This window comes from Actinomadura rayongensis (assembly GCF_009831215.1).
Classification (GTDB): domain Bacteria; phylum Actinomycetota; class Actinomycetes; order Streptosporangiales; family Streptosporangiaceae; genus Spirillospora; species Spirillospora rayongensis.
In genome coordinates this window covers 800,339-856,722 of sequence record NZ_WUTW01000002.1, presented here as the reverse complement: position 1 = coordinate 856,722, position 56,384 = coordinate 800,339, and the positions used below count along the sequence as shown (strand labels likewise).

The 56,384-nt window shown below is 73.5% G+C and carries 52 protein-coding genes, 2 pseudogenes and 1 riboswitch (2 of these 55 running past the window's edge); of the genes and pseudogenes, 25 read left to right on the top strand and 29 right to left on the bottom strand.

Translation table 11 applies throughout. The features are described from left to right. Positions 1–301, top strand: partial view of a pentapeptide repeat-containing protein gene (locus tag GQ466_RS31540; protein ID WP_161103156.1) — the 3' portion only. The gene continues 107 nt to the left of window position 1, outside the view; 301 of the gene's 408 nt are visible here — the last part of the coding sequence; its start codon lies beyond the left edge, outside the window; it ends in the stop codon at positions 299–301. 115 nt (positions 302–416) lie between these two features. On the opposite strand, the gene GQ466_RS13250 is transcribed toward GQ466_RS31540, so the two are convergent. Continuing rightward, positions 417–953 (bottom strand): DUF6790 family protein, encoded by a 537-nt coding sequence (locus tag GQ466_RS13250; RefSeq protein WP_161103155.1) that lies wholly within the window; start codon positions 951–953, stop codon positions 417–419. Positions 954–1,008: 55 nt separating this feature from the next. Between GQ466_RS13250 and GQ466_RS13245 the strand changes: the two genes are divergently transcribed. Further along, positions 1,009–1,461: a MarR family transcriptional regulator gene (locus GQ466_RS13245; RefSeq protein WP_161103154.1), complete on the top strand. Its 453-nt coding sequence runs from the start codon at positions 1,009–1,011 to the stop codon at positions 1,459–1,461. Between the two features lie 146 nt (positions 1,462–1,607). On the opposite strand, the gene GQ466_RS13240 is transcribed toward GQ466_RS13245, so the two are convergent. Beyond that, positions 1,608–2,384, bottom strand: a complete 777-nt coding sequence (locus GQ466_RS13240; RefSeq protein WP_161103153.1) for an SAM-dependent methyltransferase — start codon at positions 2,382–2,384, stop codon at positions 1,608–1,610. A gap of 182 nt (positions 2,385–2,566) precedes the next feature. Next, entirely contained in the window at positions 2,567–3,994 is a 1,428-nt protein-coding gene (locus GQ466_RS13235; RefSeq protein ID WP_161103152.1) for a WGR domain-containing protein, read from the bottom strand. Between the two features lie 86 nt (positions 3,995–4,080). Between GQ466_RS13235 and GQ466_RS13230 the strand changes: the two genes are divergently transcribed. Both GQ466_RS13230 and GQ466_RS13225 read left to right on the top strand, forming a co-directional pair. Continuing rightward, a complete protein-coding gene (locus GQ466_RS13230; RefSeq protein WP_161103151.1) occupies positions 4,081–4,617 on the top strand; it encodes a hypothetical protein in 537 nt (178 codons plus the stop codon). A 24-nt stretch (positions 4,618–4,641) separates the two neighbouring features. Further along, positions 4,642–5,430, top strand: coding sequence for a TrmH family RNA methyltransferase (locus tag GQ466_RS13225; protein ID WP_161103150.1), 789 nt, complete (start codon positions 4,642–4,644; stop codon positions 5,428–5,430). Here the strand turns inward: GQ466_RS13225 and GQ466_RS13220 are convergent. Both GQ466_RS13220 and cobN read right to left on the bottom strand, forming a co-directional pair. Beyond that, positions 5,427–6,284 carry an alpha/beta hydrolase family protein gene (locus GQ466_RS13220; protein ID WP_161103149.1) on the bottom strand — a complete coding sequence of 286 codons (858 nt, stop codon included), beginning with the start codon at positions 6,282–6,284 and terminating at the stop codon, positions 5,427–5,429. The two genes, GQ466_RS13225 and GQ466_RS13220, sit on opposite strands and share 4 nt — an antisense overlap. Before the next feature lie 12 nt (positions 6,285–6,296). Continuing rightward, positions 6,297–9,842: a cobaltochelatase subunit CobN gene (gene cobN / locus GQ466_RS13215; RefSeq protein WP_161103148.1), complete on the bottom strand. Its 3,546-nt coding sequence runs from the start codon at positions 9,840–9,842 to the stop codon at positions 6,297–6,299. A gap of 37 nt (positions 9,843–9,879) precedes the next feature. After that, positions 9,880–10,061: riboswitch (cobalamin riboswitch) on the bottom strand. A gap of 40 nt (positions 10,062–10,101) precedes the next feature. On the opposite strand from cobN, the pseudogene GQ466_RS31535 reads away from it, so the two are divergent. From GQ466_RS31535 to GQ466_RS33240, 3 genes and pseudogenes are all read left to right on the top strand, one after another. After that, positions 10,102–10,296: pseudogene (locus GQ466_RS31535) on the top strand (nitrite reductase); the annotation flags it as partial. A 966-nt stretch (positions 10,297–11,262) separates the two neighbouring features. After that, positions 11,263–11,886: a precorrin-8X methylmutase gene (locus tag GQ466_RS31530; protein ID WP_337193507.1), complete on the top strand. Its 624-nt coding sequence runs from the start codon at positions 11,263–11,265 to the stop codon at positions 11,884–11,886. Continuing rightward, positions 11,883–13,925, top strand: a complete 2,043-nt coding sequence (locus GQ466_RS33240) for a precorrin-2 C(20)-methyltransferase (RefSeq protein ID WP_161103147.1) — start codon at positions 11,883–11,885, stop codon at positions 13,923–13,925. The genes GQ466_RS31530 and GQ466_RS33240 overlap by 4 nt, the downstream gene beginning before the upstream one ends. Here the strand turns inward: GQ466_RS33240 and GQ466_RS13195 are convergent. After that, a complete protein-coding gene (locus GQ466_RS13195; protein ID WP_161103146.1) occupies positions 13,903–14,640 on the bottom strand; it encodes a cobalt-precorrin-6A reductase in 738 nt (245 codons plus the stop codon). The two genes, GQ466_RS33240 and GQ466_RS13195, sit on opposite strands and share 23 nt — an antisense overlap. A 12-nt stretch (positions 14,641–14,652) precedes the next feature. On the opposite strand from GQ466_RS13195, the gene GQ466_RS13190 reads away from it, so the two are divergent. Further along, the gene (locus tag GQ466_RS13190; RefSeq protein ID WP_161103145.1) at positions 14,653–15,684 is read left to right on the top strand and encodes a cobalt-precorrin-5B (C(1))-methyltransferase; all 1,032 of its coding nucleotides are present in this window, start codon (positions 14,653–14,655) and stop codon (positions 15,682–15,684) included. On the opposite strand, the gene GQ466_RS13185 is transcribed toward GQ466_RS13190, so the two are convergent. Further along, a complete protein-coding gene (locus tag GQ466_RS13185) occupies positions 15,681–16,598 on the bottom strand; it encodes an AraC family transcriptional regulator (RefSeq protein ID WP_161103144.1) in 918 nt (305 codons plus the stop codon). The two genes, GQ466_RS13190 and GQ466_RS13185, sit on opposite strands and share 4 nt — an antisense overlap. Before the next feature lie 107 nt (positions 16,599–16,705). Between GQ466_RS13185 and GQ466_RS13180 the strand changes: the two genes are divergently transcribed. Further along, entirely contained in the window at positions 16,706–17,428 is a 723-nt protein-coding gene (locus GQ466_RS13180; RefSeq protein WP_161103143.1) for an SDR family NAD(P)-dependent oxidoreductase, read from the top strand. Positions 17,429–17,690: 262 nt separating this feature from the next. Here the strand turns inward: GQ466_RS13180 and GQ466_RS13175 are convergent, their stop codons facing one another. Continuing rightward, positions 17,691–18,989 carry an aminotransferase-like domain-containing protein gene (locus GQ466_RS13175; protein WP_161103142.1) on the bottom strand — a complete coding sequence of 433 codons (1,299 nt, stop codon included), beginning with the start codon at positions 18,987–18,989 and terminating at the stop codon, positions 17,691–17,693. A gap of 71 nt (positions 18,990–19,060) precedes the next feature. Between GQ466_RS13175 and GQ466_RS13170 the strand changes: the two genes are divergently transcribed. Beyond that, positions 19,061–19,693: a LysE family translocator gene (locus GQ466_RS13170; protein WP_161103141.1), complete on the top strand. Its 633-nt coding sequence runs from the start codon at positions 19,061–19,063 to the stop codon at positions 19,691–19,693. Between the two features lie 180 nt (positions 19,694–19,873). On the opposite strand, the gene GQ466_RS13165 is transcribed toward GQ466_RS13170, so the two are convergent. Beyond that, entirely contained in the window at positions 19,874–20,452 is a 579-nt protein-coding gene (locus GQ466_RS13165) for an Rv1733c family protein (protein ID WP_161103140.1), read from the bottom strand. Positions 20,453–20,575: 123 nt separating this feature from the next. On the opposite strand from GQ466_RS13165, the gene GQ466_RS13160 reads away from it, so the two are divergent. Continuing rightward, complete coding sequence (locus GQ466_RS13160) at positions 20,576–21,130, top strand: hypothetical protein (RefSeq protein ID WP_161103139.1); 555 nt, start codon at positions 20,576–20,578, stop codon at positions 21,128–21,130. A 1-nt stretch (position 21,131) separates the two neighbouring features. On the opposite strand, the gene GQ466_RS13155 is transcribed toward GQ466_RS13160, so the two are convergent. The 7 genes from GQ466_RS13155 to GQ466_RS13125 all read right to left on the bottom strand — a co-directional run bounded on the left by GQ466_RS13155 (position 21,132) and on the right by GQ466_RS13125 (position 28,267). Then, the gene (locus GQ466_RS13155) at positions 21,132–22,748 is read right to left on the bottom strand and encodes a peptide chain release factor 3 (protein ID WP_161103138.1); all 1,617 of its coding nucleotides are present in this window, start codon (positions 22,746–22,748) and stop codon (positions 21,132–21,134) included. 51 nt (positions 22,749–22,799) lie between these two features. Continuing rightward, entirely contained in the window at positions 22,800–24,380 is a 1,581-nt protein-coding gene (locus GQ466_RS13150) for an ABC transporter permease (protein WP_161103137.1), read from the bottom strand. Then, on the bottom strand, positions 24,377–25,267 hold the full coding sequence (locus GQ466_RS13145; protein ID WP_161103136.1) for an ATP-binding cassette domain-containing protein: 891 nt from the start codon (positions 25,265–25,267) through the stop codon (positions 24,377–24,379). The genes GQ466_RS13150 and GQ466_RS13145 overlap by 4 nt, the downstream gene beginning before the upstream one ends. Positions 25,268–25,272: 5 nt before the next feature. Next, a complete protein-coding gene (locus GQ466_RS13140; protein ID WP_161103135.1) occupies positions 25,273–25,908 on the bottom strand; it encodes a TetR/AcrR family transcriptional regulator in 636 nt (211 codons plus the stop codon). 85 nt (positions 25,909–25,993) lie between these two features. After that, entirely contained in the window at positions 25,994–26,734 is a 741-nt protein-coding gene (gene cobM, locus GQ466_RS13135; protein WP_161103134.1) for a precorrin-4 C(11)-methyltransferase, read from the bottom strand. After that, a complete protein-coding gene (gene cbiE, locus GQ466_RS13130) occupies positions 26,731–27,900 on the bottom strand; it encodes a precorrin-6y C5,15-methyltransferase (decarboxylating) subunit CbiE (RefSeq protein ID WP_161103133.1) in 1,170 nt (389 codons plus the stop codon). Before cbiE ends, cobM begins: the two co-directional genes overlap by 4 nt. Continuing rightward, positions 27,893–28,267 carry a pyridoxamine 5'-phosphate oxidase family protein gene (locus tag GQ466_RS13125; RefSeq protein ID WP_378186368.1) on the bottom strand — a complete coding sequence of 125 codons (375 nt, stop codon included), beginning with the start codon at positions 28,265–28,267 and terminating at the stop codon, positions 27,893–27,895. Before GQ466_RS13125 ends, cbiE begins: the two co-directional genes overlap by 8 nt. Positions 28,268–28,392: 125 nt before the next feature. Here GQ466_RS13125 and alaS point away from each other — a divergent pair, with 125 nt between their 5' ends. After that, the gene (alaS, locus tag GQ466_RS13120; RefSeq protein ID WP_161103131.1) at positions 28,393–31,020 is read left to right on the top strand and encodes an alanine--tRNA ligase; all 2,628 of its coding nucleotides are present in this window, start codon (positions 28,393–28,395) and stop codon (positions 31,018–31,020) included. 77 nt (positions 31,021–31,097) lie between these two features. Next, positions 31,098–32,342, top strand: coding sequence for an L-lactate MFS transporter (locus GQ466_RS32755; protein WP_337193447.1), 1,245 nt, complete (start codon positions 31,098–31,100; stop codon positions 32,340–32,342). Positions 32,343–32,396: 54 nt separating this feature from the next. Here the strand turns inward: GQ466_RS32755 and GQ466_RS13110 are convergent, their stop codons facing one another. From GQ466_RS13110 to GQ466_RS13095, 4 genes are all read right to left on the bottom strand, one after another. Further along, positions 32,397–33,479: a rod shape-determining protein gene (locus tag GQ466_RS13110; RefSeq protein WP_161103130.1), complete on the bottom strand. Its 1,083-nt coding sequence runs from the start codon at positions 33,477–33,479 to the stop codon at positions 32,397–32,399. A gap of 147 nt (positions 33,480–33,626) precedes the next feature. Continuing rightward, positions 33,627–34,844 (bottom strand): L,D-transpeptidase, encoded by a 1,218-nt coding sequence (locus GQ466_RS13105; protein ID WP_161103129.1) that lies wholly within the window; start codon positions 34,842–34,844, stop codon positions 33,627–33,629. Between the two features lie 250 nt (positions 34,845–35,094). Then, positions 35,095–36,291 (bottom strand): PucR-like N-terminal domain-containing protein, encoded by a 1,197-nt coding sequence (locus GQ466_RS13100; protein ID WP_161103128.1) that lies wholly within the window; start codon positions 36,289–36,291, stop codon positions 35,095–35,097. Between the two features lie 332 nt (positions 36,292–36,623). Continuing rightward, positions 36,624–37,025 carry a PPOX class F420-dependent oxidoreductase gene (locus GQ466_RS13095; RefSeq protein WP_161103127.1) on the bottom strand — a complete coding sequence of 134 codons (402 nt, stop codon included), beginning with the start codon at positions 37,023–37,025 and terminating at the stop codon, positions 36,624–36,626. A 107-nt stretch (positions 37,026–37,132) separates the two neighbouring features. Here GQ466_RS13095 and GQ466_RS13090 point away from each other — a divergent pair, with 107 nt between their 5' ends. After that, on the top strand, positions 37,133–37,837 hold the full coding sequence (locus tag GQ466_RS13090) for a diguanylate cyclase (RefSeq protein WP_202420411.1): 705 nt from the start codon (positions 37,133–37,135) through the stop codon (positions 37,835–37,837). A gap of 80 nt (positions 37,838–37,917) precedes the next feature. Then, positions 37,918–39,981 (top strand): catalase, encoded by a 2,064-nt coding sequence (locus tag GQ466_RS13085; RefSeq protein WP_161103126.1) that lies wholly within the window; start codon positions 37,918–37,920, stop codon positions 39,979–39,981. 180 nt (positions 39,982–40,161) lie between these two features. Here the strand turns inward: GQ466_RS13085 and GQ466_RS13080 are convergent, their stop codons facing one another. Beyond that, a complete protein-coding gene (locus tag GQ466_RS13080) occupies positions 40,162–40,626 on the bottom strand; it encodes a hotdog family protein (RefSeq protein ID WP_161103125.1) in 465 nt (154 codons plus the stop codon). 141 nt (positions 40,627–40,767) lie between these two features. Between GQ466_RS13080 and GQ466_RS13075 the strand changes: the two genes are divergently transcribed. Then, a complete protein-coding gene (locus tag GQ466_RS13075) occupies positions 40,768–41,523 on the top strand; it encodes an enoyl-CoA hydratase-related protein (RefSeq protein WP_161103124.1) in 756 nt (251 codons plus the stop codon). Positions 41,524–41,525: 2 nt separating this feature from the next. Beyond that, positions 41,526–42,299: a serine hydrolase gene (locus GQ466_RS13070; protein ID WP_161103123.1), complete on the top strand. Its 774-nt coding sequence runs from the start codon at positions 41,526–41,528 to the stop codon at positions 42,297–42,299. On the opposite strand, the gene GQ466_RS13065 is transcribed toward GQ466_RS13070, so the two are convergent. Genes GQ466_RS13065 through GQ466_RS13055 form a run of 3 tightly spaced genes read right to left on the bottom strand, consistent with a single transcriptional unit; the run spans position 42,269 to position 44,508 of the window. Beyond that, positions 42,269–43,264, bottom strand: coding sequence for a magnesium and cobalt transport protein CorA (locus tag GQ466_RS13065; RefSeq protein WP_237417864.1), 996 nt, complete (start codon positions 43,262–43,264; stop codon positions 42,269–42,271). The genes GQ466_RS13070 and GQ466_RS13065 overlap by 31 nt on opposite strands. 30 nt (positions 43,265–43,294) lie before the next feature. Continuing rightward, positions 43,295–44,161 (bottom strand): M48 family metalloprotease, encoded by an 867-nt coding sequence (locus GQ466_RS13060; RefSeq protein WP_161103121.1) that lies wholly within the window; start codon positions 44,159–44,161, stop codon positions 43,295–43,297. Next, positions 44,158–44,508 (bottom strand): BlaI/MecI/CopY family transcriptional regulator, encoded by a 351-nt coding sequence (locus tag GQ466_RS13055; RefSeq protein ID WP_161103120.1) that lies wholly within the window; start codon positions 44,506–44,508, stop codon positions 44,158–44,160. Before GQ466_RS13055 ends, GQ466_RS13060 begins: the two co-directional genes overlap by 4 nt. A 101-nt stretch (positions 44,509–44,609) precedes the next feature. Between GQ466_RS13055 and GQ466_RS13050 the strand changes: the two genes are divergently transcribed. Continuing rightward, entirely contained in the window at positions 44,610–45,179 is a 570-nt protein-coding gene (locus GQ466_RS13050) for a TerD family protein (protein WP_161103119.1), read from the top strand. Here GQ466_RS13050 and GQ466_RS13045 read toward each other — a convergent pair. After that, the gene (locus GQ466_RS13045) at positions 45,176–46,255 is read right to left on the bottom strand and encodes an alpha/beta hydrolase (RefSeq protein WP_161103118.1); all 1,080 of its coding nucleotides are present in this window, start codon (positions 46,253–46,255) and stop codon (positions 45,176–45,178) included. The genes GQ466_RS13050 and GQ466_RS13045 overlap by 4 nt on opposite strands. A gap of 248 nt (positions 46,256–46,503) precedes the next feature. Between GQ466_RS13045 and GQ466_RS13040 the strand changes: the two genes are divergently transcribed. The 3 genes from GQ466_RS13040 (at position 46,504) to GQ466_RS13030 (ending at position 48,582) form a co-directional block, all read left to right on the top strand. Then, a complete protein-coding gene (locus tag GQ466_RS13040; protein WP_161103117.1) occupies positions 46,504–46,797 on the top strand; it encodes a hypothetical protein in 294 nt (97 codons plus the stop codon). A gap of 83 nt (positions 46,798–46,880) precedes the next feature. Then, positions 46,881–47,141 carry a Sec-independent protein translocase subunit TatA gene (tatA, locus tag GQ466_RS13035; RefSeq protein WP_202420409.1) on the top strand — a complete coding sequence of 87 codons (261 nt, stop codon included), beginning with the start codon at positions 46,881–46,883 and terminating at the stop codon, positions 47,139–47,141. A 232-nt stretch (positions 47,142–47,373) separates the two neighbouring features. Then, the gene (locus tag GQ466_RS13030; protein WP_161103116.1) at positions 47,374–48,582 is read left to right on the top strand and encodes a sodium:calcium antiporter; all 1,209 of its coding nucleotides are present in this window, start codon (positions 47,374–47,376) and stop codon (positions 48,580–48,582) included. On the opposite strand, the gene GQ466_RS13025 is transcribed toward GQ466_RS13030, so the two are convergent. Then, complete coding sequence (locus tag GQ466_RS13025; RefSeq protein WP_337193446.1) at positions 48,540–49,187, bottom strand: TetR/AcrR family transcriptional regulator; 648 nt, start codon at positions 49,185–49,187, stop codon at positions 48,540–48,542. The two genes, GQ466_RS13030 and GQ466_RS13025, sit on opposite strands and share 43 nt — an antisense overlap. A 47-nt stretch (positions 49,188–49,234) precedes the next feature. Between GQ466_RS13025 and GQ466_RS13020 the strand changes: the two genes are divergently transcribed. Then, positions 49,235–50,455 carry an acyl-CoA dehydrogenase family protein gene (locus tag GQ466_RS13020; RefSeq protein ID WP_161103115.1) on the top strand — a complete coding sequence of 407 codons (1,221 nt, stop codon included), beginning with the start codon at positions 49,235–49,237 and terminating at the stop codon, positions 50,453–50,455. A 31-nt stretch (positions 50,456–50,486) separates the two neighbouring features. Here the strand turns inward: GQ466_RS13020 and GQ466_RS13015 are convergent, their stop codons facing one another. Beyond that, positions 50,487–51,155: an esterase/lipase family protein gene (locus GQ466_RS13015; protein WP_161103114.1), complete on the bottom strand. Its 669-nt coding sequence runs from the start codon at positions 51,153–51,155 to the stop codon at positions 50,487–50,489. A 219-nt stretch (positions 51,156–51,374) separates the two neighbouring features. On the opposite strand from GQ466_RS13015, the gene GQ466_RS13010 reads away from it, so the two are divergent. After that, positions 51,375–52,574, top strand: a complete 1,200-nt coding sequence (locus tag GQ466_RS13010) for a PucR family transcriptional regulator (protein WP_161103113.1) — start codon at positions 51,375–51,377, stop codon at positions 52,572–52,574. A gap of 92 nt (positions 52,575–52,666) precedes the next feature. Here the strand turns inward: GQ466_RS13010 and GQ466_RS13005 are convergent, their stop codons facing one another. After that, the gene (locus tag GQ466_RS13005) at positions 52,667–53,482 is read right to left on the bottom strand and encodes a PIG-L family deacetylase (RefSeq protein WP_161103112.1); all 816 of its coding nucleotides are present in this window, start codon (positions 53,480–53,482) and stop codon (positions 52,667–52,669) included. Between the two features lie 56 nt (positions 53,483–53,538). Between GQ466_RS13005 and GQ466_RS13000 the strand changes: the two genes are divergently transcribed. Both GQ466_RS13000 and GQ466_RS32310 read left to right on the top strand, forming a co-directional pair. Beyond that, positions 53,539–54,654, top strand: a complete 1,116-nt coding sequence (locus GQ466_RS13000) for a glycosyltransferase family 4 protein (protein WP_161103111.1) — start codon at positions 53,539–53,541, stop codon at positions 54,652–54,654. After that, a pseudogene (locus tag GQ466_RS32310) lies at positions 54,651–55,331 on the top strand (phosphatase PAP2 family protein); the annotation flags it as partial. The gene GQ466_RS13000 and the pseudogene GQ466_RS32310, both read left to right, overlap by 4 nt. 56 nt (positions 55,332–55,387) lie before the next feature. Here GQ466_RS32310 and GQ466_RS12990 read toward each other — a convergent pair. Further along, positions 55,388–56,384 carry the 3' portion of a lysylphosphatidylglycerol synthase domain-containing protein gene (locus GQ466_RS12990; protein WP_161103109.1) on the bottom strand. It continues 65 nt past the right edge of the window, so only the last 997 of its 1,062 coding nucleotides appear in the window; the start codon falls outside the window, past its right edge; its stop codon occupies positions 55,388–55,390.

Genomic DNA, 56,384 nt, shown 5'->3' with positions numbered 1-56,384 from the left:
GTGCGCGTTCGTCGGCGCGGACCTGCGGCACGCGACCCTGGACGGCTGCTCGTTCACGCTGTGCGACCTGCGGGACGCGGACCTGCGCGGCGCCTCGCTGCGCGGCGTGTCACTGGCCGGATGCGACCTGCGCGGCGCGGACCTGCGCGACACCGACCTCACCGGCGGTCGGCTGACCTGGGTCAACACCGGGTCCGACCCGCACGGGCGCACGGACGTCACGGGAGCCGACCTCACCGGCGCGTGCCTGCGCGACGTGCGGGCCGATCGCGTCCTCGGCTGGCCCGGGGACGCCGAATGATCCCGAGCCGCACGGTCCGGCGACCTCGGTCGCGGGACCGTGCGGCTCGGCGTTCCCAACGTCGGCGTCTACGGCCTGGCCCTGCCCGACGGCGTGCGGCCATCGGCCCCTGGACTCACGCGACCGCGGCGGGGAAGGCTTCGCCTTCGCGTCGATCGGTGGCGGCCGGCCGCAGGGATCGCACGGCCAGGACGATCATGACGGCCGGGATCAGGAGGTCGGTGACGAGGACGCCGCCGGTGTTGCCGGGGGCGTGGTCGCCGTTGGCGAACCACTGGTAGACGTGGCCGATCAGGGCTCCCCAGAGGAACATCCCGCCGCCGAGCCCGATGGTGATGCGCTCGCGCGGCGTGGCGGAGGCGGCCCGGAAGCCCATGACGGCCAGCCCGAGGTTGGCGACGGCGATCTCGAACATGAAGGGCGTCCGGTGGAAGCCGATCGCGGTGGCCATGACGTCCGGGACGGTGAGGAACGCGAACGTCATCCACAGGCTGCCGATGCCGAAGGCGCCGACGGCCCACCAGCGCTGCCAGATCTCCAGCCGTTCCCGGCGTGACGGGACGCGGCGGGTTCGCACGAAGGCGCCGATGGCCGGGACCAGGATCCAGATGAGGGGGAAGGCCGACTGGGCGATGTATCCGATGGTGTCCATGGCTCAATCTTGCGTCGTTAATATTAACCTGTCAACACTCCGCTATGCTGGTGCCGTGGACGAAGGACTCGCAGACCTGCTGCACCGCGTGGTCATGCTGCTGGGCGAGGCGGCCCGGCGACGCACCGACGACCGGGACGGCCTGACCTACAGCCAGATCCGGCTGCTGGGCGCGGTGGAGGATCTCGAACCGGCGACGCAGCACCGGCTGGCGCAGGCGATGTCGGTGTCCGACCCGGCGATCAGCCGGGCGCTCCGACCGCTCGAAGCCGACGGACTGGTGCAGGTCACCGTCGACCCGGCGCATGCGCGGCGGCGTCTGGTCAGGCTCACCGACGCGGGCCGGAAGGCGTTCCACACCGCCGGGAAGCCGCTCTACGACGAGTTCCGCGCCGCGCTCGTCGCGGCCGGCTTCCCCTACGAGCGCTACCTCCAGGACACCCTTCGACTGGCCGAACTCCTCGCACCGGGCGGCGACGGAACGGAGAAGGGTGGGGAGCGTCGGTGAGTTGAGGACGGGTGCCGGCGTTCGCGTTAATACGAGGACGAAGGGTTCATGCGGCCTGCTTGGAGCGCCAATTGGCCGAGATCCGCGAGAGTGGTCACCGGCCCCCGAAGCTCCGCCGGCGGCAGTCGCGCCTCTACTGACCGCGTTCAGACGATGAGGACGCCGCCGTAGTTGAGGGGGAACTCGTCCTCCGGCCCCGGGGCGGGCCAGGTGCGGACGTTGGCCAGGCCGGGCGGTTCCGGACGCAGGTCCTTGAGAACGGCGTCGACTTGGGCTCTCGTCCGGATGAACGCGGGGGACGGGGCGTTGTCGAACTGTCCGTGAATGCGGGCTAGAGCTTCAGGCGACGCGGTGTCGGAGACCATGCCTGAGCAGACCAGGCGACTCCCAGGTGCTAGCGCCGTGGTGTATTTCAAGATGAGCCCGTGGGCGTCGTCGGATTCCTGGATGAACGGCAGAACGGCGACCATGAGAAGGACGAGCGGCTCGTCGTAGTTGATGAGCCCGGTCGCGCTCGCCGCGCGCAGAACGTCGGGGACGTCGCGGATGTCGGCGGCGAGGTAGCGGCTCCTCGGGGAGCCGCGCAGGAGCGCGCGACCGTGGGCGATGGCCGTCGGGTCCTTGTCCACGTAGACGACGCGGGTTTCGGGGGCGATGCGCTGGGCCACCTCATGGACGTTCTCCTGGGTGGGAAGGCCGGAGCCGAGGTCGAGGAACTGGCGGAATCCGCGACGGGTGAGGTCGGCGACGACGCGGGAGAGGAAGGCGCGGTTCGCGCGGGCGGCCGGGCGGAGTTCGGGCCAGTCGGTCAGAATCGCGTCGGCGGCCTGGCGGTCGGCGGGGAAGTTCTCGGTTCCGCCGATGAGGTAGTCGTAGACGCGGGCGGACGACGGCTCGGCCTTCCCCTGAAGATCATCGCGCATGGGTCGATGCTCGCACGGACGGCGGCCGTCCGCGCTGGCCGTCTCCGGCCGTGCGTGCCGGCGGTGACGGGATTGAGCGACGAAGAACTGGACGAGATCGCTGAGCGCGCCGAGGCGGCCACGCCGGGCCCTTCGTGCGGGAGCTGGACGATGGGCGCGGCGGACCGCCCGCGCGGCCGGGGTCAGAGGAGGCGTTTGATCTCGCCGTGGGCCCGGTAGAAGCCGCCCTGCTGGGACGGGCGAATCTCCTCGACGACGTAGCGCGCGTTCGGTTCGCGGATGTCCTTCGGGAACTGGACGCGCCAGTCGGAGCGGTAGCCGGGGCTCGTCACGCGGACGCGGACGCGCCCGCCGTCCTGGTAGCACTCGACCACGACGCCGTCGTCCGCGCTCGTGGCGGTGGCGAGCGTCGTCGTCGGCTCGACGGCGGTCAGGGTCGAGGCGGCCTTGACGTCCAGCGGCGCGGGGACGCTGCCCGCGTTCGCCGCCTCGACCGCCGTCGCGCTCGCGTCCACGCAGGCCAGGCTGCCGTCGGTGGTGACGATGTAGAGCCGGTCGTCCAGGAACTGCATGGAATACGCCGACCCGAAACCGGTGCCGAGTTTCCACAGGCGCTCGCCGCCCTGGTCGAAGCAGTAGATCGAGGACGAGCTGTCGCCCGCGAAGACGTACCGTCCGTCCGGCGCGGTCGCACAGGAGAAGACCGGCGCGTCGCACTGGTAGACCGCCTCGATCTTGCCGTCCGCCTTCGCCAGCCGGTAGACCTGCGAGTTCGAGGTGCCCGCGTAGACGGTGTCGTCCTCCTGCCAGCCGAACAGGACGCCGCCGCGCACGGACGTCTGCCAGCGCGGCGTGCCGTCGGCGGTGTCGTAGCGCGCGACGCCGCGCGAGTGGCCGTGGTAGATCGCGTCGGCGTCGCAGCGGACCATCCACGCGGCGTCGCCGGCGGCGTCGCGGGCCCACTGGAACTCGTCCTCGTGGTCGATCGCGGTGACGCGGCCGTGCCGGTCGGAGACGCCGAGGATCGCGTCGTCGATGTCGAGCCAGTAGATGTCGACGTCGGCGGAGATCTCGTAGGCGACGTGCGGGACCTTGCCGCTGAGGTCGTAGACCTTGCCGTCGTCGCAGCCCGCGTAGATCCAGAAGTCGTCGGCGACGATGCACTTCACGCCGTCCGGCAGCTTGAACCGGCCGGTCACGGTGCCGTCGTGGCGGACGGTGAAGACGTCGCCGTTCTGGTTGCCGACCCAGCAGCGCTGCTCGTCGGCGAAGATCCCGAACGCGGGGGCGCCGCTGGCGAACCGCCACAGAACGGGCGCCTGCTTCGCCGTCGAACGACTGCTCCGGATCGTGCGGCGCGTGACGGCCCGGGGCGCGCGTCCGCCCCGGACGGCGGGCGTGTAGCCCTTGCGCACCTTCTCGTCGATCTTCTTGCGCGCCGCCGCCTCGGCCTGTCGCTCGGTGCCGAAGGTGGACGTGCGGGCCTGGCCGGGCGCGCCGATGCGTCCATAGGTAATGGTCACGGACGTGCCGGACAGGACGACCTCGTAATATTTGTGCGCGCCGCCGCCGTCCTCGGAGAGTTCGAGGTAGGTGGTCTGCTCAGCCATCGAAGGCCCTTTCCGGACGGACGATCTCGACCCTTGCAATCCGAGGCTATGGGCCGGGTCCGACATTTCTGGGATGATCTCCCACCATGATCGCGGCGATTTGTCTGGTCGTGGGCGTCGTCCTCGGCGTGGCTGGAACCCGGATCGTGGACCGCGTCCGCGCCCGGCGGCTCGTCGACGACCCCGAGCCGGGCGAGCGGCGCCGGATCGCCCCGGCGGTGAAGGTCGTCGCCGGCGCCGTCCTGTTCGTCGGGGCGCTCGGCGGCATGCTCTACGGCTGTTCGCAGTACCTCGGCAACCAGGGCAAGACCCTGAAGGCGTACTTCCACCTCGTCGGACGGGGTGACGCGATCGGTGCGTGCGCCCTGCTGGACACCAACGCGCGTGCGAAGCTCATGCTGTTGGAGCGCGCGGCGAGCTGCGAGGACGCCGTCACCCGGCTGCACGCGTCGCTGACCCCGGAAGAACGCGACAAGCTCGCCGACGACGACCCGTTCATCAACGGCGTGGAGTCGGCCGGCGACCACAAGGAGCTGGAGCTCACGTCGGCCAACCCGCTCCACATCGTGTACATGACCGTGATCGACGAGGGCGGCCGGGAGCTGATCCACGACTGGCGGTGACGCGCCCTGTGGAAGACTCGGGGCGTGCGAGTGACGCGGCGGAATGCCCGGTTCCAGCAGTGGGAGGCGCTGCTCGGCAACCGCGCGAAGCGACAGCGGGCCGGGGAGTTCCTGGTCCAGGGCGTGCGGCCGATCAGCCTGGCGGTGGACGCCGGATGGCCGATCCGGGCGTTGCTGCACGAGGACGGACGGCCTTTGTCGGCCTGGGCGCGCGATATCCATGACCGCGCTTCAGGAGAACGGTACGAGGTCTCCGCCGAGCTGATGCGCGAACTCGGAGAAAAGGACGACGAGACGCCCGAACTGCTGGCCGTCGCCGAACTCCCGCCCGACGACTTCGCGCGCCTGCCCGCGCACGCGACCTTCCTCGGCGTCGTCTTCGACCGGCCGTCGAGCCCGGGCAACATCGGGACGATCGTGCGGTCCGTGGACGCGTTCGGCGGCCACGCCGTCATCGTCGCCGGCCATTCCGCCGACCCTTACGACCCGAAGGCCGTCCGGGCGTCGACGGGATCGCTGTTCTCGGTTCCGGTCGTCCGGGCGCGGTCGGCGCGCGACGTCCTCGACTGGGCGAAGACCGTGGACGGCCTCACGATCGTCGGCACCGACGAAAAAGGCGACGCCGACCTGGACGCCGTCGACCTCACCGGCCCGACGCTGCTGGTCATCGGCAACGAGACGGCCGGCCTGAGCGGCGCCTGGCGCGACGCGTGCGACGTCATGTCCCGCATTCCCATCACCGGCACCGCCAGTTCCCTGAACGCCGCCAACGCCGCCACGGTCGCGCTTTACGAGGCGGCCCGGCAGCGTTAGGAGCAGGGATTCCGGTAGAGGGCGACCGACGGGTCGTCGAGCGGTCCGGGGCAGAGGAAGCGCGCGTAGCGTTGGTCGCCGTCCACATAGCGTTTCAGCCATGCGATGACGTAGACGGCCAGCGTGGTGTTCGGCTTCTTCGGCGACGAATGTGTCGTCCCGGCGATCTCCAGATAGCCCTTGCCGGACGACGCCGGAATGCTCTGGTAGAACCGCCGCGCATGCCGGGCCACCGGCGCGATCTTGTCGTTCTGCGCCGCCACGACCAGCGTCGGGACGCGGACGTTCGAGAAGTCCTGCCCCTTGTCGTAGGGCATCAGCGGAATGGCGGCGCGCAGCGTCGGACGGTCCGCCGCCGTTTCCAAAGCGGCGCCGCCGCCGAACGAATGGCCCATCACGGCGAGCCGGTCGGCGTCCACGAGCGTCGCGACGGGGCTGTGGACGGTCAGGTACGTCATCGCCGCCTCCAGCTCGTGCGCGCGGGCGGCCGGACGGTCCTTCAGGTGCAGCGTGTCGATCGCGAAGACCACGAACCCCCGCGACGCCAGAAGCGGGCCGTACCAGGCCATTCCGCCCTGGTTCCCGTTGCGTCCCGGCGCGATGATCACGCCGCCGAACGTGTCGCCGCGCGGCCGACCGGACGGGTAGTAGATCGTTCCGCCGCCGAACGCCTCGGCGGTGCCGCGCGGGACGAGCGCGGTCGACGTCCGGTACGGCCCGAGCGGCGCGGCGAGGGACGCGACGGTCGGCGCGGGGTTCTCGTCCCTCGCGGGGGGCCGGTCAGCGCAGCCCGCCGCCGTCAGAACGGCGACGACGGCGGCCGACCGCAGCACCGTACTTCCGAGAAATCCCATCCGCCCCAGTATTCACTCTCCGGAGCCGCCGTCTTCCAGGGAGCCCTCGATCTCCAGGTAGACGCGGCGCAGCTCGTCCAGCGTCGCGGCCTCCGGGTGCTCCCACAGGCCCCGGTCGGCGGCCTCCAGCAGACGTTCCGCGATCCCGTGGAGTGCCCACGGGTTGGACTTTTCGAAGAACGATCGGTTCTCGGCGTCGAAGACGTAGGTGTGGGTGAGCTTTTCGTACATCCAGTCCGCCACGACACCGGCCGTCGCGTCGTACCCGAACAGGTAGTCGACGGTCGCGGCCAGCTCGAACGCGCCCTTGTAGCCGTGGCGGCGCATCGCGGCGAGCCAGCGCGGGTTGACGACGCGGGCCCGGAAGACGCGCGCGGTCTCCTCGTGCAGCGTCCGCGTCCGGACGGCGTCGGGCCGCGTGCTGTCGCCGATGTAGGCGCGCGGGGCCGTCCCGGTCAGCGCCCGGACGGTCGCGATCATCCCGCCGTGGTACTGGAAGTAGTCGTCGGAGTCGGCGATGTCGTGCTCGCGCGTGTCGGTGTTCTTGGCGGCGACGGCGATGCGGCGGTAGGCGTTCTCCATGTCGTCGCGCGCGGGGACGCCGTCCAGGTCGCGCCCGTAGGCGTAGCCGCCCCAGACCGCGTAGACCTCGGCGAGGTCGGAGTCGTCGCGCCAGTTGCGGCTGTCGATGAGCGGCAGGATGCCCGCCCCGTACGCGCCGGGACGCGAGCCGAACACGCGCATCGTGGCGCGGCGCTCGTCGCCGTGGCGGGCGCGGTCGGCGGCGACGTGCGCCCGGACATAGTTGGATTCGTCCGGTTCGTCCTGGGCGGCGGCGAGCCGGACGGCGTCGTCCAGCATCGTCACCGCGTGCGGGAAGGCGTCGCGGAAGAAGCCGCTGATGCGGATCGTGACGTCGATGCGCGGGCGGCCCAGCTCGTCCAGCGGGATCGGTTCGAGGCCGGTGACGCGGCGCGACGCGTCGTCCCAGACGGGCCGGACGCCGAGCAGCGCCAGGACCTCGGCGATGTCGTCCCCGGACGTCCGCATCGCCGACGTCCCCCACACCGACAGACCTACCGACTCGGGCCACATTCCCGTCTCCTCGCGGTAGCGGGAGAGCAGCGAGTCGGCCATGGCGCGTCCGGTGTCCCAGGCGAGCCGGCTCGGGACGGCCTTCGGGTCCACCGAGTAGAAGTTCCGGCCGGTCGGCAGCACGTTGATCAGTCCGCGCAGCGGCGATCCGCTCGGGCCGGCGGGGACGAAACCGCCGTCCAGCGCGTGCAGGACCATGCCGATCTCGTCGGACGTCCGGTCCAGGCGGGGGACGATCTCGGTGGCGGCGAACCGCAGGATGTCGGCGACGGGGCCGTCCGCCAGCTCGGCCGCGGTCTCGGGCGCCCAGTCGGCCGCCTCCATCGCCGCGACCAGTTCCCGTGCTTCGGCTTCGACGGTGTCGGTACCGGTGCGATCGGTGCCCGACTCGTCCAGGCCCAGCGCCTCGCGCAGCCCCGGCAGCGTCACCGCGCCGCCCCAGAGCTGGCGCGCGCGCAGCATCGCGAGCACGAGGTCGACCCGCGCGGAACCCGTCGGCGCGACGCCGAGGACGTGCAGGCCGTCGCGGATCTGGACGTCCTTGACCTCGCACAGCCAGCCGTCGACGTGCAGCAGGAAGTCGTCGAACTCGGCGTCGTGCGGACGGTCGTCCAGCCCGAGGTCGTGGTCCAGCCGGGCGGCCTGGATCAGCGTCCAGATCTGCGCGCGGATCGCGGGCAGCTTCGCCGGGTCCATCGCGGCGACGCCGGCGTGCTCGTCCAGGAGCTGTTCGAGCCGCGCGATGTCGCCGTAGCTCTCGGCCCGCGCCATCGGCGGGATGAGGTGGTCGACGAGCGTGGCGTGCGCGCGGCGCTTGGCCTGCGTGCCCTCGCCGGGGTCGTTGACGAGGAACGGGTAGATCAGCGGGAGGTCGCCGAGCGCGGCGTCCGGCCCGCACGCCGCCGACAGCCCGGCCGCCTTGCCGGGCAGCCACTCCAGGTTGCCGTGCTTGCCGACGTGGACGACCGCGTGCGCGCCGAACTCGTCCCTGATCCACTGGTAGGCGGCGAGATAGTGGTGGCTCGGCGGAAGGTCCGGGTCGTGGTAGATCGCGACGGGGTTCTCGCCGAAGCCGCGCGGCGGCTGCACCAGCACGACGACGTTGCCGGAGCGCAGCGCGGCGAGGACGATCGCGTCGTCGTCCACGAACAGCTCGCCGGGCGGCGGGCCCCAGTGCTGCTCGATACCTTCGCGTAGCCCGTCGGGGAGTGTTTTGTACCAGTCGCGATAGCGGGCGACCGGGATGCGGACGGGGTTGCCCGCGAGCTGTTCCTCGGTGAGCCAGTCGGCGTCCTGGCCGCCCGCCGCGATGAGCGCGTGCATGAGCGCGTCGCCCTCGCCCGGCAGCGCGTCGCCGGTGTCGTAGCCGTGGTCGCGCAGCGCGGTGAGGAGTCGCACGACGCTCGCGGGCGTGTCCAGGCCGACCGCGTTCCCGATCCGTGCGTGTTTGGTGGGGTACGCCGACAGCATCAGCGCGATCTTCTTCTCCTCGGCCGGGACGTGCCGGAGCCGTCCGTGCCGCACCGCGATCCCGGCGACGCGGGCGGCGCGCTCGGGGTCGGCGGCGTAGACGCTCAGGCCGTCCTCGTCGATGCGCTTGAACGAGAACGGGACGGTGATGAGCCGTCCGTCGAACTCGGGCACCGCGACCTGCGTGGCCGTGTCCAGCGGGGACAGGCCGTCGTCGCTCGCCTCCCACGTCGCGCGGTCGCCGGTCAGGCACAGGCCTTGCAGGATCGGGACGTCCAGGGCGGCGAGCGCGCCCGCGTCCCACGCCTCGTCGTCGCCGCCCGCGCCGGCGAGCGCCGGTTTCGTCCCGCCCGCCGCGAGGACGGTCACGACCAGCGCGTCCACGCGGCCGAGCTCGGTGAGCAGGGCCTGGTCGGCGGTGCGCAGGGACGCGCAGAAGATCGGCAGGGCGCGTCCGCCCGCGTTCTCGATCGCGGCGCAGAGCGTCTCCACGAACGCGGTGTTCCCGGCGAGGTGGTGCGCGCGGTAGTACAGGACGCCGATCAGCGGGCCGTCGCCCGGGGACGGCGCGCGGTCGAGCGTGCCCCAGGCGGGCGTCGCGGCGGGCGGCGCGAAGCCGTGCCCGGTCAGCAGGACGGTGTCGGACAGGAACCGGTGCAGCTCGCGCAGGTTCGCCGGGCCGCCGTGTGCGAGGTAGGCGTGCGCCTCGGCGGCGACTCCGGCGGGGACGGTGGACAGCTCCATCAGCTCGGCGTCCGGCGCCTGCTCGCCGCTGATCACGACGACGGGCCGCGGGCCGCGCAGCAGCGCGTCCAGGCCCTCTTCCCAGGCGCGGCGCCCGCCGAGCAGCCGGACGATCACCAGATCGGTGCCGTCGACGAGTTCGGGCAGGTCGGCCGGGTCCACGCGGGACGGGTTGGCGAGACGGAACGCTGTTCCGGAAGAACGTGCGCTGAGCAGGTCGGTGTCCGAGGTGGACAGCAGCAGAAACACGCGGTCGTGTCCTCACCCGGGGTCCTCGCCCCGAATCGAAGGGTCGCCGCGACAGGGGAGTCTCCTGGCTCCCGGATCGGCGCTCGCCCCGGCCTTCCCGCTCGCGCAGTGGCCTGTGACGGGGTTCGCTCCCCGGTGACAGTGGCGGGACCGCGCCGGATTCACACCGGCTTCCTCCGCTTTGTCGCTGATCACCACTCTGGTCATCGCGGACATCCGCGTCAAGCTCGGACGGGCCGGGCGCTTAGGATCGGCGGCTGTGACGACCCGCTCCGGCCCCGACGCGTGCCCCGGCGCCGTCCGCGTCCACCAGGCCGCCGACGGTCTGCTGGCGCGCGTCCGGCTGCCCGGCGGCGCGCTGCCCGCGTCCGCCTTCGCGGCGCTGGCCGCCGCCGCGCGCGACCTGGGCGACGGTCGGCTCGACCTGACGTCGCGCGGCAACGTGCAGCTGCGGGGCCTCGCGGACGGCGTCGCCCTCGCGGCCCGGCTCCAGGACGCTGGCTTGCTGCCGTCCGTCGCACACGAACGGGTGCGCAACATCCTCGCGAGCGTGCTTTCCGGCCGGGACGGCCGCGGCTTTCTCGACGTCCGTCCCTTCGTTACGCAATTCGACGCGGAATTGTGCGCCGACCCGGCGCTGGCCGACCTCCCCGGCCGTTTCCTGTTCGCCTTCGACGACGGCCGCGGCGACGTGACCGCCCTGCGCCCCGACCTCGGCGTCATCGCCCTCGACGCGACGACGTTCGCCCTGGTCCTGGCCGGTCGCGACAGCGGCGTCCGCGTCGCGCCGACCGACGCCGTGCGCCTCCTGCTGGACGTCGCCCGGACGTTCCTGGCCGTGCGCGGAACGGCCTGGCGCATGTCCGAACTGGAGAACCCGGCGGAAAAACTCGGCCTGCTCGGCGGCCCCCCATCTGCCTTCCCGGACAGCGAATTCCCCGACCCGGGAATCGCCCTTCAGAAAGACGGCCGAACGGCCGTCACGGCACTCGTCCCGCTGGGCCGCCTGGAACCCGCGCACCTCGCCGCGCTCACCGGCCACGAGATCATCGTCACGCCGCGCCGGACCGTCGTCGTCCCGGACACGACCCCCGCGACCGCCGCCGCGCTCACCGCCGCCGGCCTCGTCCTCGACCCCGGCTCGCCCTGGCACGGCATCACCGCATGCGCCGGCCGCCCCGGCTGCGCCAAGTCCCTGACCGACGTCCGCGCCGACGCCCGCACCACCGTCCGCCCCGACACGCACGCCGACGACCGCAGCGACGGGGGTGGCGGCGCGGTTGGTGTGCTTGCTGAGGCGAGTGGGCTGCCTGTGCATTGGTCCGGTTGTGAGCGGCAGTGCGGTCGGCCCGCCGGACGGCATGTCGCCGTCGTCGCGACCCCCGCCGGTTACGACGTCCGCCACCCAACGGAGGATCCTGTGATCGACTACGTCCGCGACGGCGCCGAGATCTACCGGCGCTCGTTCGCGACGATCCGCGCCGAGGCGGACCTGGACGGCCTGCCCGCCGACGTCGCCCGCGTCGCGGTCCGCATGATCCACGCGTGCGGGATGGTGGACCTGGTGGACGACCTCGACGTCGCGCCGGGCGCCGTCGCCGCCGCGCGCGCCGCGCTGCTGGACGGGCGTCCGGTGCTGTGCGACGCCGAGATGGTCGCCGCCGGGATCACGCGCCGTCGGCTGCCCGCGCGCAACGAGGTCGTCTGCACGCTCGGCGACCCGCGCGTCCCGGACCTCGCCGCGCGGCTCGGCACCACGCGCAGCGCCGCCGCGCTCGACCTGTGGGGCGACAGGCTGGACGGCGCCGTCGTCGCGATCGGCAACGCCCCGACCGCGCTGTTCCGGCTGCTGGAACTGGTCGCGGCGGGCGCGCCGCGTCCGGCGGCGGTGCTCGGGATTCCGGTCGGGTTCATCGGCGCGGCCGAGTCCAAGGAGGCGCTCGCCGCGTCCGACCTGCCACATCTCGTCGTCCGGGGACGGCGCGGCGGCAGCGCGATGACCGCCGCCGCCGTGAACGCGATCGCCGCCGAGGACGAGTCGTGACCGGCCGCCTGTACGGGGTCGGGCTCGGACCCGGCGATCCCGAGCTGATCACGCTGAAGGCCGCGCGGCTCATCGAGGCCGCCGACGTCGTGGTGTTCCACGCCGCCCGGCACGGCCGCAGCCACGCCCGCGCGATCGCCGCCGCGCATCTGCACGACGGGCAGATCGAGGAACCGCTGATCTACCCGGTGACGACCGAGGCGACGACCGACTACCGGACGGTCATGGAAGCGTTCTACGAGGACTGCGCGCGCCGCCTCGCCGTCCACCTGGACGCGGGCCGCGACGTGGTCGTCCTCGCCGAGGGCGACCCGTTCTTCTACGGCTCCTACATGCATCTGCACAAGCGCCTCGCCGGGCGCTACCCGACGACGGTCGTGCCGGGCGTGACGTCGATCGCGGGGGCGTCCGCCGAACTGGGCCGTCCGCTGGTCGAGCGGGACGAGACGCTGACCGTCCTGCCCGGCACCCTCGGCGACGACGCGCTCGCCGACCGCCTGCGCGCGGCGGACTCGGCGGTCGTCCTGAAACTCGGCCGCACGTTCACCGCCGTCCGGACCGCGCTGGAACGGGCGGAACGCCTGGACGACGCCTGGTACGTCGAGCACGCCACCACCGGCGACCAGCGCATCGAACGCCTCGCCGACGTCGCCGCCGACACCGTGCCGTACTTCTCGGTCGCGGTGCTGCCGAGCCGCATCCACGAGGAGACACGCCGCACCCTCCCCACCGCAAACTCACCGCAGGCGACGACCGTCGGCCTCACCCCGGCCGAGGCAGCACAACAGCCGCGCGACGGGGGAACGACCGTCAACCTCGGCCCGGCGGGCGACGCCTCGGGACAGGGCAGCGAAGCGACGGCTATCGGCCCCGCCGGGGCAGTGCAGGAGTCGCGCGGCGAGGGGACGACCGTCGGGCTCGGCCCGGCCGGGGACGCATCGGAACCGCGCAGCGCGGGGACAGTCGCCGGGGCAGTGCAGCCGCGCGATGGGGGGACGGCCGTTGGCCTCGGCCCGGCCGGGGACGCCTCGCAACCGCGCAGGGCGGGGACGGTCGCCGGGACAGTGCAGCCGCGCGATCGAGGGACGACCGTCGGGCTCGGCTCGGCCGAGGACGCCTCAGAACCGCGCAGCGCGGAGACGGTCGCCGGCCCGGGCGGTGCTGTGCAGCCGCGCGGGCAGGGGACGGCTGTCGGCCTCGGCTCGGCCGGGGACGCCTCGCAGCCGCGCGGCGAGGGGACGGCCGTTGGCCTCGGCTCGGCCGGGGACGCCTCGGGACGGCGCGCTGCGGGGACGGTCGCCGGGGCGGTGCAGGGGCGCGGTGCGGTGACGGTCGTCGGACTCGGCCCGGCCGGGCGCGAGTGGCTGACGCCGCAGGCACAGGAGGCGCTCGCCGCCGCCGACGACCTCGTCGGCTACCGCCCCTACCTGGACCGCGTCGCGCCGAACGCGCGCCAGCGCCGGCACCCGTCCGGCAACACGGTCGAGGCGGACCGCGCCGCGTTCGCGCTGGAGCTGGCGCGCGAGGGACGGCGCGTCGCGGTCGTCTCGTCCGGCGACCCGGGCGTGTTCGCGATGGCGACCGCCGTGCTGGAGGCCGCCGAGGCGTTCCCGGACGTCCCGGTGCGCGTCCTGCCCGGCGTCACCGCCGCCAACGCCGTCGCGGCCCGCGCGGGCGCGCCGCTCGGCCACGACTACTGCGTGCTGTCGCTGTCGGACCGCCTCAAGCCGTGGGACGTCATCGCGCGCCGCCTCACCGCAGCCGCCGAGTCCGACCTGGTCATCGCGATCTACAACCCGGCGTCCAAGACCCGCGTCCACCAGGTCGCCGAGGCCCGCGACCTGCTGCTGCGGCACCGCGCGAAGGACACGCCGGTCGTGATCGGACGGGACGTGGGCGGCCCGGCGGAGAGCGTCCGGATCGTCCCGCTGGCCGACCTGGACCCGGCGGACGTCGACATGCGCTGCCTGCTGATCGTCGGCTCGTCACAGACCCGTCGCGCCGGCGACACGGTTTTCACGCCCCGACGCTACCCATGAGCCAGGCCAGCGCCTCGTCGACCGTCTCGACGCGGGCGACATCGGGGAGCGGAGGCCGGTCCACCATGACGACGGGCACGCCGAGGGCGCGGGCGGCGGCGAGTTTGGCCTCGGTCATGGGGCTGCCGCTGTCCTTGGTGACGAGCGTGTCGATGCGGTGGTCGCGCATGAGGGCCAGTTCCTCGTCCACGGTGAACGGGCCGCGCGCCAGGACGACGCGGTGGCGCAAGGGCAGCGGCGGCGACGGCTCGTCCACGGAGCGGATCAGGAACCAGCGGCGGTCGTCGGCGGCGAACGGCGCGAGGTCCTTGCGGCCCGTGGTCAGGAACACGCGCGCGCCGGGCAGGTTCGCGGCGGCGGCGTCCAGCGACGGGACGCGGATCCAGCGGTCGTCCGGACCCTCCGTCCAGCCGGGACGGCGCAGCACCACCAGCGGCACGCCGACGTCGCGCGCGGCGGTCACGGCCGCGTCGGTCATGACGCGGGCGAACGGGTGCGTCGCGTCGATCACCGCGTCCACACGCTCGGCACGCAGCCACGCCGTGAGGCCGTCCGCGCCGCCGAACCCGCCGACGCGCACCTCCCCGGCGGGCAGCACCGGCCGCTCGGTCACGCCCGCGAGCGAGGTGATCGCCGTGTATCCGTCCAGCGCGGCGAGGCGGTCGGCGAGCGTCCGCGCCTCCCCGGTCCCGCCGAGGACCAGCACCTTTGTCATGCTGTCGATGCTATGAGCGAGCTTCGGAGAGGGTGGACGACGGGGGCCTGCGCGACCGCTGCGACCCGCGCCGCGTTCACCGCGCTGCGTACTGGCGCGTTCCCCGACCCGGTGGTCATCGAGCTGCCGCGCGGGGAGCGGCCGGCGTTCGCGCTGGCCGTGGAGGAGCTGCGGCCGGGTGTCGCGATGGCGGGGATCGTCAAGGACGCGGGGGACGACCCGGATGTTACGCACGGCGCGTTGGTTCGCTCGACGGTGCGTCCGGGGCCGTCCGGCGGGGGCGTGGTGTTCCGGGCCGGTCCCGGCGTCGGGACGGTCACCAAGCCCGGCCTGCCGCTGGACGTCGGCGAGCCCGCGATCAACCCGGTGCCGCGCCGCATGATCCGCGCTGCGGTCGAGGACGCCGACGTGATTGTGGAGATCTCCGTGGACGGGGGCGAGGAGCTGGCCCGCCGCACCTGGAACCCCCGGCTCGGGATCCTCGGCGGTCTGTCGATCCTCGGTACGACCGGGATCGTCGTGCCGTACTCGTGCTCAGCGTGGATCGACAGCATCCGGCGCGGCGTCGATGTCGCGCGCGCCGCCGGGCACGCGCACGTCGCGGCGGCGACCGGCAGCACGTCCGAGCGGACGGTCGCCGACCTCTACGGGCTGCCGGACGACGCGCTGCTCGACATGGGCGACTTCGCCGGGGCGGTGCTGAAGTACGTCCGGCGCCACCCGGTGCCCCGGCTGACGATCGCGGGCGGCATCGGCAAGCTCGCCAAGCTCGCCAACGGCCACCTGGACCTGCACTCCAAGCGCTCGCAGGTCGATCTCGGCGCGCTCGCCGCGCTGGTCGCCGATCCCGCGACGGCCGAGCGCGTCCGGCACGCGAACACCGCGCTGGACGCGCTGCGGATCTGTCAGGCGGCGGGCGAACCGCTCGGCGACCTCGTCGCGGACCGCGCCCGCGCGACGGCCCTGGACGTCCTGCGCGGCGCCCCGGTCGCCGTCGACGTGATCGTCATCGACCGCGCCGGCACGATCGTCGGCCGCGCCTAGTTGTTGGCGGTGCGGTAGCGGCCGGGGGTGACGCCGCAGACGCGGTGGAAGGCGCGGTTGAACGCGTATTCGCTCGTGTAGCCGACCGAGCGGGCGATGGGGCCGATCGGGTCGCCGGTCGTGCGGAGCCGGTGGGCGGCGAGTTCCATGCGCCAGCGGGTCAGGTAGGCGAGCGGCGGCTGGCCGGCGCGGGCGGTGAAGCGGCGCGCGAGGGTGGCCCGGGAGACCGCGAGGCGCGTCGCGAGGTCGTCCAGCGTCCAGGGGCGGGCGGGGTCGGCGTGCAGGGCGGCGAGGGCTTCGGCGACGAGCGGGTCGCGCAGCGCGGCCAGCCAGGACGCGCGGGGCGGCTCCCCGTCCTCGGTGTCAAGCCAGGCGCGGATGATGTGGACGAGCAGGACGTCCAGCAGCCGGTCCAGCACGGTGGCCGCTCCGGTGCGCGGGACGGCGATCTCGTGCGCGAGCAGCCGCAGGACGTGGTCGGTCGGCCGGTCCGGGTCGGCCGGGAGGTGGATCAACGGCGGGAGCAGGCCGAGCAGCGGCGCGTTCACCGCCGCGTCCTGCCGGTAGGACGCGCACAGGACGCGGGTCGCGGGCGGGCCGTCGCCGACGGTGAGCCGTCCGCCGGTGGAGAGCGCCTGCCGGGCCGCGACGTGGTCGAACGGCTCGCAGGACGTGCCGGGATCCGAGGACAGCCGGTGGCGGGTGCCCGCCGGGAGCAGCACGAGGTCGCCCGGCATGAGGCGGCGGGGGGACGCGCCGTCCACGTCCAGCCAGGCCGTGCCCGCCGTGACGGCGTGGAACGCGGCGCCCGGGACCTCCGCGAGGTCCAGCCCCCAGCCCTCGCCCGCGTGGAGCGTGGCGGCGACCGTGCCGCGCACCCGGGCGAGGGCGAGCACGTCCGTCAGCGGATCCATGTTGCCACTCTACGGTGAGACGCACGGACAAGACTCTGCGGCTTTCAGGCATCGTCCGGGTCAGGGGGCGCCTCGTATGGTGATCTCATCGACCAGGGAGGAACCCCATGAACATCACCGGCTCCGTAGCGTTCGTCACCGGCGGGAACCGCGGCCTCGGCGCCCGGCTCGTCGCCGAACTGCTGGCCTGGGGGGCGGAGAAGGTCTACCTCGGCGCCCGCGACACCGGCTCGGTCGCGTCCGACGTGGCCGCCGACCCGCGCGTCCGGGTCGTCGCGCTGGACGTCACCGACGCCGCGAGCGTCGCCGCCGCCGCCAAGGCCGCCCCGGACGTGACGCTGCTGGTCAACAACGCGGGCGTGCTCGGGTTCGGCTCCGTCCTCGACGGCGACCTCGACCTCTTCGAGCGCGACGTCCGGACGAACTACCTCGGCGCGCTGCGCGTCGCGCGGGCGTTCCTGCCCGCGCTGCGACGGGCGTCCGGCGGCGCGGCGATCGTGAACGTGCTGACGCTCATCGCGCTCGCGCCGATGGGCCCGATGGCGGGCTACTCGGCGTCCAAGGCCGCCGCGCACTCGATGACGCAGGCCCTGCGCGCCGCCGTCGCCGCGGACGCCATCACGGTCGTGGGCGCCTACCCGGGCGGCATCGACACCGACATGCTCGCCGGGGTCGACGCCGCCAAGGCCGACCCGGCGACGGTCGCCGCCCGCATCCTGACCGCCGTCGCGGCCGACGCCCCGGTCGTCTGGCCCGACGACGCCTCGGCCGGCGCGGGCGCCGTCTACCTGACGGACCCGGCCGCCCTGGAGCAGATGCTCGCCGGCTGACGCCCAGCGGCGCCGGCAACGGCCGCCGCGCGGGCCAGCCGCGCGGGGCCGTGCGGGACATGTCCGCCAGGACGGTCAGCGGGTCGGCCGGGCGGGCTAGGCGGCCGGGGTGGTGCGGGACAGGTTCGCGAGGCCGGCCGGTACACGGGCTGGCCGGGTGGGGCGTTGCAGGACCGGTCGGCCGGGACGGTCAGCGTGCGGGCTGGCCCGGCGGGCTAGTCGGGAAGGGTGGTGAGGATGGTCAGCGGGCCGGTCGGGCGGGCTAGGCGGGCGGGGCGGTGTGGGACAGGTCCGCCAGGGTGGTCAGTGCGTGGGCCAGGACGTCGTGCGGCGGGGACGCCAGCGCCAGGCGGACGGCGCGGGGCGTCGCGCCGCGGCGGGCGGCGAAGGCCGTGCCCGGTGTGACGGCGATGCCGTGCCGGGCGGCTGCCGCCGCGAACGTCTCGGCGCGCCACGGCTCCGGCAGCTCCCACCAGCAGAAGGACGAGTGCGGGCCGCCGCGCGCCGACGGGATCGCGGTGGCGGCCTCGGCGCGGCGGCGGGCGGCGTCGGCGCGTTTGGCGGCGGCGATCGCGGCGGCGGTGCCGTCCGTCAGCCAGCCCGTCGCGGCCTCCAGCGCGAAGCCGGACGCCGTCCAGGCCCCGGCGCGCAGCGCGGACGCGACGCGTTCGGCGAGCGGCGGCGGGGCCAGCGCGAAGCCCAGGGTCAGGCCGGGGGTGAGGCGTTTGGAGAGGCCGTCCACGAGGATCGTCCGGTCGGGCGCGTGGACGGCGAGCGGCGGCGGCGCGGACGGGTCGAGGAACGCCCACACGGCGTCCTCGACGAACGGGAGGCCGGTCGCGGCGAGCGCGGCGCGGCGGTGCGCGGGCATCGTCGTCCCGGACGGGTTGTGCAGCGTCGGCTGGACGTACACGGCCGCGATCGGTGCGCGGTGGTGCAGTTCGGCGAGCGCGTCGGGCCGCATTCCGTGCTCGTCGGCGGGCACCGGGACGACCGTGGCGCCGAGCCGGTCCGCGAGGGCGAGCAGCGGCGGGTAGGTGAACTCGTCCACCGCCAGCCGCGCGCCGGGCGGGACGAGTGCGGACACGGCCGCCGCGAGGGCCTGCCGTCCGCCCGCCGCGAAGCGCACGCCGTCCGCCGGGAGGCCGGGCCAGAGCGCGGCGACGGCGGCGCGGGCGGACGGCGTCCCGGCGGCTCCGGCGGGACGCAGCGCGGCGGCGAGCGCGTCCGGGCGGGTCAGGCGGGCGAGGCCGCGTGCCAGCAGCGCGTCCTGCCCGGGCACGGTCAGGACGTTCAGTTCCAGGTCGATCGGTGCGGCGGCGGGCTCGGCCAGCGCCGGGTCGGCGTGCGGCGTCCCGGCGCGGACGAACGTGCCCCGCCCGACCTCGCCGACGACCCGTCCGCGCCGGGCCAGCTCGGCGTAGACGCGGGCGGCCGTGGACGGCGCGATGCGGTGCCGCCGCGCGAACGTCCGCTGCGGCGGGAGCCGGGCGCCCGGACGGAGCCGTCCGGCGTCGATCTCGGCGGTCAGCGCGTCCGCTATGCGCAGATAGTCCGTCATGCTCACCTCATTGCACCGAGTGCAATCTGAAGTATTGCACCGAGTTCGGTGCGGCTCCTACCGTCGGCGGCATGGTCACGATGACGGCGGTGCTCGGGGTGATGGCGGTGGGGCTCGGGCTCGTCCTGACGCCCGGGCCGAACATGGTGTATCTCGTGTCGCGCTCGGTCGCGCAGGGCCGGACGGCCGGGCTCGTCTCGCTCGGCGGCGTCGCGGCGGGCTTCGCGGTCTACGTGGTCGCGGTCGCCGCCGGGCTCGGGACGGTGTTCACGCTCGTCCCGGCCGTCCACACGGCGGTCAAGCTCGCGGGCGCCGCGTATCTGCTGTGGCTCGCGTGGAAGGCGGTGCGCCCCGGCGGGACCTCGCCGTTCGACACCGGCGCGCCCGCGTCCGACCCGCCGCGTCGCCTGTTCACGATGGGGCTGGTCACGAACCTGCTCAACCCGAAGATCGCCGTCCTGTACGTGTCGCTGCTGCCGCAGTTCGCGGACCCGGCGCGCGGGCCGGTAGCGGCGCAGCTGCTGGTGCTCGGCTTGGCCCACGTCGCCGTCGCGGTCGCCGTGAACGGCCTGATCGTGCTCGGCGCGGGCGGGGTCGCCGGCTTCCTCGCCCGCCGCCCGGGCTGGCGGCGCGCGCAGCGGTACGTCCTGGGGACGGCGCTGGCGGGCCTAGCGCTCGCTCTCGCAAGGCCCGCCGCGCCCTGACGGGCTCGCCCTCGCAAGGCCCGCCGCGCCCTGACGGGCTCGCCCTCGCAAGGCCCGTCGCGCCTTGGCGCGGGCGCCCTCGTGAGGCCCGCCGCGTCCTGAAGCGGGCGTCCTCGCCAGGCCCGCTGCGCCGTGACGCGGCGCTTTCGCGCGGGCCGCCGCGTCGTGACGTGGGTGGTGTCAGGTGATCGGGTCTCGGACGAGCCGGGCGAGTCCGGCGTCCCACAGGTCCCGGCGGCGCCGGTTGCAGCGGCGCCGGACGACCAGGTACGCGGCGAGCGGGACGACCCCGGCCGCCAGGACTCCGGCGGCGCCGGTGAGGATCGCGACGCCGACCGTCCGGGCGTGGTCGCGCGGCGCGGGGGTCAAGCGCCCAGCCGCGTTCACCCAAACGGAACGTTGTTCCCCTTGTGTCGCCCCTGCCCAGGCTTCCGTCTCGGCTCGATGGACCGTTCCATCCGGCTCGGTCCAAGCCAAGGCCGCGTAGGTGAAGACGAAGGATGTCCCGACTTTGGGCCGCTCGTCGATCCGCTCGACCCGCGCGTCCACCCGGTGCCGGGCGGCGGCCTCGGCGCGCTCGGCCCGCACGCCGTCGCCGTATCCGGGCGCCGCGAGCCGGACGGCGACGATCGGCGCCGCGATGAGGAAGACGAGCAGCAGTGCCGCGCCCACGGTCCGCTGGACGCGGTCCACCGGACGCCGCAGCGGATTCCGGCCGATCCCCAGCCGCCGCCGCAGCCCGCCCGAAACCGTGATCATCGCCTCTCCCTTCGTCATCTCCGCAGCTCACGGTATGCGCAAAGAGAAGGTAAGACGTACGTGCGCCCGACAGGGCATCCTGGAAGCGGCGCTCCCACCGTCCCCGCAACCCGGAGGTTCGGCGTGGTCGATGTGGTGGCGGGCCTGCTGGCCTTGCAGAAGGTGGTCGGTGTGAGCCGCGACGTGTGGGCGCTCGGCTCCGGCGGCCCGATGGTCGAGATCCTCGGCAAGCTCGCGGACGTGGACGCCAAGGCCGCCGTCCGCGCGGTCGGCGACGGACGTTTCGCCGCCGCCGAGGCCCTGCTCTACGGCGCGTACGAGAAACAGGTCTCGATCGCCGAAGGACCGCATTTCGCGAACTTCTTCGGCCGACACGTCGGATTCCGCGACGTCGTCGCCGACGCCCGCTACGGCGCGGCGGGCGCCGCGCTGGCCGCCGCCGAGGTGGCTCGTCTGGGGAACACCGGAGTGCGCGCCACCTGGCTCACACGCGCCAAAGAGAACTTCGACGCCTGGGACGAGCGCGCGAAGGAGCCGCCCCCGTCGAACAACCTCTCGCGGACGGCTCCGATGGTCGACGGCACCATCACGCCGTCCGACTACGAGGTGGCCGAGCGGAAATACAAGCGCTACAAGAAGAAACGCGACGCGTTCACGGCCGTCTACGACCGCATGTGAGTCAGGAGGCTTCCTCGGCGGCGAGCATCGGGGTCAAGGTCAGGTCCGGGAATTCGCGGCGGACGGCGTTCAGCCGCCATTTGTCGGTGAACACCGCGATCAGCGACCCGTCCAGGCTCCGCGTGAACACCTCCACGCCGGAGCGCGACCCGAGGGGCCCGGCGGATTCGGCGTCGGTGATCCGCGCCGTCGTGTAGTCCAGCCGGGTCAGGTCGATGGCCGCGCCGAACTCCTCGGCCATCCGGTGCGCCACGACCTCGAACTGCAGCGCGCCGACCGCCGCGAGCACCGGCGCCTGGTCGCCGCGGACGTCGCTGCGCAGCACCTGCACGACCCCCTCGCCGTCCAGCTGCTCGATGCCGCGCCGGAACTGCTTGGCGCGCCCGTTGTCCTTGGCGCGCGCCACCGCGAACAGTTCGGGCGCGAACGGAGGAATCGGCGGGAAAACCACCGGCGTCTTCACGTAGAGGGTGTCGCCGACCGTCAGCCCGACAGTGTTCGGCAGGCCGATCACATCGCCGGGGTAGGCGACGTCCAGCGTGGACCGGTCGCGGCCGAAGACGGTCTGCGCGTACTTCGTCGCGAGCGGACGCCCCGTGCGCTGGTGGACGAGCGACATCCCGCGCTCGAACCGCCCCGAGCAGACGCGGATGAACGCGAGCCGGTCCCGGTGCGCGCGGTCCATCCCGGCCTGCACCTTGAACACCTGCCCGGCGAACGGCGCGGTGACGGGACGCGACTCGCCGGAGCCGTCCGGCCGGGGCGCGGGCGGCGGCGCGAGGTCCCGGACGGTCGCCAGCAGCTCCCGCACCCCGAAGTTCGGCAGCGCCGCCCCGAACAGAACGGGCGTGCAGGAACCCGCGTGGAACAAGGACAGATCCAGGTCGGCGCCGATCTCGTCCAGCAGCGCCAGCTCCTCGACGGCGGCCGTCCAGGCGGACCCCTCCTCGGCGGCGGCACGGGAAGCGTCCACCACCTCGGCCTCGGCGCGCCGCGCCCCGCCGGGCGTGCGGGTGTAGCGGGTGAACCGCCCGGACGCCCGGTCGATCAGCCCCCGGAAGTCGCCCGCGACGCCGACCGGCCAGTTCAGCGGCGCCGGACGCAGCCCGATCCGCTGCTCGACCTCGTCCAGCAGCTCCAGCGGCTCGCGGCCGGGCCGGTCCCACTTGTTGACGAAGGTGATCACCGGGATGCCCCGGTGGCGGCACACGTCGAACAGCTTGAGAGTCTGCGCCTCCAGGCCCTTCGCCGAGTCCAGCAGCATGATCGCGGCGTCGACGGCGGCGAGGACGCGGTAGGTGTCCTCGGAGAAGTCGGCGTGGCCCGGCGTGTCGAGCAGGTTCAACAGGACGTCGTCGAACTCGAACCGCAGCACCGACGAGGTGATCGAGATGCCGCGGCTGCGCTCCATCTCCATCCAGTCGGACGCGACGCCCTTGCGTCCCGCCTTCCCGTGGACGGCGCCGGCCTCCTCGATCGCGGCGGCGTGCAGTGCCAGCGCCTCGGTGAGCGTGGACTTCCCGGCGTCCGGGTGGCTGATCACCGCGAAGGTGCGGCGGCGGGCCGCCTCCCGCGCGATGTCGGTCGCGGGCGCGGACAGGGTCTCTGCGGAGGTCACCTCGCTCCTTTCCCGAGCAACCCGCAACCCTATCCGGCCCGCGACGGTTCCTTAACCGGTGGCCATGTCCCGGTGGCGCAGCCCGAGCAGCCCGGCCGCGCCGACCAGCGCCGCGAGGACGGTCAGGACGGCGAGCGGCGTCCAGGCGACCGCGTGCCCCGGCAGCTTCGGGACGTGCGTGAACGGCGACACGTCCAGCACCGGCTGCGCGAGGTCCAGCGCCGGACCGAACAGCGAGACCAGCACGACGACGCCGAGCACGCCCCACGCGGCCGGGGTCGCCCGGGGCAGCAGCCCGAACAGCAGGACGGCGACGGCCGCGACCAGCCATACGGCCGGGAGCTGCGCGAGCGCCGCGCCCGTCAGCCGTCCCGTCGAGCCCGGATCGTGGACGAGCCCCGTCACGACGCCCGCGACCGCCAGAACGACCGCCGGGCCGAGCACCGCGAACGCCAGATGGCTCGCCGCCCAGCGCAGCCGCCCGGTGCCCGTGGCGAGGAGAGGTTCGGCGCGCTGCGCGGTCTCCTCGGTGCGGGGCCGCAGCGCCGCCGACACCGCGTAGGCCGCCGCGATCATGCCGAGCGTGGTCATGGACGAGGCGAAGAACGCGTCCTCGATCCCGTTGCTCCCGCCGATCCGCTCAAAGATCTGCTGCAGGTCCGGATTGTCCTTGACCAGGTCGTTCACGCCGCCCGCGACGCCGCCGTAGATGAGCCCGAGCGCGGCGAACCCGGCCGTCCAGGCGGCGAGCGGACGGCTCTGGAGCCGCCACGCGAGCCCGAACGCGCCCCGCAGCGCGCCCGTCGCGGGGCCGAGCCGGGGCGGCAGGACGCCCGCGCCGAGGTCGCGCCGGGCCGCCACCCGCCCCGCCGTCGCGACGAGCAGCGCGTACGCCACGGCGATCACCGCGAGCAGCCACCACCGCTCGCCCCCGTACGGACGGATCCGCTGCACCCAGCCGAGCGGCGTCAGCCAGCCGAGCCATTCCAGGCCGTTCCCGGCGCCGCCCACGTCCGCGCCGAGCCGCAGCCCGTAGGACGCGCCCAGCACCGCGATCGCGAGACCGCGCGCCGCCGTTGCGCTCTCGGTGAGCTGCGCCGCGAGCGCCGCGACGGCCGCGAACAGCAGCCCGGCCGCCGCGAACTGCGCGCCGAACGCCGCCGAACCGGCCGCCGGGAGGCCCTTGCCGAGCATCCCGGCCGTCAGGAGCGCGCCGCCCGCCGCGCTCGCCGCCGCGGTGACGAGCAGCGCGGCGGCCGGCGGCGCGCCCCGGCCGAGGACGGTCGCGCCGAGCAGTTCGCGCCGTCCGGCCTCCTCCTCGGTGCGCGTGTGCCGGACGACGGTCAGCATCATGACGAGCGCCAGCACCACCGGGATCATCGCGGCGCGCTGGGCGACGATGCCGCCGATGCCGGTGTCGTTGAGCGGGCCGTAGAGCGCCAGGAACGTCGGGTTCGTCCCGGACGTCCGTGCGTAGCCCAGCCGGTCCGCCACCGTCGGATACAGCTCTTGGTACGTCGATACGAATCCGACCGGTACGAGCGCCAGGACGAGCGTCCAGACGGGCAGGGCGATCCGGTCGCGGCGCAGCGCCAGCCGGACGAGCCCGCCCGTGCCCGCGAGCGCGCTCACGCGTCCGCCCCGGTGTAGTGGCGGAGGAACAGCTCTTCCAGTGTGGGCGGACGACTCACCAGATTCCGGACGCCGATCGCCGTCAGGTGCTTCAGGACGTCCCCGAGCCGCGCCGTGTCGACCTGGCACCGGAACCGTGTTCCGTCTACGCGCGGGTCATGGACGCCGGGCAGCTCGGCAAGCCCGGTCGGCGGGCCGTCCAGCTCGGCGTCCAGGGACGTGCGGGTGAGGTGGCGCAGTTCGTCCAGCGTGCCGGTCTCGACCGTCGCGCCCGCGCGGACGATCGTCACCCGGTCGCACAGCGCCTCGACCTCGGACAGGATGTGGCTGGACAGCAGGACCGTCCGGCCCTTCTCCCGGTCCTCCCGGACGCACTCCTGGAAGACCTCCTCCATCAGCGGGTCCAGGCCGGACGTGGGCTCGTCCAGGATCAGCAGCTCGGCGTCGGACGCGAACGCCGCCACCAGCCCGACCTTCTGCCGGTTGCCCTTGGAGTACGCGCGGCCCTTCTTGCGCGGATCCAGCTCGAAGCGCTCCAGCAGCTCCGCGCGGCGCTGGGGGTCGATGCCGCCGCGCATCCGGCCGAGCAGGTCGATGACCTCGCCGCCGGACAGGTTCGGCCACAGCGTCACGTCGCCGGGGACGTAGGCGATGCGGCGGTGCAGCTCGGTCGCGTCCCGCCACGGGTCGCCGCCGAGCAGCGCCACCTCGCCCGCGTCCTTGCGCAGCAGCCCGAGCAGGACGCGGATCGTCGTGCTCTTGCCCGCGCCGTTCGGGCCGAGGAACCCGTGGACCTCGCCCGGCCGGACGGTCAGGTCCAGCCCGTCGAGCGCGCGGGTCCGGCCGAACGTCTTGACCAGGCCGGACACCGCGATCGGCGTCGTCACAGTGATCAACTCCTCGTCTCGGGGGCGAACTGCCGGATGGCCGCGCGGGACCGGTCCACCAGCTCGGGGGACAGCAGGTCGTCGGCGAACACGTCGAGGACGGCGAGCGCGAGCCGCGGATAGCCCGCCACCGTGAGCGGGTCCTCGCCGAGCACGCGCCCGAGGTGCTCGTGCAGGACGACGAGCCCGAAGGTCATCGCGGTGACCGCCGCCGAGTACGCCTCCAGGTCGGACGTGGTCGGCCGCTTCATGCCCGTCAACCCCTGGCCGAGCAGCTCGGTGCTGGCCTTGACCGTGTCGTCGAACAGCGCGGCGGCGGCGGGGGAGCCGTCCACCAGCGCCCGCGCGACGTACCGCTGGATCGGGAGCGTGACGTTGAGGACGGACGCGAGCAGCCCCGGCTCGTTCACGCCCTTCTCGATGGCGTCCCGCTTCGTCACGCGGATGGCGTCGATCGTGTACCGGTCGCACGCCTCGCGCAGCCCGTCCTTCGTCCCGAAGTGGTGCTGGACGAGCCCCGGCGACACCCCGGCCCGCTGCGCGATGCCCCGGATCGTCGCGCCCTTGACGCCGTGCTCGCCGAACTCCAGCAGCGCCGCGTCCCGGATCCGCGCCCGGGCAGTGAGATCGTCCTCGTTCATGCCCCTCCAATACAAGCGTTCAGCAAACCATACGCTTGTACCGCCGGACGGCCAAGAGCCTCCGCACAACCGGCTCGAAGCCGTCTCAGCGGAGGCGGGACTTGGAGTACAGGTGGCTGTCGGGGAAGGACGCGGCGGTCAGCGTCCGGCCGACGATGATCACGGCGGTGCGGCGGACGCCGGCGGCGACGACCTGCGCGGCGATGGTGGTCAGGGTGCCGCGCAGGACGGTCTCGTCGGGGCGGCTCGCGTTGGCGACCACCGCGACCGGGCAGTCGGGGCCGTAGTTCGGGAGCAGTTCGGCGACGACCTGGTCGATGCGCTGGACGGCCAGGTGCAGCACGATCGTCGCGCGGCTCCGGCCGAGCGTCGCCAGGTCCTCGCCGGGCGGCATCGGGGTCGCGCGGGCCGAGGTGCGGGTGAGGATCACGGTCTGGCCGACGGCCGGGACGGTCAGCTCGTGGTTCAGCGCCGCAGCCGCCGCCGCGAACGCCGGGACGCCGGGCGTGACCCGGTAGGGGATGCCGAGGGCGTCCAGGCGGCGCATCTGCTCGGCCATCGCGCTGAACACCGACGGGTCGCCCGAGTGCAGGCGCGCGACGTCGTGGCCCTCGGCGTGCGCGGCGGCCATCGCGGCGACGATGTCGTCCAGCACCATCGACGCCGTGTCGATCAGTCGCGCGTCGGCCGGGCACCAGGTCAGGACCTCGGGCGGGACGAGGCTCCCCGCGTACAGGCACACCGGGCTGGCCGCGATGAGGTCGCGTCCGCGCAGCGTCATGAGGTCGGCCGCGCCGGGGCCCGCGCCGATGAAGTGGATCGTCATCGCGTCACCGTCCACTGCGTCACGGGCATCGCGGGCCTCCATCCGGTGAACGCGCCGACCGGGGCGGCGCGGGCGATGTCGATGCGGGTCAGGTCGCCGCCGTGGTCGGCGCGGGCGCGCGCGAGGACGGCCTCGGACTCGACGGTCACCGCGTTCACGACGAGCCGTCCGCCGGGCCGCAGCGCCGTCCGGCACGTGTCGATCAGTCCCGGGGCCGTCACGCCGCCGCCGACGAACACCGCGTCCGGCGCGGGCAGGCCGCGCAGCGCGGCGGGCGCCGTCCCGGTCACGACGCGCAGCGCCGGGACGCCGAGCGCGCGGGCGTTGGCGGCCAGCCGCTCCGCCCGGACGGGGTCGCGCTCGATCGCGACGGCCCGGCAGGACGGGTGCGTCCGCATCCACTCGATCGCGACGCTCCCCGCGCCGCCGCCGACGTCCCACAGCAGCTCGCCGGGCAGCGGCCCGAGCCGGGCCAGCGTGATCGCGCGGACCTCGCGCTTGGTGAGCTGCCCGTCGTGTTCGTAGGCGTCGTCCGGCAGGCCCGGCACCAGCGGCAACGCCGGACCGGTCCGGCATTCGACCGCGACGATGTTCAGCGGGTCGACGGCGTAGTGCCACGGGCCGACGCGCTCGTCGGGCGCGCCGAGACGTTCGAGAACCGTCACCTCGGCGTCAGCGAAGCCTCGCTCGTCCAGAAGGGCGAGGACGGCCATGGGGGTTTCGGAACCCGCGCTCAGCACGAGGATCCGGCGGCCCGGCGCGAGCAGCGTGTGCAGGGTCTCCAGCGGACGTCCGACCGCGCTCACCACGGCCGTGTCCTCCTGCGCCCAGCCGAGCCGCGCGCACGCCAGCGCCACCGACGACGGATGCGGCAGCACGCGTACTGGGACGAACCGGGCGAGCGTCGTCGCGATGCCGTAGTGCGTCGGATCGCCGCTCGCCAGCACCGCCAGCCGCCGTCCGGCGTGCGCGGCCAGCACGCGCGGCACCGCAGGGACGAGCGGCGACGGCCACGGCACCCGCTCGGCCGCCACCTCGTCCGGCAGCAGCCCGAGCTGGCGCTCGCCGCCCACCACGACCTCGGCGGCGCGCAACGCTTCGCGGGACGAATCGGGCAGACCGGACCAGCCGTCCGCGCCGATCCCCACGACGACGACCTCAGACACCGCCGATGACCCGGTCGATCGCGATCTCCAGGACGACCCGCTCGGGGTTCGCGCGCGGCGGCCGGTACCGCTCGGCGTAGCGCGCCTCGGCGTCGGCGACCTCGGCGGGCGACGTCCGGACGAACGCGGTGCCCTCGATCGTGGACCAGCGCCGTCCGTCCACCTGGCACAGCGCGACCGGCGAGCCGTCCGGCGCGATGTTGCGCGCCTTGACCGACCCCGCCGACGTGATCACCCGCGCCAGGCCCGCCGCCGGGTCGAGTGTGGCGCCGACCGGGACGACGTGCGGGCGCCCGTCCGGGAACAGCGTGGTCAGCGTGCACAGGTGCCGTTCGCGCCAGAACGCGACGACGCGCGGGTCGTCCACGGAAAGTCGGTGGTCGACGGATCGGGCGGGCTGCATAGTGTCCTTCCTGGGGGATACGGGGAAAGCATCCCAGAGCCCGGGCCGGACGAGCCGCCCGGGTGCGCGTGCGAAAAGGGGGCTGCGGCGTGCGGACGGCCGAGGTGAAGCGACGTTTCCTGGCCCATTTCGAGGCGCGGGGGCACACCGTCGTCCCGAGCGCACCGCTGCCCGCCGCCGACCCGACGCTGCTGTTCGTCAACGCGGGAATGGTGCCGTTCAAGCCGTACATGCTCGGTCAGGAGACGCCGCCCTATACCCGGGCGGCTAGCGTCCAGAAATGCGTGCGGACGCTCGACATCGACGAGGTCGGCAAGACGACCAGGCACGGCACGTTCTTCCAGATGAACGGCAACTTCTCCTTCGGCGACTATTTCAAGGAAGAGGCGATCCGGTTCGCCTGGGACCTGGTCACGGCGCCGCTGAGCGAGGGCGGCTACGGCCTGGACGCCGACCGGATCTGGGCGAGCGTCTACCGCGAGGACGACGAGGCCGCCGGGCTGTGGCGCGACGTCATCGGGTTGCCGGCCGAGCGGATCGTCCGGCGCGGGAAGGCCGACAATTTCTGGTCGATGGGCGTTCCGGGGCCGTCCGGGCCGTGCTCGGAACTGTTCTACGACCGGGGTCCCGAATTCGGCCGCGAGGGCGGTCCGGAGGCGGACGAGGACCGGTACATGGAGTTCTGGAACCTCGTCTTCATGCAGTACGAGCGGGGCGAAGGAACCGGCAAGGACGATTATCCGATCGTCGGCGAACTGCCCGCGCGCAACATCGACACCGGAATGGGCCTGGAGCGGATGGCGGCGCTGCTTCAGGGCGTCGACAACCTGTACGAGGTGGACGAGACCCGGCCCATTCTCGACCGCGCCGCCGAGCTGACCGGCAAGGTCTACGGGGCGCGGGCGGCGATGGACAGACACCCCGACGACGTCCGGTTGCGCGTCGTCGCCGACCACGTCCGCACCGCGCTGATGCTCATCGGCGACGGCGTCACGCCCGCCAACGAGGGACGCGGCTACGTCCTGCGCCGGATCCTGCGCCGCGCCGTCCGCGCGATGCGGCTGCTCGGGTTCGCCGACCCGGCGCTGCCCGAGCTGCTGCCGGTGGCGCGCGACACGATGGCCCCGTCGTACCCCGAACTCGCGGCGGACTTCGAGCGCATCGCGTCCGCCGCGTACGGCGAGGAGGACGCGTTCCGCGCGACGCTGCGCCAGGGCAGCGCGCTCCTGGACGAGGCCCTGGACGCGACGCGCGGCAGCCTGCCCGCGAGCACCGCCTTCCGCCTGCACGACACCTACGGCTTCCCGATCGACCTGACCGTCGAGATCGCCGCCGAGCGCGGGCTCGACGTGGACGTCCCCGGCTTCCGCGCGCTCATGGACGAGCAGCGCCGCCGCGCCAAGGCCGACGCGCAGGCCAAGAAGAGCGGGCACGCCGACGTCGGGCCGTTCCGCGCCGTCCTGGACGAGTCCGGGCCGACCGAATGGCTGGCCTACGAGACGCTCGACACCGAGTCGACCGTCCAGGCGATCTTCCGGGACGGCGTGCCGGTCACGTCCGCGCCGGACGGGAGCCTCGCCGTGGTCGTCCTGGACCGGACGCCGTTCTACGCCGAGTCGGGCGGCCAGGACAGCGACGCGGGACGGCTGGAGGCTTCGGACGCGGTCGCCGAGGTGCTGGACGTCCAGCGGCCGATCAAGGGGCTCGTCACGCACCTCGTCCGGGTCACCGGCGGGGAGATCGCGCTCGGCGCCCGCGTCCGCGCGCACGTCGACCCCGAGTGGCGGCTCGGCGCGCGGCAGGCGCACTCGGGGACGCACGTCGTCCACGCGGCGCTGCGGCAGGTGCTCGGCCCGGCGGCGCTGCAGTCCGGGTCGTACAACCGTCCCGGCTACCTGCGGCTGGACTTCGCGTGGCGGGGCGGGCTGTCCCCGGCGATCCGGTCGGAGGTCGAAGAGGCCGCGAACGTGGCGCTCCGCCGGGATTATCCGGTCGACGTCCGGTACATGTCGCTCGCGCGGGCCCGGGAGATCGGCGCGCTCGCGCTGTTCGGCGAGACCTACGACGAGACCGTCCGCGTCGTGGAGATCGGCGGCGCGTGGTCGCGCGAGCTGTGCGGCGGGACGCACGTGGAGCGCGCCGCGCAGATCGGGTCGATCGCGCTGACGTCCGAGGCGTCGGTCGGCGCGGGCCGGCGCCGCGTCGAGGCCGTCACCGGCATCGAGGCGTTCCGCTACCTCGCCCGCGAGCGCGACCTCGTGGCGCGCGTCGCCGAGCAGGTCGGGGCGCCGCGCGACGAGCTGCCCGAGCGGATCGCCGCGCTGGTCGAGCGGCTCAAGACCGTCGAGCGGGAGAACCGGCGGCTGCTGGACGAGCGGACGGCCGGCGAGGCGGCCCGGCTCGCGTCCGGCGCGCTCGACGTCGCGGGCGTCGCCTACGTCGGGACGGCCACCGACGCCGACCCGCGCGCCCTCGCCCGCCGCGTCCGCGACGCGATCCCCGCGCGGCGGCCCGCCGTCGTCGCGGCGCTCGCCCCGAAAAGCCTCGTGATCGCCGTCAACGACGCGGCGCGCGGACGCGGGCTGGCCGCCGCCGACCTGCTGCGCGGCGTCGGCCGGGGCGGCGGCGGGGACGACGTCGCGCAGGGGCCGGTGCCCGAATCGGGGGCGGACGTCCTGAACGTCCTGGCCGATCTGATCGGCTCACGCGTGGATTGAGCCCGGTCCGATTCGCCGTCCGACCCCGGGGTCTGGTTACATTCCGTGGTCATTCGTGAGCACGGGGGTCGGTCACGGTGGGACATCGGATTCAGGGACGGCACCGGCGCGTCTGCGGCGCGCCGCGCTGGGCGGTCGCGTGCGGCGCGGTCGTCTTCCAGATCGCGCTCGGCGGCGTGTACGCGTGGAGCGTGTTCGCGCACGCGCTGCAGCAGCCGGGAACGCGGTTCGGGCTGGGGCGGGCGGCGTCCGTCCTGCCGTTCTCGGTCGCGATCGGCGTGGTGTTCGTCGGCACGACGCTCGGCGGGCGCCTCCAGGACCGGCGCGGGCCGCGCGCCGCCGCGCTGCTCGGCGGCGCGCTGTACTCGACGGGCGCGCTGCTCGCCTCGCTCGTCACCGACCGCGACCGGTTCTGGTTCCTGCTCGCCGCGTACGGGGTCGTCGGCGGGCTCGGGCTCGGCATCGCCTACATCGTCCCGGTCGCGATGCTCCAGAAGTGGTACCCCGAGCGGCGCGGGCTGATCACCGGCGTCGCGGTCGGCGGGTTCGGGTTCGGCGCGGTGCTCGTGTCGCCCGTCGCGCAGTGGCTCGTGGACGCGCATCCCCGCGTCCCGACGCGCGCGTTCCTGCCGCTCGGGCTGGTGTCGCTCGCGCTGACGACGGCCGGGGCGCTGCTGTTCCGCAACCCGCCGCGCCGCGCCGCGTCCACCGCCCGCGGCGGCGACCTGACCTGCGCGGACGCCCTGCGCACCCGCCAGTGGTACCTGCTCACCGCGATGCTGACGCTCAACACCGTCGCCGGGATCGGGTTCGTCGCCGTCACCGCCGGGGCCGCCGCCGCGATCACCGGTATCGGGCCCGCGTCCGCCGCCGCGCTGACCGGCGCGATGGGCCTCGCGAACGGCGCGGGGCGCGTCCTGTGGGGCTGGCTGTCCGAACGGTACGGGCGGATGCGGACGTTCGCGCTGATCCTCGCGTTCATGGGCATCTCGCTGGTCGCGGTGCCGTACGCGTCGTCGCCCGCGCTGTTCGTGCCGCTCGCCGCCGTGGTGTTCGCGAGCTTCGGCGGCGGCTACGCGGTCATGCCCGCGACGGCGGCGGACTTCTTCGGCCTCGCGCACGCCGGGCAGATCTACGGGCTGATGAACGTCGCGTGGAGCGTCGGCGGGGTCGTCGGGCCGCTGCTCGTCGCGGCGCTCGCCACGGGCGGCGACTACCGGACGGCCTTCACCGCGCTCGGCCTCCTCGTCCTCGCCGCGACCGCGCTGCCGGCCCTGACGCGTCCCCCCGTCCGCCGCCCCACCCTGTCCCCCGCCCGCTGACACCCCGCTCGCGCGGGCTGTCCGCGCTGTCCGCGCGGGTTGGTGTGGGTGGGGTCAGGGGCGGGCGGGCCAGAGTTGGCGGGGGAGGGACAGGAGCGTCCAGTCGCGGGCGCCGCCGTCCGCCACGTCCTTCGCGTCGGACGTGCGGGGGAGCGCCAGCAGCTCGGCCGCGCCGGTCACCGCCGCGATCTCCGCGTTCGGCGCGACGCGCGTCGGCAGGCCCGTGTCGGCGGCGAGCACGCGGTGCAGGCCGGGCAGCCGCGCCGTCCCGCCGGTCAGGGTCAGGCCCGCGCCGACCATCTCGGCGGCCATGTCGGGCGGGCAGTCGGCCAGCCCGCGCCGGACGGCGTCCGCGATGGCCCGCACCGGGGACTCGATCGCCCGCTCGACGTCCTGCGCCGTCAGCACCTCGCCGCGCGGCAGGCCGGTGATGAGGTCCTTGCCGTGGACGAGCGTCCGCTGCCGGCGCCGGCGGCCCCGCGCGTCCAGCGCCCCGACGGTGATCTTCGCGTCCTCGGCGGTGCGGACGGAGATCGTCAGGCCGCGCTGCTCGCGGACCCAGGAGACGATCGCGCGGTCCAGCATGTCCCCGCCGACCGGCGCGGTCACCGACGCGACGAGGCTGCCGAACGCCAGCACGCCGACGTCGGTCGTGTGCGCACCGATGTCGGCGACGGCCGCGACCTCACGTCCGCTCGCGGCCAGCCCGGCGCCGACCGCCGCCGCCAGCGGAACCGGGACGACCGTCACCTTCCGGGCGCCCGACCGGTACGCGACGTCCTCCATCGTCTGCTCCTGGAGGGGCGTCATGACGCTCGGCGCGGTCACCGCCATCTGCGGACGTGCCAGGTAGTGGCTGCGGTGGTGCGTCCGGAGCAGCTTGCGCACCATGATCTCGACGTCCGCCGTGTCGCACGGCACCCCGCACCGGACGGGCCACACGAGGTCGACGCCGCCGCGCCGCTCGGCCACCGCAAGGGCCTGCTCGCCGATGCCGAGCGTGCGTCCCGAGGCCGCGCAGCGCGCGAGGACGGTCGGTTCGCTCGCGACGATGCCGTGCCCCGCGACGTGCATGCGGAGGGTCGCGCCCCCGATGTCCAGCGCGGTGCGGCGGCCCGGAAAGTCCAGCAGTCTCATGGTCGCTCCCGAGGGCCGGTGCCGAATCGCGCGCACACCGATTTACCCGATACGGGAGGGATTGGTGTGCGTTCTCACGATGAGTCCTCGCCTCGGTGGCTTTGACCTAACACCAGAGGCGAGTCCCAGTACGGCAAAAGACCCCGGTTACGTCCGCGGACCGGTCGTGATCGGCTGCTTCAGCTTGCCGCCCTGCACCCACTGGTCGAACGGGAGCTGCCAGTAGCCCCAGCCGTTCGTCCAGTCCAGCTTGCGCTTGGTGCCGGTGATCGTGACGAGGTCGCCCGGGTAGGCCCAGTGGAAGAACCACTGCGCGTCCTCGGCCGGGGAGCGCACGCACCCGTGGCTGCAGTTGCGGTTGCCCAGGCAGGACGGGTCGTCCATGTTCTGGTGGATGTACTCGCCGCTGTTGGAGATCCGGTACGCCCAGGGCACCTTCTCGTCGTACCAGCCCGGGTCGCCCTTCTTCTTCCCCGGCGGGCGCATCCGCTCCAGGCGGCTCTTGTTCATCGTCAGGTGGACGCCGCTCGTCGTGAGCAGGTGGTCGACGCCGTCGCCCTGGACGTCGCCGCCCGCGCCGAGGCTGACGCCCCAGCTCCGCACCAGCTTGCCGTTCTTGCGGACGGTGAGCTTGTGCGTCGTCGCGCTGACCTTGATGACGTGGGAGTCGCCGATGCGGAACGTGTGCGTGACGTCCTTGTCGCCGAACACCGCGTCGCCGATGCGCAGCCCCGCGTAGTGCGCGGTGACCGTCACCTTCTGGTGCGGCTCCCACGGCCGACGCGGCCGGAACACCACCGACGGCAGCCCGTTGAACGACTCGCCCGCGCTCAGCCACCGCCAGCCGCCCTCGGTCGGCTTGTCGGACGTGACCTCCAGCGCGCGCTCGACGGCCGTCCGCGCCCGCGCCGGGACCTCCTTGTTGAACTGGACGAGGATCGGCATGCCGGTGCCGACGGTCTCGCCGCGCTGCGGGATCATGTTCGTGATCGTCGTCAGGGCCGTCGCCTCACTCGTCGTGAAGCGGCTGGTCGCGGTGGTGGAGGTCTTCTTGCCGTCCGCCTTGGCCGTCACCTCGTAGCGGGTGCCGGGACGGAGCGTCCACGTCGTGTGCCAGCTCTTGCGGTCGGCCGCGAGCTTGCCGGGGACCTCGACGCCCTTGACCTGCACCGACACCTGGCTGAGCGTGCCGCCGTCGGCCGTCACGGTGACGCCCTGGTCCGGTGGGGCCTCGCCGGACGCGTCCGCCGGGGCGATCGTCACCTTCGGCGCGCCGTCCTGGCCCCCGGAGGTGGTCTCGCCGCCGCCACCGCCGTCCTTGGCCGAGCATCCCGTCGCGAGCGCCAGGATGGTCAGCGCGATCAACGCGGTTCCCCGTCGCACCGTTCTTCTGTTTCCCCTCATCGCGGCCGGCGTCCGCACGCCGGGCGCCGCCTGCCACGGACGCGACGCATTCGTCCGGCGTCCGTATGGCGGCCGGACAGGGAGTTTATCCATGATTGCCCGCTGGTAACGGACGCACCACCGTTTCATCCAAGACCAGTCATGGCCATGCGCGCGGCGCCACGCCGCCCACCCTGCCGTCCGGGTGCGACATTTCCCGGGCGGGGGCTCGTCAGGGGGTCTCGGAGGCCAGGTGGCGCCAGGTGTGCAGGAGCAGCATCAGTTCCAGGTAGCGGTCCGGGTCGCCCAGGCCCTCGGAGAGGACGTCCTCCATGTTCGCCAGGCGGTAGCGGACGGTCTGCTTGTGGACCTGGAGGCGCTGGGCGGCTGCGGCGGCGTTGCGGCCGGTCTCCATGTAGGCGAGGAGGGTGGCGACGACGCGTTCGCGGCGGCTCGGGCTCAGGTCCATCAGCGGCCCCAGGCGCTGGGGGAGCGCGGCCTCCAGCAGGTCTAGGGCGGCGGACGCGACGAGGGTCGGCAGGTGGTCCAGGCAGTGGACGACGCCGTCGCGCGGGGTGATCCGTCCTTCCTCGGCGAGGTCGAGCGCCCGGCGGGCCCAGCGCAGGGAGACGGCGCCGCGGGAGAGGTCGACGGTGGGGCCCATCGCGGCGGCCAGGCCGTTCAGGCCGGAGCGCAGGCGGGCGCCGGCGGGGCCGTCCGGGTCGGGGACGATCAGGGACGGCGCCGGGCCGCTCCAGTCGGCGAGGACCTGCGGCGGCAGCACCGGCGGCGGCGTCCCGTTCGTCGGCGGACGGACGGCCATGACCGCGATCGTGCTCGGCGGCGTCCAGCCGGCGGAGCGGGCGAGCTGCGTGACCGCGACGCGGTCCACCAGGCCCTCGCCGGTGAGCATGGCGTGCAGGCGGGCGCGCAGTTGCGCGCGTTGCGTCTCGGGACGGTCGCGGGCGGCGGCGTAGCCCATCGCGGCCGACTCGGAGATCGCGTCGAGGTAGGCGAACAGGGACTCGGTGAGCTGGCCGAGCATTTCCGGCGGCCAGCCGAACCGCGTCGTGTCCTTGGCGAACCGGCGCGCGGCGACCTGCCCGCACAGCCGCATCGCGGTCTGCAGGCTCTCCAGGCTGCGTCCCTTGCGGGCCTCGTAGGCGCCGATGTCGGCGTAGATGGCGTGCAGCGGCGCCCAGGACGCGTCCGGACGCGACACGACCATCAGGAAGTCCGAGACGGCCCGCCGGATCGCGTTCCACATCTTCCGGCCGTAGTTGCTGTCGATGGGCCGCGCGTACTCGGGAATGCGCTGCTGGATGAACTCCATCATCTCCCGTGCCGCGTCGTCCACGTACGGCAGGATGGGGTCGACCAACTCTCGCGGGATCGTCCCCCAGGGAACGTCAATGGTCGGCTCGCTCACGATCGCCTCCTCTGACCCGTCCCCGATGTACAAAATTACCGGCAAGTAACCTGATGGTGATATCCGACACGGTGCCCTCGGGTCAAGACGCTCACCGAGTGATAAGGCGGATCGTTCGGGCTCGCCGGAGCCGCCCGGACGACGCGCCGGGCTAGCGTTCCCGCGCAATGTCCGCCGAACTGACGACGGTGCTCGCGCTCCGACGACGGAAAGGTGAGCACCGTTCGGATTCGATGAGGGCAACGGAATGTGGTAGGGCGATCAGCGCGGCGTGATCCGCGTCGGCAGGGCGTCGCGGTAGGCCGGGATCCTCGCCCGGAACGGCGTTCCGGTCAGGAGAGCTCGCGGCGCGTCATGCCCTCGGCGGACGGGTCCACGCCCCAGGAGAACACCAGCCGCGGATGAATCCGGATGATCTCCGGGCTCATGTGCGCCATCGCGACCGGCTGGTCGGTGAGCGTTTCGGCGGTGCCCCGGATCTCGATGCCGCGGACCTTCCAGGGATCGAGGCTCACGATGTCGTCGACGACGAACGCGACCTGCGGATTCCGCAGCACGTTCCGGAACTTGCGGCTCGCGCCCATCTGGAAGCCGTGGATGTCGATCGCGCCGGTCTCGGGGTCCACCCGGAAGCCGACCGGGTTGTTCTGCGGGTCGCCGCCCGGGGCGACGGTGGCGAGCCGGCCGAGCCGCTGGGAGCGCAGGTAGGCGAGTTCGGGTTCGGTGAAGGTCATGCGTCCAGCGTGAACCCTCAAGCGGGGTTGAGGTCAAGATCGCCGCGCCGGTGGTTACGGCCGCGCGTGTCGGGTAGCGGGAGGCTGCCCGTCCGAAAGGTGCCTGCATGAAGCTGCCCTCGCCCGCGAAGACCGCCCTGCGCAACGTGACGTCGGCGCCCCTGCCCGCCTACGCCCGGCGGACGCTCGGCGTCGAGACCGCGACCCGCCGCTGGCTGGTCGGCGGCGTGATGCCGCTGTGGCTCGGCGCCGGCCTCGTCGACTGGTGGTGCCACCGCCGGACGCACATCGAGGACAACGCGGGCGCGCACGAGTCCGCGATCCACTCGCTGATGATGGCGGAGGCCGGGGTGCCGGTCATGCTCGGCCTGTTCTGCGAGGTCAACGCCGGCGTCCTCGCGGTGTCCGGCGGCGCGCTCGGCCTGCACGCGGCGACGGCGGCGTGGGACGTGAGCTACGCCGAGGAGCGGCGGCGCGTCACGCCGTTCGAGCAGCACTGCCACAGCCTGCTGGAGGTGGTGCCGCTGATGGCGACGGGGTTCCTCGCCGTCCTGCACTGGGACCAGGCGCGCGCCCTGTTCGGCCTCGACGTGACCCGCGCGGACCTGCGGCTGCGGGCCAAGCGGCCCGATCCGCTGTCGTGGCGGTCGCGGGCGCTGCTGCTCGGCGCGATGGGCGTGTTCGGGGGACTCCCGTACGCGGAGGAGATGGTGCGGTGCCTGCGCGCGCGGCGGACGCTCCGGAGCCGTCCGCCCGCGCCCGAGCCGCCGACGCGGACGCTCACCGTCCCGGACGATCAAGCGATCAGGTAATTCCCGGTAAAGCCCGCATGTCGGGCTGCGGCCCGGGCACGACTCGCAGCGCGACAACTCGATCACGGAAGGTGGCGATGATGGCGGACGCTCGCCGCGATGCCAAGGACGAACAGCTGGAAAAGAGCCGGGTCTCCCCCCAGGACTCCGTGCTCACCACCGACCAGGGCATCCCGGTCGACGACACCGACAACTCGCTCACCGTCGGGCAGCGCGGGCCGAGCCTTCTCCAGGACTTCATCCTGCGCGAGAAGCTGACGCATTTCGACCACGAGCGGATTCCGGAACGCGTCGTCCATGCGCGGGGCTCCGGCGCCTACGGCTATTTCCAGGTGTACGACGACTCGCTCGCCGAGTACACGCGCGCCGAATTCCTGCGGGACTCGTCGCTCCAGACGCCGGTGTTCGTGCGGTTCTCGACGGTCGCGGGTTCGCGCGGGTCGGCCGACACCGTCCGTGACGTGCGGGGATTCGCCGTCAAGTTCTACACCCAGCAGGGCAACTACGACCTCGTCGGCAACAACATGCCGGTGTTCTTCATCCAGGACGGCATCAAGTTCCCCGACTTCGTCCACGCGGTGAAGCCCGAGCCGCACAACGAGATCCCGCAGGCGCAGTCGGCGCACGACACGCTGTGGGACTTCGTCCAGCTCCAGCCCGAGACGATCCACATGATGATGTGGGTGATGTCGGACCGGGCGCTGCCGCGCAATTACGCGTCCATGCAGGGATTCGGCGTCCACACGTTCCGGCTCGTCAACGAGCGCGACGAGTCCACCTTCGTGAAGTTCCACTGGAAGCCGAAGGCGGGCGTCCACTCGATGGACTGGGACGAGACGCAGAAGGTCGCGGGCAAGGACCCCGACTTCAACCGCCGCGACCTCTGGGAGCGCATCGAGAGCGGCGTCTACCCGGAATGGGAGCTGTGCGTGCAGCTCGTCCCGGCCGCCGACGAGCACAAGTTCGACTTCGACCTGCTCGACCCCACCAAGATCATCCCGGAGGAGGAGGTCCCGGCGCGCCCGGTCGGACGGCTCGTGCTGAACCGCAACCCGGACAACTTCTTCGCCGAGACCGAGCAGGTCGCGTTCTGCCTGAGCAACGTCGTGCCCGGCATAGACTTCACCGACGACCCGCTGCTCCAGGCCCGCATCTTCTCCTACCTGGACACGCAGCTCATCCGGCTCGGCGGGCCGAACTTCCCGCAGCTCCCGGTGAACAAGCCCGTCGCGGACGTCCGCAACCACCACCGCGACGGCTACCACCAGACGGAGATCCCGACGGGCCGCGCCGCGTACCACAAGAACTCGATCTCCGGCGGCTGCCCGGCGCTCGCCGGCGGCGCCGCGTTCCGCCACTACCCCGAGCACGTCGACGGCGAGCTGATCCGCAAGCGCGCCGAGACGTTCGCCGACCACTACTCGCAGGCGACGCTGTTCTGGAACAGCATGGCCGACTGGGAGCGCGAGCACATCGTGGCGGCGTTCCGGTTCGAGCTGGGCAAGGTCGAGGACGTCGCGATCCGCGCGGGCGTCGTCGGGCACCTCAACCACGTCGACCACGACCTCGCCCGGCAGGTCGCCGAGGGCGTCGGCGTCCCGGTGCCGTCGCCCGCCGGACCGAACCACGGCCGCCGGTCGCCCGCGCTCAGCCAGACCAACCTGGTCGGCGACCCGGTGCCCGGCCGCAAGGTCGCGGTGCTGATCGCGGACGGCAGCGACTCCGGCCTGATCGCCACGACCGGCGAAGCGCTCGTGGACGCGGGCGCGGTGGTCGAACTGCTCGCGGCGCACGACGGCGTGGTGCAGGCCGCCGACGGAGGCCGCATCGAGGTGACGCGCGCGCTCCCGACGATGTCGTCGGTCCTGTACGACGCGATCCTCGTCCCCGGCGGCCCCACGGCCGTGACGAACCTGGCCGCGGACGGCCTGGCGGTCTTCTTCCTGACCGAGGCGTTCAAGCACGCCAAGCCGATCGCCGTCCACGCCGACGCCGCGCCGCTCCTGGACCGCGCGGGCATCGACCCGTCCGCGCCCGGCGTCATCATCGACCAGGGCGGCGACACGGCTTTCCCGACCAAGTTCCTCGACGCGATCCGCACCCACCGCTTCTGGGATCGCGAGGTCAAGCACATCCCCGCCTGACCCGCCACCGAACCCCACGCGACACCGGCCTGACCCACCGCACCGCCGCGCGACCGTGCCGCCGCGCGACCGCGCGGCGGCGCTGTCGGGCGGGGCGCTGTCGGGCGGGGCGCTGTCGGGCGGGGCGCTGTCGGGCGGGGCGCTGTCGGGTGGGGCGCTGTCGGGCGGCGCGCTGTCGTGTCAGGGCGCCAGGACGAGGAGCAGGAGCCAGTCCGCGGTCATGGCGGGGGACGGGGCGTCGGATTCGGCATCGTCCACCTCCAGGGTGTTGTGGGTCGTCAGGCGGATCCGGTCGGGCGTCTTCTGCTCGGCGGCGGCCAGCTCGGCGCGGAGCCGCACGCGCGCGCCCGTCGGCACCGAGCGGAAGAACCGGACCCGATCGAGACCGTAGTTCAGCGCGTGACCCGACGTCATCCGCAGCTCGCGCTTGTGGAAAACCGCGAGCATCGACAGCAGCAGGAAGCCCGACACCGCCCGCTCGCCCGCCGCGCCCACGGGCGACGGGCGGCGACCCAGATACTCCTCGCGCAAGAACGTGGCCGCGCAGAACGCGGCCTCGTCGTCCGGCCCCACGCGGATCCAGTCGGACGTGAACAGCGTCGTCCCCGGCGCGGCGGCCAGGACGTCGGCGGGCGTGTAGGGCATCGGGTCCTCCTGACGGTGCGGTCGTGCCGGCCAAGCCAATCGTCCTGCGTTCGGCCCGGGGCGCTCGGGACGGCGAACAACCGGGCGCGCTATAACGGGACAGCCCGTGGCCTGCGCCGCGGGCGGCGAAAGGAGACCGTGGTGACCGTCGTCCGATACGAGGTGGAGCGCGGGATCGCGACGATCACGCTGGACTCCCCGCGCAACCGCAACGCCCTGTCCGCCGCGCTGCGCACCGGCCTCGCCGAAGCCCTCGCGCGCGCCGCAGACGACGCGGACGTGCGCGGCATCGTCCTCACCGGCGAGGGCCCGGCGTTCTGCGCGGGCGCGGACCTGAAAGAGGCCGCGTCCGGCGCGCCGCCCACCGGACCGGGCATCCCGGAACTGCTCGGCACCCTGCTCGACCACCCCAAACCGGTCATCGCGCGGCTCAACGGCCCCGCCCGCGCGGGCGGCCTCGGCCTGGTCGCGGCGTGCGACATCGCCGTCGCGCCCGACGACGTGACGTTCGCGTTCACCGAGGTCCGGATCGGCGTCGCCCCCGCGATGATCGCCGTGGCGTGCCGCCTGCGCATGACGCCCCGCGCCCTGTCCCGCTACTTCCTGACCGGCGAGACGTTCTCCGCCGCAGACGCCGTCGCGTCCGGCCTGCTCACCGCCGCCGCGCCCCGCGCCGAGCTGGACGACCTGGTCGAGGGCATGGCCGACGGCCTGCGCAAGGCCGAACCGAAGGCCGTCGCCCGCACGAAGAAGCTCGTGGACGAACTCGCCGCCCTCGACCGCGCCGACGCGTTCGCCCTCGCCGAACGCCTCTCGATGGAGTTCTTCGCGAGCCCCGAGGCGGCGGAGGGCCGCCTGTCGTTCTTCGAGAAGCGCCCGCCGTCCTGGGCGCTGTAGCCGTGCGGCAGAAGGCGCTGGACGAGCTGGCGCGCCGCGCGGAGGCGCGCGGCGGCGTGCTCGGCGTCGTCGTCCAGGGCGCGAGCGGCGAACGGGCGAGCGTCAACGCCGACCGGACGTTCACCGCCGCGTCCCTCATCAAGCTGCCGGTCCTGCTGGCGCTGCTCGACGGCGTCGAGGCCGGACGGTGGTCGCTGGACGACCGGCTCCCCGTCCGCGACCGCGTCGGCGGCGCCGGGATCCTCCGCGACCTGGCGGACGTCGCCGACCTCAGCGTCCGCGACCTGGTCTCGCTCATGATCGTGATCAGCGACAACACGGCCGCGAACCTGCTCATCGACCGGATCGGACAGCACACGGTGGCCGACTGGTGCGCACGCCATGGCCTCCACGCCACCGTCCTCGCCCGCCGGATGATGGACGCCGAGGCCCGCGAGCGCGGCGAGGAGAACCGCACGTCCCCCGCCGACATGGCGACGCTGCTGGACGGCCTCGTGCGCGGAACCCTGCTCGGCCCGGCGGCGACGGCGTTCGCGCTGGACGTCCTCGCCCGTCAGCAGGTCCGCGACCGCCTGCCGCGCGACCTCCCCGACAACGTCCGCATCGCCCACAAGACCGGCGAGCTGGACGGCATCCGCCACGACGTCGGCGTCATCTTCACCAACACGCCCATCGTCGTCGCCGCACTGACCGAGAACACCGAAGAAGCCGACGACCTCATCGCCGAAACAGCCCGCAGGGCCGTTCAGAGCCAGCCGCTCTTTCGCAGTTTGTAATACACGGCGAGAATGGCGACGACCATCGCAGACAAGGCGAGCGGATATCCGAGCCGCCATTTCAGCTCCGGCATGTGGACGAAGTTCATCCCGTAGATCCCGGCGATGGCCGTCGGCACCGCGATGATGGCCGCCCACGACGAGATCTTGCGCATGTCGTCGTTCTGCTGCTTGCCGAGCAGGGCCAGATGCGCGGTCAGGACGCTGTTGAGCAGTTCGTTGTGCGCGTCCACCTGGCCGTCGATCCGCAGCAGGTGGTCCAGGACGTCGCGGAAATAGTTCTGCGTCCCGTCCAGCTCCGCGACGCGCCCCTTCACGATCTCCTGCATCACCGGGACCAGCGGGTCCTCGGCGGCGCGGAACTCCAGGACCTCGCGCTTCAGCCGGTAGATGCTCTCGGTGACGTCGGTGTCGGCGGGCTTGCTCATCGAGCGGAAGACGGCCCGTTCGAGCTCGATGATGTCCACCTCGACCTCGTGCGCGACGACGCCGTAATGGTCCACGACCTCGTCGCACACGGCATAGAGAACGGCGGCCGGACCGACCTTCAGCATCGCCGTGTCCGCCTCGACCCGCTTGCGGATCGGACGCAGCGGATTCCCTTCCCCGTGCCGGACGGTCACCACGAAATCCCGCCCGAGGAACAGCATGATCTCGCCGACCTCGATGTCGGACGTCGCGTCCACGTACCGCAGCGTCTTCAGCACGACGAACAGCGTGTCGTCGTACCGTTCGAGCTTCGGCCGCTGGTGCGCGGTAATGGCGTCCTCGACCGCGAGCGGATGGAGGCGCAGTTCGTCCTCGATGAGGGAGAACTCGTCCTCGGTGGGCTCGTGCAGGCCGATCCACACGAAGCAGTCCGCGCCGTCCTTGCGGGCGTGGTCGAAGGCGTCGCTGATGTCACCCTCGATGTCGCGGCGCTTTCCGTCGTGGTAGATCGCCATGTCCACAATCACGCGCCCCATTGTGGACCACACCGGGGGCCGGGCGGGGTTTCAGTGCAGGACGAAGATCAGCGCCTGGTCGAGCTGGAGCGCGAGGGACGCGAGCCCGCTCGTCGTCACGCCCGTCCCGGCGAGCGCGACGGGCCCGGTGATCGGGTTCTTGCGCGGCGGGTCGGCGAGCAGCGCCCGGACGCGCTCCACGACCGGCCCGTCGGCGAACCCCGGCAGCGGCCCCGGCCGCGCGGTGCGGTTCAGCGCGACGTGCGCGATCGTCCGGGCGACGAGGGCGCGGTCGGCGAGGCGCTCGGCGGCGTCCTCGTCCGCCCAGCGCTCCACCGCGAACCGCAGCCGCCGGTTCAGCGGGCGCAGCGGCGGCAGCGTCGCGGCGGCGAGCGCGCCCACGGCGAGGTGGCGGTGGTGCCGGTGCCGCAGATGGGACGCCTCGTGCTCGAACACCACCCGGAGCTGGTCGGGGGTGAGCGCGGTGAGCAGGCCGCGCGACACGAGCACGCCGCCGTCGCGTCCCGGCACGGCCATCGCGACGAGGTCGCCGGTGTCGAGCACGGCCGCGCGCCGCGCCGCCCGGACGTCGCCGCGCCAGCGCGCCGCGAGCCGCGCGGTCGCGGCGAGGTTGAACGCCGTCAGGACGGCGGCGGGCACGCCGAGCCAGGCCGGGACGGGCGCGTCGTCCCCGAACAGCGCCCACTCGGGCAGCCACTCGGCCGCGGCGGGGTCGAGCCCGGCGGCGTAGTTGACGGCGATGAACAGGGCCGTCCCGGCGGCGGCCGTGGCGGTCGTCGCCGCGACGAGCGCCAGCAGCCGCGCCGACCAGCGCGGGTGCAGCGGCGGCCGGAGCAGCCCGAGCGCGACGGCGAGCGCGAGCGTCAGCGCGGCCGGGAGCAGGCCGAAGACGCTCACTGCTCGTTGAGAAGGTCGCGCAGCACCTGTTCCTGGTCCGGGCTCAGCTCCTGGAGGAACTGGCCGAGCACGCCGTGCGGGTCGCTGGCGTGCCGCAGGTGGCGGTGCATGCGGTGCGCGACGAGCCGGGACTCGTCCACGGTGAGCCGGTACACGAACTGGCGCCCGGCGCGCTCGCGGGTGACCATGCCCTTGGCGTGCAGCCGGGACAGGATCGTGTTGACGGTCGTGTGCGCCGGATCCCCGGCGAGCCGGCCGCGCAGGTCGCCGGCCGACAGCGGCGCGTCGGCAGCCGCCAGCGCGGCGAGCACCTCGGCTTCGAGCTGCCCGAGCGGTCGTCGTGCCACGGAACCGTCCCTCTCCGGTGATGGATGCCTTGTCCGAGCGTAACGCCGGGGCGTCCCGGTAGGCTCCCTGCTACAAATGTAGTAGTCGAAGGGGGCCTGTCGTGTCGGTGTCATTGGTGAAGGGTCAGCGGATCTCCCTGGAGAAGCCGGGGGGCACGCTCACCCGCGTCCGGATGGGCCTCGGCTGGGATGCGCTCCCGAAGAAGGGCCTGTTCGGCAAGCGCGAGCAGGACATCGACCTGGACGCGTCCTGCGCGCTGTTCGCCGACGGCCAGGTCGCCGACGTCGTCTACTTCGGCAAGCTCGCGAGCAACGAGGGCGCGGTGCGGCACACCGGCGACAACCTGACGGGCGCGGGCGACGGGGACGACGAGTCGGTCATCGTGGACCTCGGCGCCGTCCCGCCGAACGTCGGCTCGCTGGTGTTCGTGGTCAGCTCGTTCAGCGGCCAGACGTTCGACCAGGTCAACAACGCCTACTGCCGGCTCGTGGACGAGACGTCCGGCGCCGAGCTGGCCCGGTTCGAGCTGACCGGCGGCGGCCCGCACACCGCGCTCGTCATGGCGCGGCTCTACCGGCACGGGACGGGCTGGAAGATGAACGCCATCGGCGAGCCCGGCCAGGGCCAGACGCTGCGCGACCTGCTGCCCGCGATCGCCGCGCACGCCTAGGCCGCCCCGATCGCCTCCATGATCAGCGGCCAGGCCTTCTTGTACTCGCGGTTCCAGTACTTCCACTGGTGGAAGCCGGGGCCGTAGAGGTCGGTCGTGACGGGGATCCCGAGCTTCCCGAGGCGGTCGAGGAAGTCCGCCGTGGTGGTCGCGACGAGCGCCTCGCTGACGGCGCCCTCGGTGTAGATCTGGAGCCCGTTGAGGCCGTTCTTCTCGATCAGCTTCCCGAGGTCCTCGTCGAGCGGGCCCTGCGTGCCGTCGCCCGCGGAGACGAACAGCCGCGTCCCGCGCAGGCCCTCGGCCTGCTCGTACGGGTCGTGGTCGAGCCAGTTCCGCCGATCGGTGGCGGGGTTGCCCCACTTGGCGAGCGGGTCGGGGACGGTCGGCTCCGGACGGGCGTAGTCGGTGAACATCATCGCCTCCGGCAGGCCGGGCGCCGTGATGTGGAGCAGGCTGCTGAAGCAGGCGGCGAACTTGAACAGCCCGGGATGCCTCGACGCGTAGGTGAGGGCTCCCTGTCCGCCGGACGAGATGCCCATGACGGCCCGGTTAGCGGACGCGCGGAAGTTGCGCTCCAGGAGCTGGATGACCTCCTGCGTGTGGAAGGTCTCCCAGCGCGGGTTGCCGCCCTGGCCGCCGTTGTACCAGTCGGTGAAGCCCTGGGCCTTGCCGCCGTCGACCAGCGCGACGAGCGCGCGGCTCCGCTTGGCCGTGGCGGCGAGGTCACTGTTCCCTGCCCATTCGGTGTAGGAACCCGGGCCGCCGCCGTACACGTAGACGATCGGCCACGCCGCCGTGGACGTCCGGCTCCAACCGGCGGGCGTGTACAGCCGGATCTTCGGATCGGACGAGTCCACGAGCGGGGTGTCGATGGTGAGGTCGATGGTCTGCGCGTCCACCTGCTTGGCGGCGGCGATCGAACCGCCGTCGTCGGCGGGCACGTACGCCGGATCGGTGGGCGCGGGTTGGGTCGGGGCTGGATCGGTGGGCGACGGTTCGGGGCTCGGGTCCGCCAGGGCGGGGGCGGCGGGCACGAGCAGGACGGTCAGGGTGAGCGACACCAGGGCACGGCGCATTCCGGCACTCCAGCGGGGAGACGGCTCATCGGGAGGTTGGCGGGGGCGTGGCACACCGACGCTATCGACCGGGGAAACCGCGCCGCCACGCGTCCGGTGACAGGGTGCGGCCCCCGGATGCGCGGCCGAGGACGATTCCGGCGCGCCGAACCCGTTCGGGCGGCGCCGCGTCTCACCGATAAACCGATTGCGCGCGCATGCGATCGGAGGCGACTCTCGTTGCTGAGAGACGAGGAGTGTGGCGCCCCATGAACGCCCAGGCCGAGAACCGGCTCGCTCTGCTGCTCGGCGTCCGGATGGCCGAGCTGGACGCCCTCTGCACCGCCGCGCTGACGGCGTCCACCGCTACCGAGGAGAAGACCAGGCTCGCCGAGCTGGCCACCGCCGCCGCGCGGCTGTCGGCGTCGGCGGCGTCGGCCGCGCGGGGCCGCCGCACGCTGTCGGCGCGTCCGCCGGTCCGCCGCCGGACGCGGCTGGAGCGGCGCGTCAACGGCGCCCGGCGCACCGCCGACCGGATCATCGCCCGGTCCGCCGGCGGCTGATTTCCGGCCCCCGGCCCTTGCCCGTCGGCGCCTGCGGAGGACGATGGGTCGGGGCCGGGGAGTCCCGGCCGGAGGGAGGAACGATGATCGGGGAATTCTCACCCGCGCACTGGCTGATCGTCGGCCTGGTGGTCGTCCTGCTGGTCGGGTCCAAGAAGCTGCCGGACACCGCGCGGGCGCTCGGCCGGTCGATGCGCATCCTCAAGGCCGAGACGCGGGGGATCCGGGCGGACGACGACGTCCCGGCCGTCGACCCGACCCCCGAGGACCAGCGGGAGCGCGCCGCGCGGCTGCGCGCGGAGGCGGCCAGGCTCGACGCCGCCGAGGACCCGCGCGCCTCCTGACCCGCGCGGCCCGTGCGGTACCGTTGACGCAGTTCGCGAAGGGGAGTAGTCCTGCGAACCGGTCGTCGACACGCTGGAACCGCGGTTCCCGGCGGCCGGGCCCGCCACGCGGGTGGACGAGACCTTCGATCCCTTGACGGTGTTGTGCGCCGTCCGGGGGTCGAGGCCGTCCGGATCCCCTTTCCGCCCCCTCGCCCCCCGTGACGGCCATGGGAAGGCGTGAGGTGAGGACGTGCTGCACTTCGTCCTGTTGATCGTGTGCGCGATCGTGATCTACCTGTCGTGCGAGTGGTTCGTCAACGCCGTGGAATGGCTGGGGCAGCGGCTCGACGTCGGGAAGATGGCGGTCGGGACGATCCTGGCCGCGTTCGGGACGGCGCTGCCCGAGTCCGTCGTGACGCTCGTCGCGGTGACCACGGGCGGGACGGCCGAGGCCAAGGACATCGGCGTCGGCGCCGCGATGGGCGGCCCCCTCGCCCTCGCGACCGTCGCCTACGCGGTGACGGGCACCGCCCTGCTTCTCCGCCGCCGCACCCTGCGCGCCCACTCGATGGCCGGCCCGCGCGCCGACTCGACCGCCGGTCGGCACACCGGGCCGGACGTCGGCTCGGACGTCGGCTCGGACGTCGGCCCGGACGTCGGGCCGGACGCCGGGCCGGACGCCGGTCGGCACGCCGACCCGGCCGCCGGTTCGGACGCCGAGCGGCGGGCGCGGGCGGACGCGGACGCGGGGGCGGGGGAGAGCGACGTGCTGACCGGGCCGGGGGACGCGGCGCGGCTCGCGGGTGACCAGCGCTGGTTCCTCGCGGTGTTCGTCGTGAAGGTGACGCTCGGCCTCGTCGCGTTCGCCTTCAAGCCCTGGCTCGGCCTGCTCTTCTTCGCCACCTACGCCGTGTACTTCTGGCGCGAGATGCGCGGCCACGGCGAGCCGGGCGGCGACGACGAGCACGGCGACCTCGAACCGCTGCGCTTCCAGCCGCGCCGCGCGGCCCCGACGACGTGGGCCGTCGTGGCGCAGACGCTCGTGACGCTCGCCGTCATCTTCGTCGCGTCCCAGCTCTTCGTGCACCAGCTCGACGCGATCGGCCCGATGATCGGCCTGCCCGCCGCCGTGACGGCGCTGCTGCTGTCCCCGATCGCCACCGAGCTGCCCGAGATCATGAACGCGATCATCTGGGTGCGGCAGGGCAAGACCAAGCTGGCGCTGGCGAACATCTCGGGCGCGATGATGATCCAGGCGACCGTCCCGTCCGGGCTCGGCCTGCTGTTCACGAAGTGGGAGTTCGACACCGCGCTCGCGTGGTCGGGCCTGGTCACGGCCGCCGCGATCGTCTACCTGCTCGCGACGCTGCGCGCGCACCGGCTGACCCCGGCGCGGCTGGCCGTCGCGGGCCTGTTCTACGTGGTGTTCGCGGCGGGGCTCGTCCCGATCCTGTCCTGAGGGTCGAGCAGCGCGTCCACGGCGAGGTCGGGCGCGGCCGTGCGCAGCAGGGCGGCCAGCGACCCGGCCAGCAGCTCCAGCAGGTCCGCGCGCGGGAGCGGACGGTCCTTCGCCCAGGTCAGCGCCGTGTCCTCGACCAGCCCGAACCAGCCGGACACGATCAGCCGGACCCGCGCGTCGCCCGCCGCGTCCGGCCCGAGGACGGCGTGGACCTGGTCGGTGAGCGCCGCCCGCGTGTCGTCGTGGACGCGCACGACGTGCTCCGCGCCGCCCGCCGCGCCCCGGATCAGCGCGAGGTACGGCTCGCGGCGCCGCTCCACGAACGCCAGGAACGCGTCCAGCGACTGGCGGAGCTGCTGCGCGGGCGGAAGATCGGGGTCGGGCGCGGTCTGGCGGACGAGCCGCCGCGCCGCGCTCTCCAGGACGGCGACGTAGAAGGCGTCCTTGGTCGGGAAGTAGTGGAACAGCAGGCCGCGCGAGATGCCGGCCTCGGCCGCGACGTCGTCCAGCGACAGTTCGTGGATGGGCCGCTCGACCAGCATCGTCAGGCCGATCCCGACGAGCTGGCGGCGGCGTTCCGCGGCGGTCAGCCGACGTCGTGTCACCCGTCCAGGCTATCGTGTTGAGCATTGCTCAATAAGGAGGACCCGGCATGGACTTCACCCCGTCGGACAGGGCCCGCGACTACACCGAGCGCGTCCGCGCCTTCATCGCCGAGCGCATCGCGCCCGTCGAAGAGGACTATCTACGCGAACTGCTCGCCCTCCCCGAGCCCGAGCGGTGGCGCGTCCTGCCGGTGATCGAGGAGCTGAAGGCGGCGGCGCGCGCGGCGGGCCTGTGGAACCTCTTCCTCCCGGACGAGCGGGAGGGCGCGGGCCTGACGGTCAGCGAGTACGCGCCCGTCGCCGAGCTGATGGGACGCTCCTTCATCGCCGCCGAGGTCTTCAACTGCAACGCCCCCGACACCGGGAACATGGAGGTGCTCTACCACTACGGAACGAAGGAGCAGAAGGAGCGCTGGCTGCGCCCGCTGCTGGACGGCGAGATCCGCTCCGCGTTCTGCATGACCGAGCCGGACGTCGCCTCGTCCGACCCCACGAACGTCGAGGCGACCGCCGTCCTGGACGGCGACGAGGTCGTCCTCAACGGCCGCAAGTGGTTCAGCACCGGCGCCGGCCACCCGCGCTGCGAGGTCCTTCTCTTCATGGGCCTCACCGACCCCGACGCGCACCGGCACCGGCAGCATTCGATCGTGGCCGTCCCGCGCCGCGCGGACGGCGTCACCGTGGAGCGGATGCTGCCCGTCATGGGCCGCTACGACGAGCCGTCAGGCCACGGCGTCGTGCGGTTCGACAATGTGCGGCTGCCCGCGTCCGCGCTGGTCGGCGCGCCGGGCCAGGGCTTCGAGATCGGGCAGAACCGGCTCGGCCCGGGCCGCGTCCACCACTGCATGCGGCTGATCGGGCTCGCCGAGGCCGCGCTGGAGGCCGCGTGCCGCCGGGGCGCCGAGCGGGTCGCGTTCCGCAAACCGCTGGTGAACCTCGGCGGCAACCGCGAGCGCATCGCCGACGCGCGCATCGCGATCGACCAGGCGCGGCTGCTCGTCCTCTACACCGCCTGGCTGCTGGACACGCAGGGCATCCTCGGCGCGCTGTCGCAGGTGTCGCAGATCAAGGTCGCCGTCCCGCTGATGGCGCAGCAGGTCGTGGACATGGCGATGCAGATGCACGGCGGCGCGGGCCTGTCCGACGACTACCCGCTCGCCGCCGCGTGGACGGTCGCGCGGGCGCTCCGCCTCGCCGACGGCCCCGACGAGGTCCACCGGGGCGTCGTCGCGCGCCTCGAACTGGGCAGGTACGGCGTGGCGCGCTGACGGGACGGCCCGGCGGCGCGCCACACCGGCCTCAGGAGCCGAGGAACGCGGCGATGCTCGTCAGCACGGACGTGTCCTTCAGGAAGCCCATGTGCGTCTGGTTCGGGATCTCGTTGTTGGTCGCGCCGTCGAGCTTGGTGCTCTTGTACGGGTTGATCACGCCGTCGGCCGGCGAGTACCACGTGGCGTACTTCGTCGCGCCGGGCGTCTCGTCGCCGGTGGTGAGCTGCTTGATGAACGCCGACCCCGGCGTCATCTGGCGGCACGTCGTGAAGAACGAGCACCAGACCGCCGACTGCGTGCCGTGGTTGGCGCCCGCGATCGACGCGAGGTGGTCCACGTTCGGGTTGCCGTTCAGCTCCTTGAGGTACCAGAGGCTGACGAGGCCGCCCATCGAGTGGTTGACGATGTCGACCTTGGCCGCGCCGGTCTTGGCCTTGACGTCCTCGATGTACTTCGCGAGCCCCTGGGCGTTGGTCTTGTTGTCACCGTAGGAGTTGTACTCGTAGGCGAACAGCCGGTCGCTCTGGTACCCGGCCTGCTCGAACACGGACTTGGCCGTCTTCCAGTTGGCGGCGCTGCCGGAGTAGCCGTGGACGAAGACGACCGGGTCGCGCTCCGCGGCGTGCGCCGCGGGGACCTGGCCGACCAGGCCGGCCGCCGCCGCGAGCGCGGCGAGCCCGCCGAGAATCCGACGCATGAGACCTCCAGGGGGTGGGGAGGCGGCCCGAGCGCCGCCGGACGCCGACCGTACGGAGCGGCGCCGCCGGGGAACTACTCAACGCCGGACAAGACACGGCCGGGTCGGGCTCACGCGGCGCACTAGCTGTCCACCCGGTCGCGCGGCCGGATATGCTCACGGCCTGACTGACGGGCGCCCGCCCCCGTGGGCGGGATCGGACGGCGCTCGGGAGGGCCGATGACCTCGACGCGTATCGAACTCCAGGTCACGGGCAAGGATCTCGCGGACCGCTGTACGGTCGTGCGCCGCTACGTGCCGGAGATCGCCAAGGAGGCGGTCGCCGAGATCATGCGGCAGGTGCCCGAGTACGCCTACTTCCACGATCCCCGCGCCGTCGAGATCCTGGAGCAGGCCAACGCCTGGACGATCGACCACTTCCTCGCGCTGATGGCGACGCCGTCCCTGCCGTCCACCGACATCCTGAAGTTCTGGCGCGACCTCGGCTTCGGCGAGGCGTGCGAGGGACGCACCCTCATCCCGCTCCAGACCAGCCTGCGGATCGGCGCGGGCGTCGCGTTCCGGCGGCTGACCGAGGAGGCCGACCGGCTCGGCATGGACACCGCGCCCGCGACGATGGCGCAGATGACCGACGCCCTGTTCGTCTACCACAACCACCTCATCGCCGCCGCCGCCGAAGGGCACGCCGAGGCGTCCGAGGGCGCCGGCAACCGCTTCGAGATCAGCCGCCGCCGGCTCGTGGACCTGCTCGTCGGGGACAAGCCCGCGCCCGCCAGGATCGCCGAACTGGCGCAGGAGATCCGCTGGCCGCTCCCGAAGTCGGTCGGCGCGGTCGCGTTCGCCGGCCCGCCCGAGGACCTCGGCCCGCTGCCGCCGGACGTGCTCACCGCCTTCCACGCGCCCGAGCCGTTCCTCATCGTCGTGGACCCCGAGGGACCCGGCCGCCGCGCCGTCCTGGAGACGATGCTGAAGGGCGAGACCAGCGTCGTCGGCCCCGCCGTCGCGCCCGCCGAGGCCGCCAAGTCGCTGCGCTGGGCGCGGCAGGCGCTGTCGCTGGTCCGGGGCGGCGTCCTGCCGGAGGAGGGGACGGTCTTCGCCACCGACCACCTGCCGATCCTCATGCTCATGCAGGACCCCGACCTCGCGTCCCGCGCGATCGAACGGCGGCTCGCGCCGCTGCTGCGGGTCCGGCCGTCCGGACGGATCGCGCTCGCCGAGACGCTCATCGCCTGCTTCCAGAGCCGGTTCAACGCGACCGAGGCGGCGCAGCGGCTGCACGTGCATCCGCAGACCGTCCGGTACCGCGTCCGCAACCTCCAGGCGCTGTTCGGCGAGGCGCTGGACGACCCGTCGCAGCATCTCGAACTGCACATGCTGCTGCATCTGTGGCTCGCGACCGCACGCGAGAACGCGTCCTGACCGGGTCGGTCAAAGCTACTACAGCGTTTGTAGTAGATTGCCGTGATCAAGGTGGGATGTGAGGCACGGTGATGGACGCGAGGACGAGCCGTTCAGCGCTCGCGGAGGCCGGCGAAGACGTCGTCCAGCAGCGGACGGGCGGGCGTCCGGCCCCGCTCGGTGAACCACTCGCGGCCGAGCGCGGCGCGGAACAGCGGCATCGGGAGCTTCAGCAGCACGGCGAGCGTCCGCACGCCCGCGTCCGATCCGGCCTGCGTGGCGTGCGCGGCCATCGCGGCGCGCTTGTGCGCGGCGAAGCGGCGGACGTCGACCCGGTGCGTCAGGTGCTCGGGCGCCGTGTAGGCGGTCGCGAACCGGTCCGGGCCGAAGTCGGCGGGAATGCCGGGCAGCCGGGAGATCAGCCGCAGCGCGCGGCGCAGCGCCCGCCGGTCCACGGTCGCCTCCAGGACGACGGGCGTCCCGGCCAGCTCCGCCGCCCGGACGCCGACGTGGTGGACCTGCACGTGGTCGGGATGGCCGTAGCCGCCCGCCTTGTCGTAGACGGTCAGGACGTCGGCGTCTTCCTCGCGCAGAATCTCGGCGAGTCGTCGCGCGGCCTCGTCCACCTCGGCGTCGGCGAACGCGTCGGGGTGCCCGGACGGGTCGTCCGCCATGCCGGAGTCCGCGTACCCGAGCCACTCCACCCGCGCGCAGCCGAGCGCGGCGGCCGACCGGCGCAGCTCGCCGAGCCGCCGTTCGCCGAGCGCGCCGTCGGCCCGGTCGGCGGACGCCGCCAGCCCCGCCTCCCCGACGGTCGCGACCACCAGCACCACCCGGTGGCCCTCGGCGGCGGCCCGCGCCAGCGTTCCGGCGGTCAGCAGCGCCTCGTCGTCGGGATGGGCGTGGAACGACACGAGCGTGTACGGCATCCCCACAGTCTGCCCGCGCCGGACGGACGGGTCGATCCGCCCCGGAGCGCGCGCCCATGAGAATCGCCCACGTCACCGACTACTACCTGCCGCGCCTCGGCGGCATCGAGATGCAGGTCCACGACCTCGCCTCGCGCCAGCTCGACGCGGGCCACGACGTGACGGTCATCACGTCCACGCCGGGCGACCGGGACGAGCGGGACGGCCCGCCCGTCCGCCGCGCGACCGAGGGCCTGCCGTTCCCGGCCGCTCTGCACCCCGCCGCGCCGTGGGCCGGGCGGCGGCTGGTCCGGGACGGGAAGTACGACGTCCTGCACGTCCACGCCGGGCCGTTCTCGCCGCTGTCGTTCGCCGGGCTCGCGCTGGCCGCCGAGCTGCCGACCGTCGTGACCGTCCACTCGCTGATCTCCTACATGGAGCCCGCGTTCCGGCTGCTGGACGGCGTGTCGCGCTGGTCCGCGCTGCCCGCCGTGTGGACGGCCGTCAGCGACGCCGCCGCCGAGCCCGTCCGCCGCCTCGTCGGGCCGAAGCCGGTGTTCGTGCTGCCCAACGGCATCGACGCCGCGCGCTGGCAGGTCGAGCCGGCGCCGCGCGAGCCCGGCGAGGTGCTGGTCGTCGCGGTGATGCGGCTCGCGCGGCGCAAACGGCCGCTGCAGCTCGTCCGGATGCTGCGCCGCGCGCACGACCTGCTCGCGCCACGCGTCCGGCTGCGCGCGGTGATCGCCGGGGACGGCCCCGAGCGCCGCTCCGTCGAGCGCCATCTGCGGCGGCACGGCATGGGCTGGGTGAGCCTGCCCGGCCGGGTCGACCGCGCGCACATCCGCGACCTGTTCCGCCGAGCCGACCTGTTCGTCGCGCCCGCCATGCTGGAATCGTTCGGGATCGCGGCGCTGGAGGCGCGCTGCGCCGGGGTGCCCGTCGTCGCCCGCGCCGAGGGCGGCATCCGCGAGTTCGTCGGGCACGGCGAGGAGGGACTGCTCGTGGACAGCGACGACGCGATGGTCGAGGCCATCGTGCGGCTCGCGGCCGACGCCGACCTGCGGGCCCGCGTCGCCGCGCGCAGCCGGACCGTTCCGCCCCCCGTGACCTGGCCGGACGTCCTGGCGCTCACCGAGGACATGTACGGCCGCGCCGCGGCGCGACTGCACGGGCGGGCCGAGCGATCGGCGTGATCTCCCCCCGGCGGGACGCGGCGGCCGTGGCCGCGCCCCGCGTGCGGCGCCCCCGGCTGCTCGGCGAACTGCTCATCGTCTTCGTGCTGCTGCGCGTGTACGACTACGTCCGCTCGTTCGCCGACGCGCGGCAGGGGCGCGCCCTGACGCACGGCCGGGACGTCCTGGACGTCGAGCGCTTCCTGCACATCGACATCGAACGCGCCATGAACCACTGGGTCGAGCGCCACGATTTCCTGGCCATCGCGGCGGTCGACTGGTACCAGTACGTCCATATCAGCGCGACGATGTCCGTCCTGGTGTGGTGCTACGTCGCGGGGCCCGGGCTCTACCGGGGGGCGCGCAACGCGCTCGTCGCGACGAACCTCGTCGGGATGACGGTGTACTTCTTCCTGCCCGTCATGCCGCCCCGCCTGCTGCCGGGCGAGGACTACATCGACTCGGTGGCGGCGGCCGGGTTCGGGACGACGCACGGCGGGCCCGTCACCGCCGACCAGTTCGGCGCGATGCCGTCCCTGCACCTGGCGTGGGCGACGTGGACGGCCCTGGTCGCGTTCGCGCTGCTGCGGCGGTACCCGCGGGCGCGGTTCCTGGTCGTCCTGTACCCGACGACGACCGCTCTGGTCGTGATGGCCACGGCGAACCACTACCTGCTGGACGTCTTCGCGGGCGTGGCGGTCGCCTTGTCCGCGCGGCGCGCGCTGCCCGGCCCGCTGCCCGTCCGGGCGACGGTTCAGATGATCCTGCGGCGCAGCAGCACGGCCAGCACGAACGCGCCCGGCACCAGCGGCAGCCAGACGGTGATCAGCCGGTACCCGACGACCGCGCCGAGCGCCGCGGGGGACGGGACGCCCGCCCAGATCAGCCCGGCGACGAGCACGACGTCCAGCCCGCCGATCCCGCCGGGCGACGGCAGCAGGGCCGACACCGAGGAGACGACGACGTAGACCACGACCGTGATGCCGGCCGTGATCGGGACGTCGATGCTCCGCAGCACCGCGAACAGCACGACGCCGTGCAGCAGCGGCGCCGCGAGCGAGCCCAGCCACAGCGCCACCGCGCGTCCCGGATGGGCGAGGACGGTCCGCAGCGCGGCCAGCTCGCGGACCAGCCGGGCGCCCGCCCTGGCGAGCTTGGCGACGACGGCGCGTCCGCGCTTCCCGGGGACGAGCCACAGCACCGCCGCCACGGCCGCCACTCCCGCGACCGCCACGGCGATCCAGACATGGGACGCGACGGCCTGCCCGACGGCGTCCCAGCTCACCCGGTCGCCGATCATCCCGAGCGTGGACGGCACCGCGATCACGGCGACGGCGAGCAGCAGCAGATGCGTCAGCAGCCCGGCGAGCGAGTTCAGCCCCACCGACCCGACGGCCGCGCCCCTCGTCATTCCGCACCGCCGCAGGAACCTTACGTTCACCGCCATCCCGCCGGACCCGGCCGGCAGCAGATGGTTGGCGAACGAGGCGGCGACCTGCACGGCGAACACGCGTCCGACCGGGGGCGTCACCGGCATCGAGCCGAGCTGCGTGACCGTCCCGACGCACCACATCGCGGCGGTGGCGGCGAAGGCGAGCAGCAGCCACTGCCGGTCCGCGCCGATGAGGCTCTCACTGCCCGCGTCCATCGCCGCCCGATGCCGGACGGCCAGCGCCACGACCGCCGCGGCCACCGCCGTGCCGAGCAGCACCCGCGACAACGGCGCCTCCGCCGCCGCGACCCGGCCGAGC

Excerpts from the sequence above, each read along its gene's own strand:
- GQ466_RS13175 (WP_161103142.1), bottom strand. The coding sequence starts at position 18,989 with ATGACGGACTATCTGCGCATAGCGGACGCGCTGACCGCCGAGATCGAC.
- GQ466_RS13015 (WP_161103114.1), bottom strand. The coding sequence starts at position 51,155 with ATGCGTCGGATTCTCGGCGGGCTCGCCGCGCTCGCGGCGGCGGCCGGC.
- GQ466_RS13080 (WP_161103125.1), bottom strand. The coding sequence starts at position 40,626 with ATGCCCTACACGCCCGCCGACGTCCTGGCCGCCGCGCCGGGGACGACG.
- GQ466_RS13085 (WP_161103126.1), top strand. The coding sequence starts at position 37,918 with ATGGCGGACGCTCGCCGCGATGCCAAGGACGAACAGCTGGAAAAGAGC.
- GQ466_RS13005 (WP_161103112.1), bottom strand. The coding sequence starts at position 53,482 with ATGCCGTACACGCTCGTGTCGTTCCACGCCCATCCCGACGACGAGGCG.
- GQ466_RS13090 (WP_202420411.1), top strand. The coding sequence starts at position 37,133 with ATGAAGCTGCCCTCGCCCGCGAAGACCGCCCTGCGCAACGTGACGTCG.
- GQ466_RS13240 (WP_161103153.1), bottom strand. The coding sequence starts at position 2,384 with ATGCGCGATGATCTTCAGGGGAAGGCCGAGCCGTCGTCCGCCCGCGTC.
- GQ466_RS13045 (WP_161103118.1), bottom strand. The coding sequence starts at position 46,255 with ATGCGCCGTGCCCTGGTGTCGCTCACCCTGACCGTCCTGCTCGTGCCC.
- GQ466_RS13140 (WP_161103135.1), bottom strand. The coding sequence starts at position 25,908 with ATGAACGAGGACGATCTCACTGCCCGGGCGCGGATCCGGGACGCGGCG.
- GQ466_RS13180 (WP_161103143.1), top strand. The coding sequence starts at position 16,706 with ATGAACATCACCGGCTCCGTAGCGTTCGTCACCGGCGGGAACCGCGGC.
- GQ466_RS13170 (WP_161103141.1), top strand. The coding sequence starts at position 19,061 with ATGGTCACGATGACGGCGGTGCTCGGGGTGATGGCGGTGGGGCTCGGG.
- GQ466_RS13110 (WP_161103130.1), bottom strand. The coding sequence starts at position 33,479 with ATGAGACTGCTGGACTTTCCGGGCCGCCGCACCGCGCTGGACATCGGG.
- GQ466_RS13020 (WP_161103115.1), top strand. The coding sequence starts at position 49,235 with ATGGACTTCACCCCGTCGGACAGGGCCCGCGACTACACCGAGCGCGTC.
- GQ466_RS13095 (WP_161103127.1), bottom strand. The coding sequence starts at position 37,025 with ATGACCTTCACCGAACCCGAACTCGCCTACCTGCGCTCCCAGCGGCTC.
- GQ466_RS13195 (WP_161103146.1), bottom strand. The coding sequence starts at position 14,640 with ATGACAAAGGTGCTGGTCCTCGGCGGGACCGGGGAGGCGCGGACGCTC.
- GQ466_RS13250 (WP_161103155.1), bottom strand. The coding sequence starts at position 953 with ATGGACACCATCGGATACATCGCCCAGTCGGCCTTCCCCCTCATCTGG.
- cobM (WP_161103134.1), bottom strand. The coding sequence starts at position 26,734 with ATGACGATCCACTTCATCGGCGCGGGCCCCGGCGCGGCCGACCTCATG.
- GQ466_RS13185 (WP_161103144.1), bottom strand. The coding sequence starts at position 16,598 with ATGGATCCGCTGACGGACGTGCTCGCCCTCGCCCGGGTGCGCGGCACG.
- GQ466_RS13000 (WP_161103111.1), top strand. The coding sequence starts at position 53,539 with ATGAGAATCGCCCACGTCACCGACTACTACCTGCCGCGCCTCGGCGGC.
- GQ466_RS13065 (WP_237417864.1), bottom strand. The coding sequence starts at position 43,264 with ATGGGGCGCGTGATTGTGGACATGGCGATCTACCACGACGGAAAGCGC.
- GQ466_RS13040 (WP_161103117.1), top strand. The coding sequence starts at position 46,504 with ATGAACGCCCAGGCCGAGAACCGGCTCGCTCTGCTGCTCGGCGTCCGG.
- GQ466_RS13190 (WP_161103145.1), top strand. The coding sequence starts at position 14,653 with ATGAGCGAGCTTCGGAGAGGGTGGACGACGGGGGCCTGCGCGACCGCT.
- GQ466_RS13235 (WP_161103152.1), bottom strand. The coding sequence starts at position 3,994 with ATGGCTGAGCAGACCACCTACCTCGAACTCTCCGAGGACGGCGGCGGC.
- GQ466_RS13230 (WP_161103151.1), top strand. The coding sequence starts at position 4,081 with ATGATCGCGGCGATTTGTCTGGTCGTGGGCGTCGTCCTCGGCGTGGCT.
- GQ466_RS13165 (WP_161103140.1), bottom strand. The coding sequence starts at position 20,452 with ATGATCACGGTTTCGGGCGGGCTGCGGCGGCGGCTGGGGATCGGCCGG.
- tatA (WP_202420409.1), top strand. The coding sequence starts at position 46,881 with ATGATCGGGGAATTCTCACCCGCGCACTGGCTGATCGTCGGCCTGGTG.
- GQ466_RS13010 (WP_161103113.1), top strand. The coding sequence starts at position 51,375 with ATGACCTCGACGCGTATCGAACTCCAGGTCACGGGCAAGGATCTCGCG.
- GQ466_RS13220 (WP_161103149.1), bottom strand. The coding sequence starts at position 6,284 with ATGGGATTTCTCGGAAGTACGGTGCTGCGGTCGGCCGCCGTCGTCGCC.